Genomic DNA, 55825 nt, shown 5'->3' with positions numbered 1-55825 from the left:
GGTTCGACGAGGCCGCCAAGTACAACGGCCTGCCCCTGTCGGACCTGAACATCTTCGAGACCATCATGCGCGAACGGCCGTATCTGGCGAGCGGGCGCAACCACTTCACCTACTACCCGGACGCGTCCGAGGTCGGCATCGGTGCGGCTCTGGAACTGCGCGGGCAGTCCTTCTCCGTGCTGGCCGAGGTCACCATCGACAGTCCCGACGTCGAGGGCGTGCTCTACAAACAGGGCGCCGGGCACGGTGGACACGTGCTGTTCGCTCGCGACGGCCGGTTGCACTACATATACGACTTCATGGGCGAGGACGAGCAGGAAGTCGTCAGTGCCGAACCACTTCCGCTCGGCGCGCACGTCGTCGGGGTTCGATACGACCGCACGGGCACCGTCGATGGCAGCCACACGCCGCTCGGCGACGTGTCGATGTACGTCGACGGTCGAGTGGTGGCGGACAGGTCCGGTGTCCGCACCCACCCGGGCACCTTCGGGCTCGCCGGCGGCGGGGTCGCCGTCGGCCGCAACACCGGACAGGCCATCTCCGATTCGTACCGGGCGCCGTTCCCGTTCACCGGTGGCACGATCGCAAAGGTGGTCGTCGACACCTCCGGCACGCCGTACGTCGACGTGGAACGCGAACTCGCCCAGGCGTTCGCGAAGGACTGATGAACCTCCGATACGTCAGCACCGTCGCGCTCGCGTGTGCGGCGGTGGTCGTGTCGGGCTGCGTGCGCGTCACCGACGGTCGCTCGGTCGCCGACGGATGGTCCGAGCCGCCCGCCTCGGCGCCGGCGACGTCCAGCACGAGCGCTGCCAATCAGCCCGAGCCGGGCATCATGCCGACGTCCGAGGCGCCCGTGCCCGCTGGACCCGTCACCTGCGCCCCCGAGGTGGTGCCCCGCGTGGGATACGTCGCCGCCGTCGACGACCCCCGGGCGCCCCAGATCGTGATCGGCGTCCCCGAGGGCTGGAGCTTCACGGGTGGCACGGGTGACGTCGCGGGGACGTTGACCGGTCCCGAGCAGATGACGGCGACCGTCACGATCGCGACCACCGATCTCGACCCCGCCGCCGCGTTTCGCGGCTATGCCGACGACAACATGGAGCAGTCGGCGGTGAGCGCCGTCAGCGTGCTGCCAGGGGAACTGTGCGAGTTCAGCGGCCAGAAGCTGATGGGTTCGTGGTCGGACATCCCCGGGACGGCAGTCGAGTTCCGCGACCGAATCGTCCACCTACCGACCGACACCGCGAACTATCTCGTCAGCGTGCACGTCGAGGCGCCGTCCGGAGCCGACGCGTTCGACGCTGCAGGCGACGTGCTCACCGCCGACTTCGAGGTACGGATGCCGTGATCGCATGCTGACCGACCTGATCCCGCTGCGCGGCGGCGCCTTCTCGATGGGTTCGAGCGACTTCTATCCCGACGAGGCCCCGGTCCACACCGCGACCGTCGAGGACTTCGCGATCGAGCGCCACCCCGTGACCAACGCCCAGTACGCCGAGTTCGTCGCCGACACCGGGTACGTCACCGTCGCCGAACGCGCGCTCGACCCGGCGCTCTACCCGGGTGTCGCCGCCGCGGACCTGCAGCCCGGTGCCCTCGTCTTCCGGCCGACCCCCGGCCCGGTCGACCTGCGGGACTGGCGCCTCTGGTGGGACTGGGCGCCCGGCGCGAGCTGGCGGGACCCGTTCGGCGCGGGCAGCGGCATCGACGCGATCGCCGATCACCCGGTGGTGCAGGTGGCCTATACCGACGCGGCGGCCTACGCCCGGTGGGCGGGGCGCAGGCTGCCGGCCGAGGGGGAGTGGGAGTACGCCGCGCGTGCCGGCGCAGGCACCATCTATCCATGGGGCGACGACGTCACGCCTGGCGGGACGCTGATGGCCAATACCTGGCAGGGCCGGTTCCCGTACCGCAACGACGGCGCCGCAGGCTGGGTCGGCACATCGCCGGTGGGCACGTTCCCCGAGAACCGGTACGGCTTGGTCGACATGATCGGCAACGTCTGGGAGTGGACCACGACGCGGTACTCACCCCGGCGGGCAGGAGCGCAGGGTGCAGCGCCGGGCTGCTGCACGCCGAGCCTCGAGCCCGACCCGTCGATCAGCCAGACGCTCAAGGGCGGCTCCCACCTGTGCGCCCCGGAGTACTGCCACCGGTACCGTCCCGCCGCGAGATCCGCGCAATCCCAGGACAGCGCGACCACCCACATCGGCTTCCGCTGCGTGGTGCCCGGATAGCCGCGCCCGGGTAGGGTCGTCGGCGTCGAGCGTGCGCGAAGTCGGGTTTTCGCCCGGCGTGTCGCCCGCAGACACGCACGCTCGGCGGGGTAGCAGGTGGGCGTCGAGCAGCGATTTGGTGCATTCGACGTGCTCACCTAGTATGTAGGGGTTGCCTTGGGCAGACCTCGGCTGTTCGCGAAGATGTGAATCCTCATCGACTTGAACGGCCCTGCGTGCCCTTAGACAACGAAGACCGCGTACGCCGAGGGTTTTTTGCTGCTCGTCGTGCATCGAAATCGAGGAGATCGAGTGATTCAGCAGGAATCCCGGCTGAAGGTCGCCGACAACACGGGTGCCAAGGAAATCTTGTGCATCCGCGTTCTCGGTGGCTCGGGTCGGCGATACGCCGGCATCGGCGATGTCATCGTGGCGACCGTCAAGGACGCCATCCCTGGCGGAAACGTCAAGCGGGGAGACGTCGTCAAGGCCGTCATCGTCCGCACCGTCAAGGAGCGTCGCCGCGCCGATGGCAGTTACATCAAGTTCGACGAGAATGCGGCCGTGATCATCAAGGCCGACAACGATCCGCGTGGCACCCGCATCTTCGGCCCGGTCGGGCGCGAACTGCGTGAGAAGCGCTTCATGAAGATCGTCTCGCTGGCTCCGGAGGTGTTGTAAGTGAAGGTGCACAAGGGCGACACGGTCCTCGTCATCTCGGGCAAGGACAAGGGCGCGAAGGGCAAGGTCCTCGAGGCCTACCCCGGCCGCGAGAAGGTCTTGGTCGAGGGCGTCAACCGAATCAAGAAGCACACCGCCGTCTCGAGCAATGAGCGTGGCGCGTCGTCGGGCGGCATCGTCACCCAGGAAGCCCCCATCCACGTGAGCAACGTGATGGTGGTCGACTCCGATGGCAACCCGACCCGCATCGGCTACCGGCGCGACGAAGAGACCGGCAAGAACGTTCGGGTGTCGAAGAAGAACGGCAAGGACATCTAGACATGACCACCGCAGAAACCACCGAGAAGACGATCCCGCGGCTCAAGCAGCGCTACCGCGACGAGATCAAGGACTCCCTCAACAAGGAGTTCGAGTACGCCAACGTCATGCAGATCCCCGGCGTGGTCAAGGTCATCGTCAACATGGGCGTCGGCGACGCCGCCCGTGACGCGAAGCTGATCAACGGTGCGGTCAACGACCTCGCGCTGATCACCGGCCAGAAGCCGGAGATCCGCAAGGCCCGCAAGTCCATCGCACAGTTCAAGCTGCGCGAGGGCATGCCGATCGGCGCCCGCGTCACGCTGCGCAACGACCGCATGTGGGAGTTCCTCGACCGCCTGGTGTCGATCGCCCTCCCGCGTATCCGCGACTTCCGCGGCCTGTCGCCCAAGCAGTTCGACGGCAACGGCAACTACACCTTCGGGCTCAACGAGCAGTCGGTGTTCCACGAGATCGACGTCGACAGCATCGACCGCCCCCGCGGCATGGACATCACCGTCGTCACCTCGGCGACGACCGACGACGAAGGCCGCGCGCTGCTGCGTGCGCTCGGCTTCCCGTTCAAGGAGAACTGAGCATGGCAAAGAAGGCGCTGGTCATCAAGGCCAACAAGAAGCCGAAGTTCAAGGTGCGCGGCTACACCCGCTGCAACCGCTGCGGTCGCCCGCACGCGGTGTTCCGCAAGTTCGGCCTCTGCCGAATCTGCTTGCGGGAGATGGCACACGCCGGCGAACTGCCCGGCGTGCAGAAGTCCAGCTGGTAACACCACGAGCGCTCGGACGACCAGTTCGAGCAGCGACGAGCGCCCGCGCACCGCGCGAGCACACAGGCCAAAAGACCACTTAGAACAGCATTGCGGTAGGCCCCACAGATACCACTGAGGGAACCGCCGCGAGGAAGGTGAGCCGGTTGTCATGACGATGACTGACCCGATTGCAGACTTCTTGACGCGTCTGCGCAACGCCAACTCGGCGTATCACGATGAGGTGACCCTGCCCCACAGCAAGATCAAGGTGAACATCGCCGAGATCTTGAAGTCGGAGGGTTACATCACCGATTTCCACACCGAGGATGCCCGTGTGGGCAAGGCCCTCGTCGTTCAGCTGAAGTACGGCCCGAGCCGTGAACGCAGCATCGCGGGACTGCGCCGGGTGTCCAAGCCCGGTCTGCGCGTCTACGCGAAGTCCACCAACCTGCCGCGGGTGCTGGGAGGCCTGGGCGTGGCGATCATCTCCACGTCCTCGGGTCTGCTCACCGACCGCCAGGCAGCACGACAGGGCGTGGGCGGCGAAGTCCTCGCTTACGTCTGGTAGGGGAGAGACAAACATGTCGCGCATTGGAAAGCAGCCGGTCCTGGTTCCATCCGGGGTCGACGTAACGATCGACGGTCAGAACGTCTCGGTGAAGGGTCCCAAGGGCACCTTGGCACTCGACGTCGCCGAGCCGATCACCGTAACCCGCAACGACGATGGCGCCATCGTGGTCGCGCGTCCCGACGACGAGCGGCGTAGCCGCTCGCTGCACGGGCTGTCGCGCACCCTGGTGGCCAACCTCATCACCGGTGTGACCGAGGGCTACACCACGAAGATGGAGATCTTCGGTGTCGGCTACCGCGTCGCGCTCAAGGGCAACAGCCTCGAGTTCGCGCTCGGGTACAGCCACCCCGTGGTGATCACGGCACCCGACGGCATCACCTTCGCGGTGGAGACGCCCACCAAGTTCTCGATCACCGGAATCGACAAGCAGCAGGTCGGTCAGATCTCGGCGAACATTCGTCGCCTGCGCCGCCCGGACCCGTACAAGGGCAAGGGCGTTCGCTACCAAGGCGAGCAGATCCGCCGCAAGGTCGGAAAGACAGGTAAGTAGAAATGCCCGCTACCCAAGGAAGCCAGGCGACCGCGAAGCGGAAGCCCGTCGGCCAGAACATCTCCGAGACGCGTCGCGTGGCGCGCCTCCGCAGGCACGCCCGGCTGCGCAAGAAGGTCGCAGGCACCGCACAGATGCCTCGCCTGGTGGTCAACCGCTCGGCGCGGCACATCCACGTGCAGCTCGTCGACGACCAGCAGGGCGTCACGCTCGCAGCTGCGTCGTCCATCGAGGCCGACGTGCGTGCGGTCGACGGCGACAAGAAGGCACACAGCGTTCGCGTCGGACAGCTGATCGCCGAGCGCGCCAAGGCCGCCGGCGTCGACACCGTGGTCTTCGACCGCGGTGGGTACTCCTACGGAGGCCGCATCGCTGCGCTGGCAGACGCCGCGCGGGAAGGCGGGCTCAAGTTCTGATGAACGGCTTCGCGAAGATTATTGGAAGGACTGCATGATGGCCGAGCAGGCAACTGGTGCCGGCGGGCCCGGCAATACTTCGGACAACCGCGGCGGCGGACGTGGCGACAACCGTGGTCGTCGTGACGACCGTGGTGGCCGTGGTGGACGTGACGGCGGCGAGAAGAGCCAATACCTCGAGCGCGTCGTCGCGATCAACCGCGTGTCCAAGGTGGTCAAGGGTGGTCGGCGTTTCAGCTTCACCGCACTGGTCATCGTTGGCGACGGCAAGGGCATGGTCGGTGTCGGCTACGGCAAGGCCAAGGAAGTTCCCGCCGCCATCGCCAAGGGCGTCGAGGAAGCTCGCAAGGGTTTCTTCCGCGTGCCGCTGATCGGCGGGACGATCGTCCACCCGGTGCAGGGTGAGGCCGCCGCGGGCGTCGTGATGCTCCGTCCGGCCAGCCCAGGTACCGGTGTGATCGCCGGTGGCGCCGTGCGCGCCGTGCTGGAGTGCGCAGGCGTGCACGACATCCTGGCCAAGTCGCTCGGCAGCGACAACGCGATCAACGTGGTGCATGCCACCGTTGCCGCCCTGAAGATGATCCAGCGGCCCGAAGAGGTCGCAGCCCGACGCGGACTGCCCATCGAGGACGTCGCACCTGCGGGCATGCTCAAGGCCCGCCGCGAGGCGGACGCGGTTGCAGCGTCGGCCGCACGTGAAGGAAGCGCATAGTCATGGCTGAACTGAAGATCACCCAGGTGCGTGGCACCGTCGGTGCTCGCTGGAAGCAGCGCGAAAGCCTGCGGAGCCTCGGGCTGCGGAAGATCCGCCAGTCCGTCGTCCGCGAGGACAACGCGCAGACGCGCGGCCTGCTGGCCGTCGTGAACCACCTCGTCGACGTCGAGGCAGTGGAGGACGCGAAGAAATGACCATCAAGCTGCACGATCTGAAGCCCGCCCCCGGGTCCAAGACCGCCAAGACACGCGTGGGTCGCGGTGAGGGCTCGAAGGGCAAGACCGCAGGCCGTGGCACCAAGGGCACCGGGGCCCGCAAGAACGTCCCCGTGGGCTTCGAGGGTGGCCAGATGCCGATCCACATGCGGCTGCCGAAGCTCAAGGGCTTCCGCAACCGCTTCCGCACCGAGTACCAGGTCGTCAACGTCGGTGACATCAACCGGCTGTTCCCGCAGGGTGGCACCGTCGGCATCGACGAACTGGTCGCCTCCGGCGCCGTGCGCAAGAACTCGCTGGTGAAGGTGTTGGGCGACGGCAAGCTGTCGGTCAACGTGAACGTCACCGCGCACAAGTTCAGTGGCAGCGCCCGCGACAAGATCACCGCCGCAGGCGGATCGGCGACCGAGGTCTAGCCTCGACTCACCTCACACGTGAAGAACCCCCGCCCATGGCGGGGGTTCTTTCGTTTCGGCGCCCGGATCGTCACGGCGGGGTGATCGGGGCCGTCGGTAGGCTCGAACCATGTTCAGCCTCCTGTCCGGCGTTCCGGGCACCGACGAAATCCGAGCGATCGCGCGCAAGGTCGACACCGCCCGGCACCACGGCGTGCCCAACGGCTGCGTCCTCGAACTCGACCTGCAGAGCGTGCCGAACGAGACCGGTGGCTTCGACCCGATGGTGCTGCTCTCGGGCGGCCGCCCCCTCCTGCTGCGCGAGGCGGTCGCCGCCATCCACCGCGCCGCCGAGGACCGCCGCGTCGCCGGGCTGATCGCCAGGGTGCAGGTCGTCGCCGCGGCGCCCGGACCCGTGCAGGAGCTGCGCGAGGCCATCGCCGCGTTCACTGAAGTGAAGCCGTCGATCGCGTGGGCGGAGACCTACCCGGGAACGATGTCGTACTACCTGGCGTCGGCGTTCCACGAGGTGTGGATGCAGCCCTCGGGCACGGTGGGCCTGATCGGCTTCGCCACCAACGCCCTGTTCCTGCGCGACGCGCTCGACAAGGCGGGCGTGCAGGCGCAGTTCGTGGCCCGCGGCGAGTACAAGTCGGCCGCCAACCTCTTCACCCACAGCGAGTACACCGAGGCGCACCGCGAAGCGGACACCCGCCTCGTCGAGAGCCTGCACGGCCAGGTCCTCGCCGCGGTCGCCGAATCCCGGCATCTGAGCGCGGCCGACATCGACGCGCTCGCAGACAAGGCTCCGCTGCTGCGCGATGCCGCCGTCGCCGGAAGACTCGTCGACCGCATCGGCTTCCGCGACGAGGCCTACGCCCGCATCGGTGAACTGGCAGGCGACGGGCCGGAATCCGCCCACGCCGACGGCCCGGACGCGCCGCCGCGCCTGTTCCTGTCGCGCTACGCCCGCGCGCACGGACCCGCCGGGCCGTCGGTCCCGGGCCGGAAGGGCAAGCCCACCATCGCCGTCGTGACGCTGCACGGGCCGATCGTCAGCGGCCGCGGCGGACCCCAGCTGTCCCCGCTGGGCAGCTCAAGCGCGGGCGGCGACACGATCGCCGCCGCGCTGCGGGAGGCCGCGGCCGACGACTCCGTCTCCGCGGTCGTGCTGCGCGTCGACAGCCCCGGTGGCGCCGTGACCGGGTCGGAGACCGTGTGGCGCGAGGTGACCCGGTTGCGCGAGGCGGGCAAGCCGGTCGTCGCGTCCATGGGTGGGGTCGCCGCATCCGGCGGCTACTACGTGTCGATGGCCGCCGACGCGATCGTGGCCAACCCCGGCACCATCACCGGATCCATCGGCGTGGTGACCGGCAAGCTGGTGGCCCGTGACCTCAAGCGGCGCCTCGGCGTCGGGTCGGACGCCGTGCGCACCAACGCCAACGCCGACGCCTGGTCGCCGAACGCCCCGTTCACCGAGGAACAGCAGGCCCACGTCGAGGCCGAGGCCGACCTCTTCTACACCGACTTCGTCGAACGCGTCGCGCACGGCCGCGGGATGTCCGTGGACGACGTGCACGAGGTCGCGCGCGGCCGGGTGTGGACCGGCGCCGACGCCAAGGAACGTGGACTGGTCGACGAGCTGGGCGGACTGCGTACCGCCATCGACCGCGCCAAGACGCTGGCGGGCATCGACGCCGACACCGACGTGAAGGTGGTGAACCTGCCTGGCTCGTCGTTCCTGGACATGCTCCGGCCGAAGGCGTCCTCGCAACCGGCCGCGGCGTCGCTGCCCGACGCGCTGGGCGCGCTGCTCGGCCGGTCGGTCGCCGGAGCGGTGACGCAGGTCGAGCGGTCCTTCACCGGGGCGACCGCACTCTGGCTGGGTGACTTCCGGTTCTGACGGCGCCGACCCCGAAATCCCATTTCTGGGAACACTAGGGTTTCCCCCGATTCATCGGGGGTGGGTCGCCAGTAGCGTCATCAGTGCGAGTCGGGCATGCCGCCGGGGGACGGACGCCACGACGAGTCGAAGCGCCGAGGAATCGGTGTGTCCGGTGCTTGGCCTACCACTTGGGGGGTGGCAGGCAGTCCGTCCGCCACTGGGGGGTGGCGAGGCGGGCGGCGTTGGGGAAGTCCTGAACTCTTCCCCAACGCCAAGCGCCACCGGTCAGCCGTAGGTCGCGCTGAGGTAACTCATGTCGGCGAATGCGGCCATCAGACCGTCGTCCGGGAAGTCGAAGCCATTCGCCTCGTGCGCCTCGCGCGCCCCGGCGGCAGTGACGTTCCATCCCTTCGCCGTCAGGTACTCGACGACGTCGCTGCGATCACCCTGGTACACCAGCTCGCCATCTCGATGTCGGAGCCGATCTCCCGCATGCGATCGGTCAACTGCTTGGTCCGGTCGTCGGTGACCGCCGAGAGGTCCGGCACGTGCTCGGTGGCCAGCCTGCTGCCGGGCGCCGAGAGTGCCGTGATCTCGTCGAACAGGCGATCCTGCGCATCGGCGGGGAGATAGATCAGCAGGCCCTCGGCGCTCCACGCCGTCGGCTGCGTCGGGTCGAAACCATTGTCGCGCAGTGCCTTCGGCCAGTCCTGGCGCAGGTCGATCGCGATCGTGCGGTGGGTGGCGGTGGGTTCGGCGCCCAGTGTCGCCAACGTCGTCGTCTTGAACTCGATGACCTCCGGCTGGTCCACCTCGTACACGACCGTCCCGTCGGGCCACGGCAACCGGTAGCCGCGGGAGTCGAGACCGGACGCCAGGATCACCGCCTGCCGCACGCCGGCAGCCGCCGCGTCGAGGAACATCCGGTCGAACCACCGCGTGCGCACGGCCATGCCCTCGGCTGCGCGACGCGCGGTGAGCGCCGGGTCGACCGCGGCGAGGTTGATCTCGCCGTCGAGCATCCGGATGAAGAAGTCGGCGCCGACCGCACGCACCAGCGGCTCGGCGAAGCGGTCGTCGATCAGGCCGTCGCGGTGGCCCAGCGCGCGTTGCGCCGCCACCATCGTCGCCGTCGCGCCGACGCTCGATGCCAGATCCCAGCTGTCCCCATCAGTACGTGCCATGGGTGTGTTCCTCCTAATCCTTGATGGCGGTCAGGTAGCCGCCGCCCATCGACGCCAGCTCGTCGTCGGGCAGTTCGAAGCCGTTCGCGGCGAACGCCACGCGGGTCGGGCGGACGTCGACGCGCCAGCCGCGCTCCGACAGGTAGTCGGCCGCACTGTTGCGCTCGCCCAGATAGAACAGTTCGGCGAGGTTGATGGCCGAACCCACCCGCTGCGAGCGCTCGGTGAGCTTCTGCGCCCAGTCCGCGGGCAGCGACGCCATGTCCATGTGTTCGGTGGCCAGTCGGCTGCCAGGTGCGGACAGGGCGGTGATCTCGTCGAACAATCGGTCCTGCGCCTCCGGTGGGAGGTACACCAGCAGACCTTCCGCGATCCACGCTGTGGGCGCAGACGGGTCGAAGCCTGCGCCCCGCAGGGCGGCGGGCCAGTCGTCGCGCAGGTCGATCGACACGGTGCGCCGGTCGGCGGACGGTCGGGCACCGAGGTCGGCCAGCGTGCGGGTCTTGAATTCGATGACCTCGGGTTGATCGACCTCGAAGACCACCGTGCCGTCCGGCCACGGGAGGCGGTAGGCCCGGGTGTCGAGACCAGAGGCCAGGATGACGGCTTGGGCGACGCCGTCGCGCGACGCGTTGAGGAAGAGGTCGTCGAAGAAGCGGGTGCGCACGGCGATCTGTTCGTTCATCGTCCGGCGGTTGAGCAGCGGATCGCCCTCGCCGGCATCGACGTCGCCCTCGACGAGCGAGACGAAGTGGTCGACGCCGACGGCTCGGACGAGGGGCTCGGCCCATGGATCGTCCAGCAGCGCATCCGGGCCGCGAGACGCGGCGGCGCGGGAGGCGGCCACTGCGGTCGCGGTGGCGCCGACGCTGGACGCGAGGTCCCAGGTGTCTCCGTCGAATCTGGTGTCCGTCATGAAAGCTCCCAACTCTTGGTGGCGGTGATGGATGGCGAGTCCCGCATGGGGGCGAGGAGGCGCGAGCCGATTACTTAGCTGACTTAACGAGCTGACTCGACTGTACGCTCGGAAGCTGGGAGTAACCGGTGAGCGCCCCCGGTTCGGTGGATGCAGGCCGGACCGTGGGCAACTGTTACTCTCGTAGACTGTTTGACACGCGACTTCGCAGGCTGTGTGCCTGCGGCAGGATCGCGCCGGACGTAACCCATACGCTGGTCGTACCAGCCCCATTTGCACGCCGCGGCTCGGACTCGGCTGCGCAGGAGGAAGAGTGCTCTCGGCTTTCATCTCGTCGCTGCGGACGGCCGATCTCAGACGCAAGATCCTCTTCACTCTGGGCATCGTCATCCTCTACCGGGCGGGCGCATCGCTGCCGTCGCCAGGCGTGAACTATCCCAACGTCCAGAAGTGCATCGAGCAGGTCAGCGGTGGTGACTCCGCACAGATCTACTCGCTGATCAACCTCTTCTCCGGCGGGGCGCTGCTACAGCTGTCGGTGTTCGCGGTGGGCGTCATGCCCTACATCACCGCGAGCATCATCGTGCAGCTGCTGACCGTGGTCATCCCGCGCTTCGAACAGTTGCGCAAGGAAGGCCAATCCGGCCAGGCCAAGATGACGCAGTACACCCGCTACCTCGCGGTGGCGCTGGCGCTGCTGCAGGGCACGTCGATCGTGGCGCTGGCCGCCAACGGCGGACTGCTGCAGGGCTGCACGCTCGACATCATCCAGGACTCCGACATCTTCACGCTGGTCGTGATCGTGCTGGTCCTGACCGCGGGCGCATCGCTGGTGATGTGGATGGGCGAGCTGGTCACCGAGCGCGGCATCGGCAACGGCATGTCGCTGCTGATCTTCGCGGGCATCGCCGCACGCATCCCGGCAGAGGGCCAGACCATCCTCGAGGGCCGCGGTGGCGTGGTCTTCGCCCTGGTCTGCCTCGCCGCACTGCTGATCATCATCGCCGTCGTGTTCGTCGAGCAGGGCCAGCGCCGCATCCCGGTGCAGTACGCCAAGCGCATGGTGGGCCGCAAGATGTACGGCGGCACCTCGACGTACCTGCCGCTGAAGGTCAACCAGGCAGGCGTCATCCCGGTCATCTTCGCCTCGTCGCTGATCTACGTGCCTCAGCTGATCACCCAGCTGATCAGCAGCGGCAGCGCCGAGGCCGGCACCGGGTGGTGGGACAAGTTCGTCGCGAACTACCTGACCAACCCCGCCAGCCCCGTGTACATCGCGATCTACTTCGGCCTGATCGTGTTCTTCACCTACTTCTACGTGTCGATCACGTTCAACCCCGACGAACGCGCCGACGAGATGAAGAAGTTCGGCGGCTTCATCCCGGGCATCCGGCCCGGTAGGCCGACGGCTGACTATCTGCGCTACGTCCTGAGCCGCATCACGCTCCCCGGCTCGATCTACCTCGGCGTGGTGGCCGTACTGCCGAACCTCTTCCTCGAGATGGGCAACTCGGGATCGGTGCAAAACCTGCCGTTCGGTGGCACTGCGGTGCTCATCATGGTCGGCGTCGGTCTGGACACCGTGAAGCAGATCGAGAGCCAGTTGATGCAGCGCAACTACGAAGGGTTCCTCAAGTGAGAATCGTTTTGCTGGGGCCGCCCGGCGCGGGCAAGGGGACGCAGGCCGAGAAGCTCGCCGAGAAGCTCGCGATCCCGCACATCTCCACGGGGGACCTGTTCCGCCACAACATCACGAACGAGACCGAACTGGGCATCGAGGCCAAGAAGTACCTCGACGCCGGTGACCTGGTCCCCGCCACGCTCACCAACGCGCTGGTCGACGACCGCCTCGACGACTCGGACGTCGCCGAGGGCTTCATCCTCGACGGGTATCCGCGCTCGGTCGAGCAGGCCGAGGCACTGAGCGAGATGCTGGCCAAGCGCAACCTGAAGCTCGACGCCGTCGTGGAGTTCCGGGTCTCCGAGGACGAGCTGCTGAGCCGCCTGAAGAGCCGCGGTCGCGCCGACGACACCGAGGACGTCATCCTCAACCGGATGAAGGTCTACCGCGACGAGACGGCGCCGCTGCTCGACTACTACGCCGACGAACTCAAGACCGTGGACGCCGTCGGCAGCCTCGACGAGGTGTTCGCCCGGGCGCTGCGCGCCCTCGGTCGGTGAACCGGCCGCACGGCTTGATCGGACTGTCATGATCGGCTTGCCCGGGCTGCGGGGACGCAAGGTCGTCCCGCAACGCACCAGTGGAGAACTCGACGCCATGGCTGCGGCCGGTGCGTTGGTCGCCGCAGCGCTGAAGGCGGTTCGCACCGCTGCTGCGCCAGGCATGTCGACGCTGGAACTCGACCGCGTCGCCGAGAGCGTGATCCGCGATGGCGGCGGGATCCCGTCCTTCCTCGGCTATCACGGCTTCCCGGGGAGCATCTGCTCGTCGGTCAACGACCGCGTCGTCCACGGCATCCCGTCCGACGACGACGTCATCGCCGAGGGCGACCTCGTCTCCATCGACTGCGGCGCGATCCTGGACGGCTGGCACGGTGACGCCGCCTTCACCTTTGGAGTCGGTCAACTGATCCCCGCCGACGAGGCACTGTCCGAGGCCACCAGGACCTCCATGGAGGCCGGCATCGCCGCGATGCTGCCCGGCAACCGGCTCACCGACGTCTCGCACGCCATCGAGACCGGCACGCACGCGGCCGAGGAGAAGCACGGCCGCAAGTACGGCATCGTGTCCGGCTACGGCGGTCACGGCATCGGACGCGAGATGCACATGGACCCGTTCCTGCCCAACGAGGGCGCGCCGGGCCGCGGGCCCCACCTGGTCCCCGGTTCGGTGCTCGCCATCGAGCCGATGCTGACCCTGGGCACCACCCGCACCAGGGTCCTCGACGACGACTGGACGGTCGTCACGACCGACGGTTCGCGTGCCGCCCATTGGGAACACACCGTGGCCGTCACCGAAGACGGCCCGCGCATCCTCACGCTCGAGGCGTAGCCGAACAGCCGTGCCCACCGAGAATCAGGCCGGCAAACCGGATCCGATCGCGCTGGCCCGGGTCAACTGGGAGAGCGCCGGCTGGGGCGACGTCGCCGACGGCATGGTGGCCGTCACCTCCGTCATGCGGGCTCATCAGATCCTGCTGGCCCGCGTCGAGAACGCGCTACGGCCCTACGACCTGAGCTTCTCCCGCTTCGAACTGCTGCGGCTGCTGGCCTTCAGCAGGACGGGCGCACTTCCGATCACGAAGGCGTCGGACCGGCTGCAGGTACACGTCACCAGCGTCACGCACGCCATCCGGCGGCTCGAGGCCGACGGGCTGGTGGAGCGCACCCCGCACCCGACCGACGGCCGCACGACGCTGGTGCGGTTGACCGACCTCGGCCGATCGACGGTCGAGGACGCGACGGTCACCCTGAACAACGAGGTGTTCGCCGACATCGGCATCACCGACGACGCGTCGCGGACGTTGGCCGCGGCCATCGAGTCGCTGCGCCATCACGCGGGCGACTTCTAGCCCAGCCGGCTCAGTTCGGCGACGGCAGCGGGATGGTCGCGGTCACCGTCGTGCCCGACCCGGGGCGTGAGCGGATGTTGAGCCTGCCGCCGACGATGTCCGCGCGCTCGGCCATCGAGAGCAACCCGTAGCCGCCCATCTCGTCACCGCCGAGCGGGTTCTCGAAACGGTCGAAACCCACGCCGTTGTCCACGATTTCGAGGCGCGCGACGTCGCCGCTGTCACCGGGTTCGACCGCGAACGTCAACCGCGCGTTCGACGCCTGGGAGTGCTTGACGACGTTCTGCAGGCATTCCTGGGCGATGCGGTAGAGGGCCAGCTCGACGTGATCCGGTAGCCGGGTGTCGGCGAGGTCGACGTCGACGGCGACCTGGGGGATGGAACGGGCCAGGCTCGCCAGACCGCCGGCCAGGCCCAGGTCGTCGAGCACCGGGGGCCGCAGTCCGCCGATCGCTGCGCGGGCCTCGCCGAGTGTGAGGGCGACCAGTTCGCGGGCCAATGCGAGTTGCTCTGCAGCAGTGGACAAGTCGTCACGCCCATCGCCGATCGCGCGGCTGGCGGCGTCGAGCCGGTAGGACAGCGTGACCAGGCGCTGGCTGATGCCGTCGTGGATGTCACCGGCCAACCTGCGCCGCTCCATCTCCTGGGCCTCGATCACCTGCTCGACGAAGTTCTCGTGCGCTCGTTCGCGGGCCACCAGCTGACGATGCAACCGTGCCTGATGCATGGCGCCGGCGATCAGCCTGCCGATGACGGTCAGCAGTTCCACGTCGCGGTCCTCGAAGTCCCGCTGCGCCACGGTGTGCACGTTGAGCACACCCACCAGCCCACCGGGATCGGTCTCCATCGGCACCGAGACCATGGACGTGAAGTCCGAACCGCGCAGCGACTCGAACGGCCGGTACCGTGGGTCGGACTCCTTGTCCGCGATGATCACCACCGGCTTGCGGTGGCTGGCCACCCATCCGGAAACGCCCTGCCCCAAGGGAAGTCGGATCTTGCCGACCTGACTGTCGAACGGGGGCGTGGCCCCGGTGAGGGTCAGCGAGCGCTCCGTGTCGTCGAGCACGTGGACGAAGCAGACGTCGGTCGCGGTGGCGGCGGTGATCATCCGCGCTGCGGCGGCGGCCAGCGGTTCGACGCCGGGGCCGCTCGACGCGGCCCTGATCAACTCGCGCAGCAGTGCCAGTTCGCGGTCGGCGGTGAGCAGACCCGGGGCCTGATCCCTGCTCACTGGTAGATGCCCTCGCGCAGCGCGGTGGCAACGGCGTTCGTGCGGTCGCTGACCCCGAGCTTGCGGTAGATCGACCGCAGGTGCGTCTTGACCGTCTCGTCGCCGATGACCAGTTTGGTGGCGATGCCCTTGTTCGAGAGCCCGTTGACGACGTAGGAGAGGATCTCGCTCTCCCGCTGGGTCAGGCCCTGGCGTGCGCCCGGCCAGAACTCGTCGCGCTGCAGGCGCGCCGCGGTGTCGACGGCCCGCGCCGCCATGCCGGGGTCGATGGCCGTCTCACCACGGCGGACCAACTCGAGCTGGCGCACCAGCTCGTCGCTGCTGATGCTCTTCAGCAGGTAGCCCGACGCGCCCACCCGCAGCGCCTGGAAGAGGTACTGCTCGTCGTCGTACACCGACAGCATCACGACCTTGCGGCCGGGATTGCGACCGCGCAGATCGGCGCACAGGTCCAGCCCGCTCGCGCCCTGCATGCGGACGTCGCAGAGCACGATCTCCGGATCCAGGTCGTCGACGACCTGCAGTGCCCGCTCCGCGCCGACGGCCTGACCGACCACGTCGACGCGGTCGCCGAACGTGGCCAGCATCGCCTTGAGGCCCTCGATCACCATCTCGTGGTCGTCGACGAGCATGAGCCGGACCGGGGATTGGGCGTGGCTCCCCTCGGGCGGCATGGCCCTCACCTTAGGTCCGAAGGCGTCGTGCACGGTCCAAGACGGCGCAGCCGCTCGCACCGAGTTAGCCACCCGAATCCCCCGGATGGGGGAGGCCGGCGGGGTGTGACCTGGGACACGCTGATGCCCATGTCGATTCCTTGTGAGAAGCGGGCGTTCTGGTGGGACTCGGGACGACCCGCGGATGCTGCGGTCGAGGCGTTGCAGGCAGTCATCTTCGACCTGGACGGGGCGCTCGCCGACATCGAGCGCGACGGCCAGCGGGCGGCGTTCAACGTCGCGTTCGCCGAGCACGGCCTGAACGTGCACTGGACGGTCGAGGAGTACGGGCGGCTGGTCCGCATCGGCGATGAGCGGCGCCGCATCGCCGCAGCGCTGCGCAGGCGCGGCTTCGGCCGGGTCAGCTCGGAGATCGCCGCACACGTGCACCGGACCAAGTCCGACGTGTTCGAGCAGTTGGTCCTCGGCGGCGACGTGACGCCCCGCGCGGGACTCGAAGACCTGGTGAACAGCTTGTTCTTCGCCGGCGTGCCGGTTGCCGTGGTCAGTCGAGGCGAGCGCGCCTGGGTCGGCCCGCTGGTGCGACAACTCATCGGCGACGGCATCGCCGAGACCATCGTGACGCCCGACGACCTGCGCACCCCGGTGCCGGAGCCCGATCTGCACGGCCAGGCACTGTGGGAGTTGGGTCTCGGGCCGGAGAGTGCGCTCGCGGTGGTGGGCACCGGCCGCGGCTTCCGCGCGGCGCGGGCGGCGAAGGTGCCGACGCTGGTCGTCGCGACGGGGTACGCGGTGGGCGGCGACTTCGCCGACGCCGTAGACGTCCGCACCAGCTATGACGGCCTGCTCGCCGCGGGCTGCGAGCACCTACACCGGCGGTGGCAGCACCGGTCGGGTGGGCGCTAACCCTTCCGGAGCATCTCGATCACGGCGCTGAAGTCCTTGTCGGCGTTGTCCTGGGTGAAGTCGGCGTAGATCTGTGCGGCGTGGGTGCCGAGCGGTGCGGCCGCGCCGGTCGAGTCGACCGCGGCCATCGCCAGGCCCAGGTCCTTGTGCATCAGCGCAGTGGCGAAGCCGGGCTTGAAGTCGTTGTTGGCAGGTGACGTCGGTACCGGCCCGGGCACCGGGCAGTTGGTGTGCACCGACCAGCAGTTTCCCGTCGCGCCGGTGATGACGTCGAACAGGGACTGAGCGGGCAGGCCGAGCTTCTCGGCCAGGACGAACGCTTCGCCGATCGCGATCTGCTGCACCGCGAGCACCATGTTGTTGCACAGCTTGGCTGCCTGCCCGGCACCGGACGCACCGCAGTGAGTCACCTTGCCTGCCATGGGATCGAGAATGGGGCGTGCGGCCGCGACGGCCTCTTCGGAGCCGCCCACCATGAACGCCAACGTGCCCGCGGTCGCGCCCTTGATGCCGCCGGAGACCGGCGCGTCGATCTGCTCGAACCCGGCCGCCGTCGCGTCGGCGTTGATCTGGCGGGCGTCGTCGACCGAGATCGTCGACGTGTCGACGAACAACGCACCGGCCTTCGCGGCGGGCAGCACCTCGGCGTAGCACCGCTTCACGATGTCACCGTTGGGCAGCGACGTTATCACCACGTCGGCATCGGCGACGGCTTCGGCGCCGCTGTCGAAGGTGTTGGCGCCCTTGGCTTCTGCCGCCTCCCGAGACGCGGTGACGGGGTCGAAGCCCCGCACGGCGTGCCCGGCGGCCACCAGATTCGCGGCCATCGGTCCGCCCATGTTGCCCAGCCCCAGGAATGCAATAGTGGCCATGGTGAAACAACTCCCGTCTACGTCGCGCGGACGCGAGCGGCCTCGGACCGCCCGATGACCACGCGCATGATTTCGTTGGTGCCCTCGAGGATTCGGTGCACGCGCAGGTCGCGCACGATCTTCTCGACGCCGTACTCGTTGAGGTAGCCGTACCCGCCGTGCAGCTGCAGCGCCTGGTCGGCCACGGTGAAGCAGGAGTCGGTGACGTAGCGCTTGGCCATCGCGCACAGCGTCACCTTGTCGGGGTGGCCGTCGTCGAGTGCGGAGGCCGCTCGCCACAACAGGCTGCGCGACGCCTCCAATGCAGTCGCCATGTCGGCAAGCGTGAAGCGGATCGTCGGCTCGTCGAGCAGCGACCCGCCGAAGGCCACGCGGTCGCGCAGGTAGGCAGCCGCCTTGTCGTAGGCGGCCTGCGCCCCACCCAGTGAGCAGGCGGCGATGTTGATGCGGCCGCCGTTGAGACCGTTCATCGCGATGCCGAACCCGGCGCCCTCGCCGTCGGTGCCGCCAAGCATGGCGTCGGCAGGGATCCGCGCTCCCTCGAACACCACCTGGGCGGTGGGCTGTGCGTTCCAGCCCATCTTGTACTCGTCGGCGCCGAAACTCAGTCCTGGCGTGTCCTTCTCGACGACGAACGCGGAGATGCCACGGGGCCCGTCACCGCCGGTGCGCGCCATCACGACGTAGACGTCCGATGCGCCCGCGCCCGAGATGAACTGCTTGACGCCGTCGAGGACGTAGGAGTCACCGTCGCGAACCGCCCTGGTGCGCAGCGCGCCTGCGTCGGAACCCGCGCCCGGCTCGGTGAGGCAGTAGCTCGCGATGAGTTCCATCGACGCCAGTCGCGGGACCAGGCTCTTGCGCTGCTCGGCGGTGCCGTAGGTGTCCACCATCCAGGTGCACATGTTGTGGATCGACAGGAACGCCGCGACCGTGGGGTCGGCGTGGGACAGCGCCTCGAAGATGCGCACCCCGTCGAGGCGCCGCAGCCCGCTACCGCCGACGTCGTCGTTGCAGTAGATCGCCGCCATGCCCAGTTCGGCCGCCGCGCGCAGCACGTCGGTCGGGAAGTGCTTGGCGGCATCCCATTCCAGCGCGTGCGGCGCGAGGCGCTTCTCGGCGAACGCGGCCGCCGTCTCGGCGATCACGCGTTCGTCGTCGTCGAGGCCGTGTAGGTCCATGGAGAACGCGGCCTACTTCATCGTGGGGATGGAGAATTCGGCCCCATCCTTGATGCCCGACGGCCAGCGCGAGGTGACGGTCTTGGTCTTGGTGTAGAACAGCACCGAGTGCGGCCCGTGCTGGTTGAGGTCGCCGAAGCCGGACCGCTTCCAGCCGCCGAAGGTGTGGTAGGACACCGGAACTGGGATGGGCACGTTGACGCCGACCATGCCGACCTGGACCTTGGCGACGAAGTCGCGGGCGGCGTCGCCGTCGCGGGTGAAGATCGCCACGCCGTTGCCGTACTCGTGCTTGGACGGCAGCGCGAGGGCCTCGTCGTAGTCGTGGGCGCGCACGATGCACAGCACGGGGCCGAAGATCTCGTCGGTGTAGATGCTCATGTCGCTGGTGACGTGGTCGAACAGGGTGGGGCCGATGAAGTACCCGCCTTCGAGGCTCTGGTCGTCGAACGTCAGCTCGTCGCTGGCCCGCTCGCGGCCGTCGACCACCAGGTCGGCGCCTGCCTCGACGCCCTGGCCGATGTAGTCCTTGACGCGCTCGAGTGCGGCACCGGTGACCAGTGGTCCGTAGTCGGCCTTGGGGTCGAGGCTGTGCCCGACCCGCAGGTTGTTGATCCGCTCGACGAGGCGCGCACGAAGGCGGTCCGCGGTCTCCTCGCCGACGGGAACGGCGACGCTGATGGCCATGCAGCGCTCGCCGGCGCTGCCGTAGCCGGCGCCGATCAGGGCGTCGACGGCCTGGTCCAGGTCGGCGTCGGGCATCACGATCATGTGGTTCTTCGCGCCGCCGAAGCACTGCGAACGCTTCCCGTTCGCCGCAGCGGTGGAGTAGATGTACTGCGCGATGTCGGAGCTGCCCACGAACCCGATGGCCTGGATGTCGGGGTGATGCAGGATGGCGTCGACGGCTTCCTTGTCACCCTGGACCACCTGGAAGACGCCCGCGGGCAGCCCGGCTTCGAGGAACAGCTCGGCCAGCCGCACCGGTACCGAGGGGTCGCGCTCGGACGGCTTGAGGATGAACGCATTGCCGCACGCCAGCGCGGGGCCTGCCTTCCACAGCGGGATCATCGCGGGGAAGTTGAACGGGGTGATGCCTGCGACCACGCCGAGCGGCTGGCGCAGCGAGTAGACGTCGATGCCCGTGCCTGCGCCCTCGGTGTACTCACCCTTGAGTAGGTGCGGGATGCCGATGGCGAACTCGATGACCTCGACACCGCGCTGGATGTCACCGAGCGAGTCGGCGACGGTCTTGCCGTGTTCCTTGGACAGCAGTACGGCCAGTTCGTCGGCGTTGGCGTTGACCAGTTCGACGAACTTCATCATCACGCGCGCCCGCCGCTGCGGGTTCCACGCCGCCCACTCGCGCTGCGCGGCCACCGCGGAGGTGACCGCGGTGTCGACGTCGGCGGCCGAGGCGAGCAGGACCTGTGCCTGCACCTCGCCGGTGCTGGGATTGAGGACGTCGGCGGTGCGGGTCGACGCGAGATCGCTGCGCTGGCCGTCGATGAAGTGCTGGATGCGAGTGCTCATGAGGTGCCCCTAGGCCGCCGATGGCGTAGTGCGGATGTGATTACTAGGAAATCCTAGTAATTGGTCGGCGCGGTCGCAAGGGGGTGGAGGAGACGGTCGGCCGGTGGCCCAGCGACGGCTACCCGCCAGACGCCCGGCGACGCAACTCGTCGACGAACGCGCGGGTGTCGTCCCACGTCGGCAGCAGGCCGGCAGCGCGCACCTCGGCGAGCGTGGGCGCCGCCGCATCCCGGTCGGACAGCACCAGGTCGGTCACTGGCCACTCGATGCCGACGGCGGGATCGGTCGCGCGGACGGTGTGTTCGCGGCCGGGCGCGTACGGCGCCGAACACAGGTAGGCCACCGTCGACTCGTCCTGCAGCGCCAGGAACCCGTGCGCGAGCCCCTCCGACAGGTACACCGATCTGTGCTCGCGATCGTCGAGCAGCACCGAATCCCAGCGGCCGAACGTGGGTGAGCCGACCCGGATGTCGACGACGACGTCGAACACCGAACCGCGCAGGCACGTCACGTACTTCGCCTGACTGGGCGGCAGTTCGGCGAAGTGCAGGCCGCGCAAGACGCCCTTGGCCGAGACCGATGCGTTCGCCTGCGCCAGGTCGAAGCGGTGGCCGGTCATCTCCGCGAAGGCGGCGTCGGTGAACCACTCGAAGAACCGGCCACGCGAGTCGGGATGGATGGCTGGCGTGATCTCCCAGGCACCGGGAACGGACAGCTCCCGAGCCGTCACTGACCACGCTCCGCGTAGTTGGCCTCGACGCCATCCTTCAGCGGACGCCACCAGGATTCGTTGCTCCGATACCACTCGATGGTCTCCTCGAGGCCCGATTCGAAGTCGGTATGCTTTGGCGCCCAATGCAGTTCGTCGTGCAGCAGCGACGGGTCGATGGCGTAGCGCAGGTCGTGGCCGACACGGTCGGTGACGTGGTCGAAGTCGTCGGGATCGCGACCCATCAGCCGCAGCAGGGTCCGCATCACCGACAGGTTGTCGCGCTCGCCGTTCGCCCCGATCAGATACGTCCGTCCGATCGTGCCGCGTTCCAGGATCAGCCACACCGCGCGGTTGTGGTCGTCGACGTGAATCCAGTCGCGCACGTTCGCGCCCTTGCCGTACAACTTCGGTCGTCGGCCGGACAGGACGTTGGTGATCTGACGTGGGATGAACTTCTCCACGTGTTGGTACGGCCCATAGTTGTTGGAGCAGTTGGAGATCGTCGCCTGGACCCCGTAGGACCGCACCCACGCCCGCACCAGCATGTCGGCCGCGGCCTTGGTGGCGGAGTACGGGCTCGACGGGTTGTAGGGCGTGGCCTCGGTGAAGCGGGACCCGCCGTCGAGTGGTAGATCGCCGTAGACCTCGTCGGTCGACACGTGGTGCAGGCGGACGCCGTGGCGACGAACGGCCTCCAGGACGGCGAAGGTGCCGATGACGTTGGCGCGCAGGAACGGTTCCGGATCGGCCAGCGCGTTGTCGACGTGCGTCTCGGCGGCAAAGTGCGCGACCGCATCCGACTCGGCCACCAGCGCGTTCACCAACTCGGAGTCGGACACGTCGCCACGCACCAGCGTGATGTCGTCGGCCACCGGATCCAGCGCCTCGGCACTGCCCGCATAGGTGAGCGCGTCGAGCACCGTCACCGTCGCCTCCGGGTGCTCGCGGACGACCGCGTGCACGAAGTTGGCACCGATGAAGCCTGCACCACCGGTGACGAGTAGTCGCATGAACGAATCCTATCGGCGCCGAGGAGGTCAGTAGGCGCCGCGGCCGGCGAGTACGGCGTTGACGGTAGCGGCCGCAATGGCCAGATCGGTGGCCATCGACCAGTTCTCCACGTACGACAGGTCCAGCCGCACGGAGTCCTCCCACGACAGGTCCGATCGCCCGCTCACCTGCCACAGCCCCGTGATCCCCGGCCTGACCAGGAGACGCCGTCGGACGTCGGCGTCGTACGCGTCGACCTCGCAGGGGAGCGGCGGTCGCGGACCGACGACGCTCATCTCGCCGCGCAGCACATTGAGGAACTGCGGCAACTCGTCGATGCTGTAGCGCCGCAGGAAGTGGCCGACTCGGGTCACGCGCGGGTCGTCGCGGATCTTGAAGAGCAGGCCGTCGGACTCGTTGAGGTGCGTGAGCGTCGCCGTCATCGCATCGGCGTCGGCGACCATGCTGCGGAACTTGATCATGCGAAACGGCTTGCCGTCGAGCCCGATTCGATTCGCCCGGTAGAACACCGGTCCCCGGCTGGTCAGCTTCACGGCCAGCGCGGCGCCGAGCAGCGCAGGCAAGAGCAGGGTGAGGACCAGCAGTGAGAAGCCGACGTCGAAGGCACGCTTGCCGATCCGCTTGGCCCCGTCGTACTGCGGCTTCTCCACGTGGAGGAGGGGGAGTCCGCCACCTGCACGCAGCGTCAGCCGGGGTTCCGCCACGTCGACCATGCCCGGCGACATGACGAGGTCGACGTCGAGGGCCTCCAGCTGCCACGACAGTGAGCGCAGTTCGATCGCGGTCAGGTCGCCGGACAGGACGACCACGGTGGTGGCTCCGGAGCGTCGCACGGTCTGCGCGAAGTCGCCGTCCACCGGCTCGGCGTCGTCGGTGCCTTCGGCATGCTGGCGCAAGACGCTGGGGGAGCAGGAGCCGATGAGCCGGTAGCCGTGCGTCGGGTGCTTGCTCAGCGAGTGGGCAAACTCGTCGACGGCCCGCAAACTGCCAACGGCGAGAATGGGATTGGCAAACCGGCCCCTGCGGTGCTGCGCGCTGACGTACCGGCGGGCCACGTGCCGGTTGAGGGTGAGTGCAGTCATGCCGAGCGGCAGTGCGATTGCCAGATAGCCGCGCGAGAGTTCGAGCTTGAACAGGCTGGAGATCAGTGCGACGGCCACGAAGGTCGTCATCGTGGCCGTCCACACGCGCCGGTACTCCTCGGTGCCGGCGCCGAGCACGCTGCGCGCCCGCGTGCGGAACGCCCCGAGCAGCAGCAGCCAGCCCGCCGCGATCCCGCCCGACACCATGCTGAACGCCGGCCCGTGCTCGCCGTAGCCGAACCGCAGCAGTTGCGACGCGAACACCGACGCCACGACGACCACCGTGTCGGACACCCTCAGCCACGACGCGTAGCGGCGTTGCCAGACCCGTAGCGGTGTGACCGCAGCAATGTGACGGTCACGCGGCGCGGCCGTCCTCGCGTCGGCTGAGGACACAGTGGTGGACATGTCGTGAAACCCCCCGGCTCACCTGAGAACTACGGGCGTCATCGTGTCACACAATCGGGGGGCACGACAGTGGCCCAGATCCAGTCCCATGGACTAGATCTGGCAACCATCGCGTAGTCACATCGGAGTTTGCGAACGCCGCCACGGCGGTGTCGGCGGGGGCTACGACTCCTTCAGACCCAACGGGCCCGCCAGTTCGGTCAGCGTCGGGATCAGCTTGTCCCAGCCGCCCAGCACCTGGATGGCCACGTGGTCCGCGCCCGAGCCCAGGTGCTCGTTGAGCCGGGCGGCCACCGCGTCGGCCGTACCGTGCGCGACCACCGCGTCGATCAGCTTGTCGCTACCCGGCTTGGCGATGTCCTCGTCGGTGAAGCCGAGCCGCTTCCAGTTGTTCAGGTAGTTGCTCAGGTTCAGGTAGAAGTCCACGGCGCCGCGGCCCACCTCGCGGGCCTCGTCGACGTCGGTGCTGAGCACCACCTTGTGTTCCGGTGCGAGGTAGACGCTGTTGCCGAGGATGTTGCGGGCCTGCCCGGTGTGCTCGGGAGTCGTCAGATACGGGTGTGCGCCGGCACTGCGCTGAGCCGAGAGCTTGAGCACCTTCGGGCCAAGGGCGGCGACCACCCGTCGGCTCGTCGGCACCTTCGCGGTGTCGAGCGCGTCGAGATACTCGACCAGCACGTCGTAGGGCTTGCGGTACTCCTCGGTGTGCTCCGGGTGACCGATGCCGACGCCGAGCAGGAACCGGCCCGGGTAGGCCTCCTCCACGCGGTGGTAGGACTCGGCCACTTCCTCGGCCTTGGCGGTCCACACGTTGACGATGCCGGTTGCGACCTGCAGCGTCTCGGTCGCTTCCAGCAGCGGTTCGACGTAGCTCAGATCGCCGGCGGGCGAGCCCCCGATCCACACCGCGCCGTAGCCCAGCTCCTCGATCTGCGCGGCCTGCTCGGGCTTGGGTGCGCCGAACGTCCAGACGCCATAGCGGCCGAGATTGGGCTTGAGGTCCACGGGCTGGGTCATCGCGCGATCCGCTTCGCTACTTGCTTGGTTGTCATCGGGGGTCCCTTCGGTTGATCAGGCAGGTCAGCGCAAGCCGAGTGGGCCGGCCAGCTCGGCCAGCGCCGGTACAAGCTTGTCAGTACCCGTTAGAACCTGAACCGGCACGTGATCTGCACCCGCTTCCAAGTGCTGGCGCAACCGGGCGGCGATCTCCTCGGTGGTGCCGTAGGCGACGACGGAGTCGACGAGCGCGTCGCTTCCCGGCTTGGCCACGTCGGCGTCGGTGAAGCCGAGCCGCTTCCAGTTGTTGAGGTAGTTCGTCAGGTCGAGATAGATCTCGAGGGCCTTGCGGCCGACCCGGCGGGCCTCGGCGGCGGCTGCATCAGGCTCCTCGCGCAAGCGCTCGTCGGTCGTCAGGACCACCTTGTGCTCGGGTGCGATGAACGCCTCCGCGCCGAGCAGCTCGCGCGCCTGGGCGGTGTGCTCCGGTGTGGTCAGGTACGGGTGCGCGCCCGCGCTGCGGCGGGCCGACAGCTTCAGCACCTGGGGCCCGAGCGCGGCGACCACCCGGCGCTCCTTGGGCACGCCGTGCTGGTCGAGTTCGTCGAGGTACTCGGTGAGCGCGTCGTAGGGCTTCTTGTACTCGGTGTGCGCCTCGGGGTGGCCGACGCCGATGCCCAGCAGGAAGCGGCCGGGGTACGCGGCCTCGAGACGGTGGTAGGACTCCGCGACGGGACCGGCTGCGGCGGTCCAGATGTTGACGATGCCGGTGGCGAGCTTGATGTGATCGGTGACCTCGAGGATGGGGTCGACCCAGTCGAGTTCGGCGGGCGGCGACCCGCCTGCCCAGATGGCGCCGTAGCCGAGCGCCTCGACGTTGCGCAGCTGTTCGGGGGACAGCTGGCGGAACTGGGAGTAGTGGCCGAATACGCCGTACGTGCCGAGATCTGGTTTCGACGAGTGCTCGTAGGAGGTGGCATCTGCTTGGGTCATGTTCGGGTCAACCCACCCCCCGCCGACGCCTATTCCGGTCGACTCGCGCGGATCCGAACTATTCCGTCCCGGCCGCTGCGAGTTCGCCGGGTGTCGGCGTGATCGGGGCGGGTGCCTGCAGCGGCAGCGTCACGATGAAGCGGGTGTCGCCGGGCTGGCTGCGCACCGACATGTTGCCGTGGTGCTTCTCGACGACGATGCGCCACGCCAGGTCCAGGCCCAGCCCGGTGCCCTCGCCGAACGGCTTGGTGGTGAAGAACGGCGTGAATATGCGCTCGATGATGTCCTGCGGAATACCGGGTCCGTCGTCGCAGATCTCCACGCGGATCATGTCCTCGTTCTCACGCGCGGTGCGAATGGTCAGCGTGCCGTGACCGTCCATCGCCTGGATCGCGTTCTCGATGAGGTTCGTCCACACCTGATTGAGATCGCCTGGGTAGCAGACCAATTCGGGCAGCGTCTGGTCGGTTTCCTTGACCAGGGTGATGGGCCTGCCCTTGCCCTGGTGGCCGATCTTGTCGCCGAACATCATGATCGTGCTGCGCAGCAGTTCGTGCACGTTGGCGCTCTGATAGGCGCCACGATCCATCTGCGAGTAGTGCTTGGCGTCGGTCAGCAACGCCGAGATGCGCTTGCTGGCCTCGGCGATCTCGTTCATCCGCAGCTCGGTGTCGATGGTGTACTTCAGCCAGCCCAGCGCGCCCTGCAGCGATGCGGTGGCGTCCACCTCGTCGACCGAGGCGAGGATGCGCTCGAGCCAGTCGGTGTCCAGGCCGGCGTCGACGAAGGTGGGCGCGTAGTCCCACGCGCCGATGATGTCGTGGCTTTCGAGCCAGTCGCCGATCGCATCCTCGCGGTCGGACGCCTCGAGTGCCGACAGCTCGACGGACTTCGACTTCGCGACCTGTTCGGCCACTTCCTCCTGGATGCTCACCAGCACGCTGAGCGCCTCGGGGGTGAACTTGCCTCCTGCGAGCATCGCGAGCTTGTGGCGCATCTTGCCGACCGTCTCGCGCAGGTCCGAGGTCGCCCGCGCGGTGGCTGCGGCGGGATTGTTCAGCTGATGGGTGAGCCCCGCGGTGATGGTGCCCAGCGCCAGCAGCTTCTCCCGCTGGCCGATGATCTGGCTCTGCCTGCGCCCGCCCACCATGTGGCCTTCGAGCAGGTGCACGGCCATCGGGAACTCCGAGCGCATGAAGGCGGCGAACGCGTCGGCGTCGAGTACGAAGAACTTCGACGGCTTGGTCAGCCGCACCGACGCCTGATAGGTGTGCTCCTCGCCGGGTACGTAGGCCGACCAGGCCCCGCAATAGACACCGCGCTGCGAGGTGCGGCCGGTCTGGATGTCGACCCCGCCGGACCGCTTGGTCATGACGAGTTCACCCTCGAGCATGACGTAGAAGCACGTCGCGGGTTCCCCCTCCGTGCACAGCGGGCCCTCGGGGAACCTCTCGATGCTGCCTGCCTGGCACAGCACGTCGAGTTGCTCGTCGCTCAGCTTCTCGAAGAGGAACAGCGTGCGAAGTTCGTCGCGGACGCAATGCTCGCCCATGTGGGTCGTCCTTTCAGGCCTGGGTGATCAGGCTTCTGCGAGATACCGGTGGACCAGCATCACGGCCATCGATCCTTCGCCGACGGCGGCTGCCACCCGCTTGGCCGACTCCGACCGCACGTCTCCGGCGACGAAGACTCCGGGCACACTCGTCTCCAAGTGATGCGGCGGGCGGTCCAGGGTCCAACCGACCACGTTCTGTAGATCGGGCCCCGACAGGATGAAGCCGTGATCGTCGCGGGCTATTCCCGCCTCCTCCAGCCACTCCGTGCGCGGCGTCGCGCCGATGAAGCAACACATGCGGTCGCAGCGCACCGTCTCGCGCTGCCCGGTCTGCTTGTCGAGCAGCACGATCTCGGAGAGATGGCCGTCGGTGGCGCCCGTGTCGACGACCTGGGTGCAGGTCCGGATCTTGATGTTCGGGGTCTTGGTGACCCGGTCGACGAGGTACTGCGACATGCCCGCTTCGAGTGACGGGCCGCGGATCACCATGGTCACCGACTTCGCGGTCTCGGACATGTACATCGCGGCCTGGCCCGCCGAGTTGGCGCCGCCGACGATGTAGACGTCCTCGCCCGCGCACTCGCTGTTGTCCGACACCGATGCGCCGTAGTAGACGCCGCGGCCGATGTAATTGTTGGCGGGGTTGTCCGGATCCTCCCAGCAGCCCGCGATCTCCAGCTGGCGGTAATCCACGCCGGTGGCGAGGATGATGGCGCGGGCGCCGACGGTGTTGTCCTCGTTGAGCCGGATCGAGTGCGCCGCGCCGACGCCGTTGATCTCGAGCTTGCCGGCTTCCTGAGTGGTGATGACCTCGGCGCCGAAGCGTTCGGCCTGCCTGCGCGCCGACGTCGTCAACTCCGCGCCGGAGACACCGGTCGGGAACCCGAGGTAGTTCTCGATCTTCGAGCTGCGTCCTGCCTGTCCACCGGTGGTGGCCTTCTCGATGAGGACGGTCTTGAGTCCCTCGGACGCGCCGTACACGGCGGCGGCGAGGCCTGCCGGACCGCCTCCGATGACCGCGAGGTCGTACATCTCGAGCTGCGGGCTGGTCGACAGGCCCAGCAGTTCGGCGAGTTCGACGTCGGTGGGCTCGACCAGGCAGTCGCCCTTCTCGGTGATGACGACGGGCAGCCGGGTCCCGTCGAGGCCGGCCGCATCGAGCAGCTGCTTGCCCTTGGGGTCGTCGGCGTTGACAGCTCGGAACGAGTACTCGTTGCGCGCCAGGAACTGACGGACCTGCCACGATCGCTCGCTGTAGCGGTGGCCGATGACCTTCGTGTACGGCATGCCGCGGTCGCCGACGGCACGCCATTCCTCGAGCAGGCCGTCGATCACCGGGTAGAGCTTCTCCTCCGGCGGGTCCCACGGCTTGAGGAGGTAGTGGTCGAGGTCGACGACGTTGATCGCGTCGATCGCGGCGTGCGTGTCGGCGTAGGCGGTGAGCAACACCCGCTTGGCGTACGGGAAGACGTCCATGGCCTTCTCGAGGAACTCGATGCCGCTCATGTGGGGCATGCGGTAGTCGGCGACGAAGACCGCAACGGTCTCGCCGCGCAGCTTCAGTTCCTTCAGCGTCTCCAGCGCGTCGGCACCGGACTCGGCACGGACGATGCGGTACCGCTCGCCGTAGTGACGGCGCAGGTCGCGGGCTACCGCTCGGGAGACGGCCGGATCATCGTCGACCGAGAGGATCGCAGGCCGTCGGGGCGGGTGTTCGGGTCCACTCATCACCGATCATTATGCGCTGCTGGTCCACCGGTTATCGGGTCACCGGCACGGTTGCGCCCACGGCGAACACGCACGCTCGGAGTGCCTAGGCTCGAGGGTGATGACGATTCTCGAATTCTCCGACTCCGTACTGATCGAGCGAACGCCCGCAGAGGTGTACGCAATGGTGTCCGACGTCACCCGCATGGGCGAGTGGAGCCCCATCTGCAAGGCCTGCTGGTGGGACGACCCGGCCGCGGGCGCGCAGGCGGGGGCGTGGTTCACCGGACGCAACGAGTTGCCAGAACGGACCTGGGAGACCCGCAGTCAGGTGGTCGTCGCCGAGCCGGGGCACGAATTCGCCTGGGAGGTCAACGACGGGTGGGTCCGCTGGGGATTCCGCGTGGAGCCGACGGGGGAGAACGCCACGCGGCTGACCCAAGACTGGAGATTCCTGCCCAAGGGCATCGCCGGGTTCGGCGAGAAGTTCGGCGAGCGTGCCGAAGCCGAGATCGCCCAGCGCAGCGACCAGGCGACCAGCGGCATCCCCGTGACCCTGGCGGCGATCAAGGCGTCCGCCGAGGAGCACTGACCGCGGGTCTCAGGCCTGCGGGTCAGCCTTCCCCACGGTGATGTGCTTCTCCCGCACCTCGGAGCGCTTGAGCGGGATCTTCACAGTGAGGATGCCCTTCTCGTAGTCGGCAGTTATCGAGTCCTCGTCGGCGGCGGTGGGCAGGGTGACCGACCGGGTGAACGAGCCGTAGGAGAACTCGGAACGTCCGTTCGACTCCTTCTTCTCGGTGCGCTCCGCCTTGATGGTCAGGACGCCGTCGCGCAGGGTGATGTCGACGTCCTTCTTCGGATCGACGCCGGGGATCTCCGCACGCAGTTCGTATTCGTCGCCGGTGATCTCGTCCTCGACCTTGATGGGTCGGTCGCCGAGGGTTTGACGCAGACCCGCCCAGGCCGGAAATCCCGAGAAGAACTCGGACACATCGGGCCAGGACGGGCGATGATGTTGTTGCACAGCGGCATTGCTCATGGTCTCTCCTCGTGTCGTTGGTATTGCCATCTGCCGCCATCCGATCACCGGCCGGTGCCCCCTCACTAGGGCCCGAAGTCCCGCCCGCACGAGTCGTTCGTCGGGCCACGCGTGCCCGATCCCAGGCGGAGGTGTCGCCGCGTCCACCGACAGCCGCGGTGACTTTCGTCCCTATCGCCCGTTCCGCCCGCCGACTGACGATGGGGGAGTCGAGTCCGAAGGGGAGTCCGAAATGAACGTTGCCGTCGAACATGCGTTTCCCGGGCGGGCCCAGCGGGACGGTCGTCGGCGGCTCTGCGCCGCCGAGGGAGTGCTCGTGGCGCTGCGCCGGTACACGCTCGACGAGGCATTCGTGGACATCGTGATGACTTCCCGGCTCCACAACGTGGCGCCGCTGCGCCTGGCTGACGCGCTGGTCGCGCTCGCCCAGGGAGACGGGATCGACGAGGGGAACCAGAAGGCGGTCGACGTTGCCAGGAAGACGTGGGGAGACGTCATCGACCTGTAACCCAGTGCGCCCACCCGTGTGCCGTGACGGTGCAATCGCCGGGTCTCGGTGGCAGCGACGGAGGGATCAACATGGTCGCCGAGGACCATCGGATCGGCGATGAACTGGCGATCTCGTCGGCGCTGTCGCACCTTGGGCGACGGCCGCTGGCGGTCACGGCCCATCGAACGGTCCTCGCGCGTATCGTCGACCTCGACGGACGGCGCTGTGAACGCAAGCTGACCGCGGCCCCGCCCGCGCGGAGCCGATCCGCAATCGCCCGAGTCTGGCGACCCGGTGCACTCGCCGAGAGGGAACCGCGCCATCGGACCGCTACCGGCGGCGACGGTGATTTTGGGCAGGACGCCGAAGCGAGTAGCATGGACCAACGGTGCGGCTTCCGCGCCGACTTTCTGCGTGCACTGCCTCTGGACCATCGAGATCGTCGATGGAATCCACCCGGTCCGGATCACGTTCCTAGTCGGATCGAAGGTTGCGCCGAAACGGGCGTAAACGAATACGAAACCAAAAGCAAGGATCGCCACACAGTATGGCCAAGAAAGACGGTGCCATCGAGGTCGAGGGCCGCGTTGTCGAACCCCTGCCCAATGCGATGTTCCGCATTGAGCTGGAGAACGGCCACAAGGTACTCGCCCACATCAGCGGCAAGATGCGGCAGCACTACATCCGCATCCTGCCCGAGGACCGGGTCGTCGTGGAACTCTCCCCGTACGACCTGACCCGGGGCCGCATCGTGTACCGGTACAAGTAACCCACGTCCCGACCAATACCAAGAGCAGGGACACGCGCTCGCGCGAGTTCCGCGATAGACCCAGAAGGATCGACCAGCCGTGAAGGTGAACCCTAGCGTCAAGCCGATCTGCGACAAGTGCAGGGTGATCCGCCGGCATGGGCGGGTCATGGTGATTTGCTCCGACCCTCGCCACAAGCAGCGGCAGGGCTAACAGCCCTCAGCACCACCCACAACTGAATGCAGACCTCCCAGTACCAGTGGGCGAACACGTCGCCCATTCAACGTCCGGCACGGAGGCCGGACCCCGTGAGGGGAACGGACTGGGACAAGACCTCCGCAAACAGAAGGAAACACTGCCTGATGGCACGCCTATTGGGCGTCGATCTCCCGCGTGACAAGCGCATGGAGATCGCGCTGACCTACATCTACGGCATCGGCCGTACCCGCTCACAGGAAATCCTGGACGGCACCGGCATCAGCCGGGACCTGCGCACCAAGGACCTCACCGACGACCAGGTGACCCAGCTGCGCGACTTCATCGAAGGCAACCCCGACATCAAGGTCGAGGGCGACCTGCGCCGTGAGGTGCAGGCCGACATCCGCCGCAAGATCGAGATCGGCTGCTACCAGGGTCTGCGGCACCGCCGCGGCCTCCCTGTCCGCGGCCAGCGCACCAAGACCAACGCGCGCACCCGCAAGGGTCCCAAGCGCACCATTGCCGGCAAGAAGAAGGCCAGGTAACCCAAGATGGCACAAGCGAAGAAGGGCGGCACCGCCGCCAAGAAGGGTCAGAAGACCCGCCGTAAGGAAAAGAAGAACGTCCCGCACGGCGCCGCTCACATCAAGAGCACCTTCAACAACACGATCGTCTCGATCACCGACCCCCAGGGCAACGTCATCGCCTGGGCGTCCTCGGGACACGTGGGCTTCAAGGGCTCGCGCAAGTCGACGCCGTTCGCCGCTCAGCTCGCCGCCGAGAACGCTGCCCGCAAGGCGCAGGAACACGGCGTCAAGAAGGTCGACGTCTTCGTGAAGGGTCCGGGCTCCGGCCGCGAGACCGCCATTCGTTCGTTGCAGGCCGCAGGCCTCGAGGTCGGTGCGATCTCCGACGTCACCCCACAGCCGCACAACGGCTGCCGTCCGCCCAAGCGGCGCCGGGTCTAGGTAGAGGAAGGATTTAGAGAATGGCTCGTTACACCGGACCCGTCACGCGCAAGTCGCGTCGCCTGGGCGTCGACCTCGTCGGCGGAGATCAGTCCTTCGAGAAGCGCCCCTACCCGCCCGGCCAGCACGGCCGCGCGCGGATCAAGGAGAGCGAATACCGCACGCAGCTGCAGGAGAAGCAGAAGGCTCGCTTCACCTACGGCGTGATGGAGAAGCAGTTCCGCCTCTACTACGAGGAGGCCAACCGTCACGCAGGCAAGACCGGCGACAACCTACTCCGCATCCTGGAGAGCCGGCTCGACAACGTCGTGTACCGCGCCGGGCTCGCCCGCACGCGTCGCATGGCCCGTCAGCTGGTCAGCCACGGCCACTTCCTGGTCAACGGCGTGAAGGTCGACATTCCCAGCTACCGCGTGTCGCAGTACGACATCATCGACATCAAGGAGAAGTCGCTCAACACGCTTCCCTTCGAGTTGGCGCGGCAGACCGCGGGCGATCGCCCGATCCCGGGCTGGCTGCAGGTCGTCGGCGAGCGTCAGCGGATCCTCGTCCACCAGTTGCCCGAGCGCGCGCAGATCGACGTGCCGCTCACCGAGCAGCTCATCGTCGAGCTCTACTCGAAGTAACCGTTGCGCGGCCGTCGGCCGTCGTAGCAGTTGGTCGGCCGCCCGGCCGGCCAACACCCAGTCGGCATCAAATAGCGGATGTCGAGAAGGAGATAGAGAAACACAATGCTGATTTCACAGCGCCCCACCCTGTCCGAAGAGACCTTGGCCGACAACCGGTCCAAGTTCGTCATCGAGCCCCTGGAGCCCGGCTTCGGGTACACCCTGGGCAACTCGCTTCGGCGCACGCTGCTGTCGTCCATCCCGGGTGCAGCGGTCACCAGCATCCGCATCGACGGCGTGCTGCACGAGTTCACCACCGTTCCCGGAGTCAAGGAAGACGTCACCGACATCATCCTGAACCTCAAGGGCCTGGTCGTGTCCTCGGAGGAGGACGAGCCCGTCACCATGTACCTGCGCAAGCAGGGCCCCGGTGCGGTCACCGCCGGTGACATCGTGCCGCCGGCCGGCGTCACCGTGCACAACCCCGACATGCACATCGCGACGCTGAACGACAAGGGCAAGCTCGAGGTCGAACTCGTCGTCGAGCGTGGCCGTGGCTACGTGCCCGCCGTGCAGAACAAGGCGTCCGGCGCCGAGATCGGCCGCATCCCGGTCGACTCGATCTACTCGCCGGTGCTCAAGGTGACCTACAAGGTCGAGGCCACCCGCGTCGAGCAGCGCACCGACTTCGACAAGCTGATCCTCGACGTCGAGAGCAAGAACTCGATCACCCCGCGCGATGCACTGGCTTCGGCCGGCAAGACGCTGGTCGAGTTGTTCGGTCTGGCACGGGAACTCAACGTCGAGGCCGAGGGCATCGAGATCGGCCCGTCGCCTGCCGAGGCCGATCACATCGCCAGCTTCGCGCTGCCGATCGACGACCTGGAGCTGACGGTCCGGTCGTACAACTGCCTCAAGCGCGAGGGTGTGCACACCGTCGGCGAGCTGGTCTCGCGGACGGAGTCCGATCTGCTGGACATCCGCAACTTCGGCCAGAAGTCCATCGACGAGGTGAAGATCAAGCTGCACCAGCTCGGTCTCTCGCTGAAGGACAGCCCGGCCACGTTCGATCCGTCGGAGGTCGCCGGCTACGACGTCGCCACCGGCACCTGGAACAGCGATGCAGGCTACGACCTGGACGACAACCAGGACTTCGCCGAGACCGAACAGCTCTAACCGCAGGGCCCACCCAGCTCTGCCCGCCCAACGCACGAACCGTCCCGGCCCTACCTGATACGGGGGCCGGCCACACAAGGAGATAGTCGCAATGCCCAAGCCCACCAAGGGTGCTCGCCTCGGCGGGTCGTCCTCACACCAGAAGGCGCTCCTGGCCAACCTGGCCACGTCGCTCTTCGAGCACGGCCGCATCAAGACGACCGAGCCCAAGGCACGGGCGTTGCGGCCGTACGCGGAGAAGCTCATCACCCACGCCAAGAAGGGCACGCTGCACAACCGGCGTGAGGTGATGAAGAAGATCCGCGACAAGGACGTCGTGCACGTCCTGTTCGCCGAGATCGGACCCTTCTTCGCCGACCGCGAGGGCGGCTACACCCGCATCATCAAGGTGGAGGCACGCAAGGGCGACAACGCCCCCATGGCCGTCATCGAACTGGTGCGGGAGAAGACCGTGACCAACGAGGCCGACCGTGCACGTCGCGTGTCGTCGTCGCAGCAGCCGGTTGCCGCCGCGGCAGCGCCCCAGGCAGCCGTCGAGCCCGAGGCCACCGACGGCCCCGTGGTCGACGAAGGCGCCGAAGCCGACGCCAGCGTCGCGCCGACCGAGGCCGAGGACGCCGCAGCCGAAGACGCCCCGGCCACTGACGCCGATGCCGACGAGGCCGCCTCCGAGGATGACGCCAAGTAACGAAGCACCGAACATGCCCGCCACCGAATCCGGTGGCGGGCATGTTCATTTTCCCGTCGCTGCGCTCGCCTCGGTTCGTCTGCGCTTGGACATCTCCTACGACGGCACCGACTTCGCCGGCTGGGCCACCCAGACCGGGCAGCGCACGGTCGCCGGGCTCATCGACGAGGCGCTGTCCACGATCTTCCGCAGCCCCATCGTCACGCGCGCGGCAGGTCGCACCGACGCCGGCGTGCACGCCACGGGACAGGTCGCCCACGTCGACGTCCCTGCCGACGCGATCCACTTCGCCTACCCGCGCACGCCGCGGGACGGAAATGCCGAATTCCTGCCGCTGGTGCGGCGTTTGGCGAAGCTCCTGACCGACGACGTCCGGGTGCGCGACGTCGTGCGCGCGCCGGACGGGTTCGACGCGCGGTTCTCGGCGCTGCGCAGGCACTACGAGTATCGGCTGTCGACGGCACCGTTCGGGGTGGAGCCCCATGCCGCCCGGTTCGTCACGCCGTGGAATCGACCGCTCGACCTCGACGCCATGCGCGAGGCGTCGCGAGAGCTGTTGGGCTTGAACGACTTCGCGGCGTTCTGCCGGCCCCGTGAGGGCGCGACGACCATCCGCGACCTGCAGCGGCTCGACTGGACGCACGACGGCGACCAGCTCACCGCCCACGTCACCGCCGACGCGTTCTGCTGGTCGATGGTCCGTTCGGTCATCGGCGCGCTGCTGGCGGTCGGCGAGGGCAGGCGCGAACCTGCCTGGTGCGCAAAGCTACTCAGCTCGACGGGCCGGTCGAGTGAGTTCGCCGTGGCCCCGGCGCGCGGACTGACCCTGGTCGCCGTCGACTACCCGTCCGACGACCTGCTGGCAGCACGTACCTCGGTGACGCGCGACGTCCGTCGCGGTTAGATCTTGCTCGCGGTGAAGTCCACCGCGCTGCCGATGCCGCCGGTCAGCAGGTAGGCCAGTTGAAGGTGGCTCAGCGCCGCCGGGCCGCCCGAGCAGATCGGGTCGCCGGGATTGCACACGTCGATCGACTTGCCGTTGAAGGCCGGGCCTGGGGTCACCGGGATGTTCAGCAGCCGACTGGCATTGCCGATGAGCACGACTGCGGCGATGTGCCGGTCGGCGCCTGGCGGAAGCGTGTTGTTCAGTACGTCGTTGGTGACCGCGGCACCCAGCGAGTAGCCGCCGACGACGATCTTCGTGTTGGGGCAGTTGTCGACGATCGACCTGATCTGCGACGTCATGTCCGAGACACCGGGGCCGACGTCCTGGTGTGCGGGGTAGTTGACCGGTGAGGCCGCGATGTCGCGTCCGGTCTTGTCCCGCAGCTGCCCCACGAACGCCTGACCGACGTCACCCAGTCCCGGCGCTTCATCGGTGCCGCGGGCGAATACGACGTTCACGTCGGCGCACGGCGCTGCCGACGCGGTCGGCAGCGACCCGTCGGGTGAACCCAGGGCGGCGGTACCGCCAAGTGCTCCTGCCGCGATGACCGCGGCTCCCGAGATGATCGCCAGGCGGCGGCGCGTTTGTCCGAAGTTCGATGTCACCACACCGATGGTATCCGTCGGGGGGCGTTGCTCGTTACAACGAGCGGTGGCCTCAGACCCGGCCGGCGGCGAAGTCGACCGCCTGGTTGACCATGCCTGCCTCGATGTAGGCGGGAGCCAGGTGGTCGGGCCAGTTGTTCTCCCACGTGTTGGGGTCGGCCGGGTTGCAGATCGGGTCCGCACCGTGACACAGCTCGATGGTCCGCTCGCGGTAGAGCGGATTGAAGTTGGTGATGGGGCCGATCCAGGCGGATCCGTTGCCGAACAGGGCGACGGCCGCGATGTGCTGATCGGCGCCGGGCGGCAGGGGTTGGTCGAAGCCGAAGAACGCGAACGGCAGCGCCAGCGCGACGTCGGTGACGGCGGCACCCAGCGAGTAGCCGCCGAGGACGATGCGAGTGTCCGGGCAGCCCGCCATGGTGTTCTTGATCCGGCGGCTCATGTCGTTGGCGCCGACGTCGATCTCGTTGTCGGCGGGGTACTGCACCGCGTACAGGTTGACGTTCTTGCCCGTCTTCTTGCGCAGGCCGTTGGCGAAGGCGTTGCCGATCTGCCCGGCGCCGGCCGGCTCCACGCGACCGCGCGCGAAGATCACCTCGACGGCGGGACAGGCTGCCGATGCCGTCGGCATCGAACGGCTGCTCACGATGCCTGGCGCGACCAGCAGCGCGCCTGCGACGAGTGCGATGACGACGGGTGCGATGACGTGGCGACGGATCACCGCACCGATGCTAGCGGAGTGTTTTGACGTATTCGTAGGCATCGATCATGCCTCGTGCTACAGCAAACCCGCGATGAAGCCGGCAGCCTGATCGGTTGGCCCGGGCGCGTAGGCGCGGTGTGCCGGGACGCTCTCGCCGTTCAGTTGGCAGACCGGGTCGTCGAAGTTGCACAGGTCGATCGAGCGGCCTGCCCACACCGGGCTGGTGGTCAACGGAAGACCGAGCTTCGCCGAGGGATTGCCGAAGACCGCGATGCCCGCGACGAAGTCCGGGGTGTTGGGCGGCAGCGGGTTGTTGAACCCGATCGCCGGGATCGGCACCGCGGCGATCACGTCGATCACGGCAGCGCCCTGCGAGTAGCCACCGAGCACGAGTCGGGTGGTCGGGCACGCGCCGATCATGTACTGGATGTGGGCACTGGCGTCGTTGGCGCCCGCCGCCGCCGCCAGGAAGTCGTAGCTCGCCGGGTAGTTCACCGCGTACGCGCCGACCGACCGTCCGCCGACCTTCCCGCGCAGCGAGTCGACGAACGCACCACCGATGCGCCCGAGGCCTGGTGCTTCGTCGGTGCCGCGAGCGAACACCACCTCGATGTCCGGACAGTCGGCGGCCGACGCGGTGCCGAGCCCGGCGACGGGCGACGTGGCGGCGACCGGTGTGACGAGCATGGCGCCCGCGGTCAGGGTGGCGGCAGCAACGGCGACGAAGGCACGCCGAACAAGATCAAGGGGCACGCTGAATGGTAACGCCTAAACAGGCTAGACAAGTCCCGCGACGAAGGCGGCGGCCTGCGGGATGAAGTTCGACGACTCGTAGTCCGAGTGTGCGAAGGGGTTGCGACCGCGGGAGCAGATGGGGTCGCCGTCATTGCACAGGTCGATCGCCCGTCCCACGAAGGCGCCGCTGCCGTTGAGCGGGAGGCTGAACTTGGCCGACGGGTTGCCGAACACGGCGACCGCGGCGACCATGTCGTCCAGGTTGGCGGGCAGCGGTGCGGCCGAGCCCACGTCGCCGATCTTGTTGCCAAGCGGCGGGACGCCGGCGAGCATGTCGACCACCGCCGCGCCTTGGGAGTAGCCCCCGAGCACGACCCGGGTGTCGGGGCAGCCCGCGGCGAGTGCCGCGATGCGCGCCGTGGCGTCGTCGGCGCCCTCGGCTGCAGTGAGGAAGTCGTAGGTCGCCGGGTAGTTCACGCCGTACGCCGACACCGTGCGGCCACCGAGTTGCGGTGTCAGCGCGTTCACGAAAGCCTGACCGACCCGTCCGATGCCTGCCGGTTCGCTGGTACCGCGGCCGAAGATGACCTCGACGTCCGAGCAGGCGGGTTCCGCGACCGCTGGTGCGGCGGTCACGACGGCTGCCACCGACGCGACGGATGACACGAGGGCCGCCAGTCGGACAGCCGTTTTGATCGGAATCACGCCGTCATCTTCACATATGGGCGTCAGCTACGCCGAACGCTTTGCTCGATGTCAGGTGACCCGGCCGGTGTCTCCGGCCAGGTGGCGGCCTCGACCTTCTCGGTGCGGTCGCCCTGGCGCGCCAGGGCAAGGCCGACGAGCACGACGGCGCCGCCGATGGCTTGCGTTACCGAGATGGCCTCACCAAGTAGCGCCCACGCGGCCAGCACGGCGAACAGCACCTCGGACAGCCCGACAAGCGAGGCGAAGCGTGGACGTAACCGAGCGATGCCGATGATGCCGAGGGTGTAGGCGATGGCGGTGGGCAGGAGTGCCAGGAGGAGCACCGGCACCACCCATGACGTGTTCCAACCGGCGATGTCGGTCTGGTTGGCGGTGAACGTCATCGGCATCGCACCGGACGCGCCGAGTAGAGCGACGGCAGCGGCACCGACTACCAGACCGCCAGCGGCCAGCGTGATCGGTTCCAGCCCGGTGCCGTCGTCGTCGCCGCCGCCCACCTTGTCGGACATCAGGAAGTAGCAGGCGGCGCAGACGGCCGCGGCCAGACCCCAGCCGACGCCGACGAGGTTGATGTGCGCGCCGGCGAACACGTCGAGGACGCCCATCATGCCGACGATGGCGAGTGCGACCCCGGCCAGGACGAGGTTGCTGGGCCTGCGCCGGGTGGTCGCCCACAGCCAGCCGACGACCAGCAGCGGTGCGGTGTACTCGAGCAGCAGCGCGACGCCGACCGAGAGGTGCGAAACGGCGTTGTAGTAGAAGAGCTGGGCCCCGGCGATCGGTACCAGGCCGTAGGCGATGACGGTCTTGGCGTGCCGGAGTGCCTCGCGGACCCAGTTCGGCCGCATGATGGAGGCGAACACGGCCATCGCCAAGGCGCCACCGGCCAGCCGGGCGGTCACCGCGGCGGTCGGCGTCCAGCCTGCCTCCATCAGCGACTTGGCCAGGGGGCCCGACATGCCGAAGGCGAGTGCGGAACCGACCGCGAACAGGAGGCCGACTCGGAAATGGCCGGCAGTCTCCGTGCGGTCCGATCGGGTCGCGGTCACGAGCCACCTCCATCATCTCGGCGACGGATCCCACGAGCGGGATTGTCATGAGTAAAATCCATGTTGCTCATGACGCTAGCGGGGAAGGGAGTCAGGAGTCAAATGATTTTCAGTCATGACACCGAACTGACCCTGCGCGCGGCATGCGTCCTGATCAACACCGACCGCGTGGACGGGGAACGGCTGGCCGAGATGGCTGCCCTCGACGAGTACCTCGACGGCTTCGGCTGGACGGGGCGCCGGGACCGCGACGACGCCGAACTCGCGTCCGTACGCGGTCTGCGCGAACGGCTCGGCGAGATCTGGGCCGTCGCCGAGGACGAAGAGCGCACCGTGGAGCAGGTGAACGCGCTGCTGTCGGACACTCGCGCCGCACCGTGGCTCACCCGCCATCCCGAGATGCCCGAGTGGCACCTGCACCTCGCGTCGGTCCAGGATCCGCTGTGGCAGCGGATGGGCGCCGAGATGGCGATGGCCCTTGCCGACCTGATCCGCGTCGGGGAGTTGCGCCGGCTCAAGATCTGCGCGGCGTCGGACTGCGAGGCGGTGCTCGTCGATCTGTCCCGGAACCGCTCGCGCATGTTCTGCGACACCGGCAATTGCGGGAACCGGCAGCACGTGGCCGCCTACCGAGAGCGGCGCAGCAAGAATTAGGTGACTCCAGCGGTCACCGCCGCCGGTTAGGGTCGGTGGCGGGGGATCAATGGCCGGTCGTACGTCGTCGTGGATGCAGCTGAGCGCGCAACGCTTTCGCATGCGCCGCCTGGAGCACGCGTTGGTGCGCAGAGACGTTGCGATGCACGATGATCCGCTGCGGTCGCAAGCCCTGTCCTTCGTCGCGGGCGCCGTGCTGGCCACGATCGTCGTCGCGGCCTGCGTCGTCCTGGCCGTCGTCCGACCGCACGGCACGCTGGGGTCGGCGCGGATCGTGCTGGTGCGGGAGTCCGGTGCGCTCTACGTGCTCATCGGCGAGACATGGCACCCCGCAGCGAATCTCGCGTCGGCAAGGCTGATCACGCGCACCGCCGACGAGCCCAGAGTGGTCGGGGAGCGCGCGCTCGACGGCGTCCGGCGGGGCGCGGCCGTGGGGATCCCTGGCGCGCCCGATCCGCTCGGTACGCCGCAGGCCTGGGACGTGTGGACCGTGTGCGACGGGGCCGACACCGTCGTGGCCGCCGGTTCGGGTACATCGCCAGCCGACCGGTTCGACCCCAATCGCACCGTACTCGTCACGCCCCGTGGCGAAGGCCCGGCGCTGACCTACCTGCTCTACGAGGGGCGCCGCGCGAGGGTCGACCTGCGGGAGACCGCCGTCCTGCGCGCGCTGCGACTCGAGCGTGTTGTGCCGCAGCCGGTTTCGCGGGCACTGCTCGACACCGTTCCGGAGGTGGCGCCGATCACCGCGCCGCGCGTCGAGGGGGCGGGGGAGGCGGGTCCGGGCACCGTCGGAGAGCCGGTCGGCTCGGTCGTCCGGGTGCGGGGAGCGGCAGGCGCCGAACACTACGTGGTCCTGGCCGACGGCATGCAGCGCGTCGGTGAGGTGGCAGCCGACGTCATCCGCTTCGCCCGTGCCGAGTCCACCGCCGTGGCACCCGCGGTGGCGCCCGCCGCCGTCGCCGCCACCCGCCTGGTCGACCGGCTGCCGGTGGCGGACTTCCCCGCCCATGCCCGTCCGGTAGCCGGTGCATCCACTGAACTCGTCTGCGCCCGGTGGCGCGTCGGGACCGCGGAAGCATCCTCGACGACGACCGTCCTCGTCGGCGCGGCACTGCCGGCAGACGCCGACACCGTCGCGCTTGCCCAGGCCGACGGTGCCGGGCCGCGGGTCGACCGGGTTCGGCTGCCGCGTGGCCACAGCTCGTACGTGGCATCGACGCCGATTCTCGTACCCGGCGAAGGCACCGGGCCACGGCACCTCGTCACCGACGCCGGCGTGGTGTCCGGGGTGCGCGACGATGCTGCGGCGACGGCGCTCGGGTTGCCCAGCACGCCGGCCGCCGCGCCGTGGCCGGTGCTGGCGTGGCTGCCCCGTGGGCCGGAACTCGCGATCGAGGACGCGTCAGTGGCGCGTGATGCCCCGGTCGACATCCCGGGCTGATCGGTTGCGCGGCAAGAGGACCGCTGCAGCGACGACCGCAACGCAGATGGCAGTGCCCGCGAGGGCCACACCGCGGGTACCCCCGGCCGGGGCCGGCCGGGCCGCCGGGCTTGGCACCCCGACGGGCTGGGCGGGCACGGGTGGCGCGGACCCCGCGCTCACCGCGGCCAGGGCGTCGACGACACCGTGGCCCACCAGCGGGTTCCACCCGGACGACGGCCGCAGTGCGGTGTCTTCGATGCGTTGCATCACCTGGCGGGCCGTGAGTTCCGGTGAGCGGGAGCGGACGAGCGCGGCGACGCCCGCCACGACTGGGGCGGCGTAACTCGTTCCGGACAGCGGTGTCTCACCGGGCGCGCCGGGCACGACGTCGGTCACCCCGTCTCCGGCCGGGGACAGTGACACGACGTCTTCGCCTGACGCGGCGACGTCCACCCAGGGCCCGGCGAGGGTGAACGCCGACGGACGCCCGTCGCGGTCAACGGACCCGACGGTGAGGACGTAGTCGTCGTACCACGACGGGCTCGCCGCGACGCCGACGCCGTCCCAGTCCGGGGTCCCACCGACCGTCGGGTTCTGACCGTCGCACCCGCCGTCCCCTCTGGTATTGCCGGCAGCGGCGACGACCACCACGTTCTTGACGTCGACGGCGTAGGCCAGCGCTGCGCCGAGCGCCTCGTCGGCGATGGACGCGTCCGCCGACGCGCACGCGATGGTCGACACGTTGATCACCGTGGCGCCGGCGTCCGCGGCCGTGCGCACGGCCGCGGCCAGTGTCCGTACGTCGCCGACGCCGCCGGTGGCCTCGCCGGTACGCCGGAACACCACGCTGGACTGCCGGATGGTGAGAATGGCTGCAGCGGGCGCGATCCCGGCGAAGTCGTCGACCGGGGTGGCACCGATGATGCCCGCGACGAAGGTGCCGTGCGCGTCGCAGTCCTCGGTGCCGTCACCGTTCGAGACGTAGTCACCGCCCGGCAGCAGCCTCGGCAGCAGGCGATGCCGGGCGACGCCCGTGTCGATGACGGCCACCGTCTGGCCGGCACCGTCGGCGAGGCGCCACAGCGTCTGCAGCGACGCCAGCGGAAACTGCGGGCGACCCGCCCCGCCCGCGGCGGGATCCACCGTTCGACAGGGTGCACTGCGTTCGGTGGGTGCGGGCGGTGCGGGCACGGCAGCCACCGGCAGGGCGGCGGGGTCGACCGGTGGTGGCACCACGGCGGCCGCGCTAGCGGGTCCGATCGCCAGCAGCAGTGTCGTCAGCGCCGCCATGGGTGCGCATCGCGTCATGGCGCGTACCAGCCGCGTGCCGCCGCGTACAGTCCGCCCACCCAGCACGCCAGGGGGATCACGGCTGCGAGGGCGGCGTATTCGGCCGCGTTCGCGATGCGCCGCACGGCAGGGCCCGGCGCGCGCACCGCGTTGGCGAGGAATCCCAGACCGACGAACACCAGGGCGTAGCAGGACGCCAACGCTGGTTCGGCAACGGCGCACGTCACCAAAGACACAACGGCACAGCACGTTCCGGAGAGCATCGATGCCACCCGCCGCGGCCAGTCGGCATGCGCTCTCGAGCGCAGGCACATGGCGACCGCCACCGCCGCGGTGAACGCCGCCGCCACACCGTCGTGCGACGCAACGGCGACCACGACCGCACCCCCTGCCACCGCAGAGGCGCATCCCGTGGTCAGGCCGTCGAGGATGGTGTGCGCGCGGCAGGCCGCTCGGTCACCGGCGACGTCGGCACTCAGGCCCGACGTCGCCGCGGCGATACGTGCCGAGGCACCCAGCAGCGCGAGCGCGAGGACGACCGTGACGGCACCCACGGTGGGCCCAGGCATCGACCATGCGGTGGCGGCTCCGGCGACCACGGCGAGGATCGCCGAGAACGCCCCGAACGCAACGAGAGTCGGGCTGAGCCGTCCAGTCCACCGCGACAGCACCACCGCCGCAGTGCCTGCCGCAACCGTCGCCAGCAGGACGTTGGCCGCTGCGGGGGCTGCGGGAACGACGAGGAAACCGGCCCCGGCCCACGCGGCGACGGCGGCCGCACCCATGACGTCCCGCCGGAGCGTCACCGCCCGTGCCGTCGCGACGACCGCGGCGGCCACGGTCACCACCAACGACCCAGACCGGTCCGAGCCGACTGCACCGATCCAGCCCGACGCAGCGACGGCGATGACGATCGCGGCGGCGCCGATCGCCGTCACGTCGACTGGAGCAGCCGAGCGAGGATCGTTCGCCGTGACGGCTGCCCGCGCCGGATCCCACGGGCTGTCGTCGGGCAGCCGGGGCGACTCGGACACCAGCAGCAGGACGTCACCGTCGCGGATGCCGTTGTCACTCAGACTCATGTACTCGTCGACCGGCGTACCCGACGGCCGCAGCAGCCGCCACCGACTGCCGTCGACCATTGCCTGCCGGCCTGCCAGCTCGACGATGTCGGGCAGGAACGCGACCACGGGCGACGACGTCGGCAGCACGAGGTCGACCTCACTCGCGGTGTCACCGTCGTCCGCGTGAATGGACAACCAGCACATCGGCATCGGCTCACCCCCCGGTCCGTCTAACCCCCACCATGACGCTAGCCGACCCGGGAATCGCCGCCGCGCACTAAATTTCGACCAGTACCCGATGGAACCGAACGCACTCCAGGCGCGTCTTACGATGCGATGGAGACGATGAAGGCCGGGCGCATGACCGCGCCCCCGATGGACGTCGGCGACGTCGCGGTGGACGCACCGCCCGACGTTCCGCGCGCCGCGCCGGCCAATCCGCTGGCGCGGCTGCTGCCGCTGGTCATGCTCGTCGCCGTCGGCGGCATGGCCGCGCTGTACTTCACGTCGGGGGCGACGTCGCGCGGCCCGACGATGCTGCTGTTCCCGGCGATGATGGCCGTCTCGGCGCTGGGGTCGGTCGTCTACGGCATGCGCGGCACCCGCCGGTCGGCCGAGTTGAACGAGGATCGGCGGCGCTACCTGCGTTACCTCGATGCGCTCGACGACGCGGCGGTGCGGACGGCGCGTGCGCAGCGGTACGGTCTGCACTGGCGCCACCCCGAGCCGTCGGCACTGTGGAGCATGGTCGGCGGTCCGCGCACCTGGGAGCGCAGACCCGGTGACGACGACTTCGGCCACGTCCGCGTCGGCGTGGGCACCCTGGGCCTGTCCACCACGCTCGTCGCGCCGCGCAGCGGACCGGCCGACGACTTCGACCCTGTCACTGCCGATGCGGTGGAGCGCCTGCTGCACCACAGGTCGACGGTCGATGGTCTGCCCATCGCGGTCGACCTGACCGAACACCGCCGCGTCTCGGTGCGCGGTGACATCGACTCGGCCCGTGCCACCGTCCGCGCGGTGCTGTGTCAGCTCGCGACGTTCCATCACCCGGGGGACCTGCGCATCGTCACGGTCTCCCGCGACGCAACCGCGTGGGAATGGCTGAAGTGGCTGCCGCACCAGGGTGGTTGGCACCGGCGGCTCGACGCTGCCCCGCGGCGCGGCGCGCGTCACGTGGTCGTCGTGTCCGACGGTGGCGAGGTGGGCGACGCCGTGGCCGGTGACGGTGTCACCGTGGTGGAACTCGCATCCGATGCCGGAGCCACGGAAGTGCGGATTCTGCTTGGTGACCGTGCCCTGGAGTGCACGCCCGATGGTCTCGCCATGGATGCGGCGATCGTGTGTGCCCGCCGGATCGCCTCGCTCGGCGTCCGCGCCGTGGGCAGCCGCAGCCTGGGCTGGGCCGACCTGCTGGGCATCGGCGACCCATCCGAGTTGGACCCGGTTCGCACCTGGCAGCCCCGCCTCGGCGCACGGCGGCTGCGGGTGCCGGTCGGCGTCGCCGCCGATGGCACGACGGTCGAGCTGGATCTCAAGGAGGCTGCACATGGCGGCATGGGACCACACGGATTGTGCGTCGGCGCAACCGGATCGGGAAAGTCCGAACTGCTCCGGACGCTGGCCCTCGGTCTGGTCGCCACCCATTCACCCGATGCTCTCAACCTGGCGCTCGTCGACTTCAAGGGCGGCGCGACGTTCCGCGGCTTCGAGCAGATGCGTCACGTCGCGGCGGTCATCACCAATCTCGCCGACGAGGCGCACCTGGTGGCACGGATGCGCGACGCACTGGCCGGCGAGATGAACCGCCGACAGGAACTCCTGCGTGCCGCAGGGAACTTCGCGAGCATCACCGACTACGAACACGCCCGCACCACCGGGGTGGCGCTGGCGCCGCTGCCGACGCTGCTGATCATCGTCGACGAGTTCTCCGAACTTCTCACCCAACAACCGGACCTGGCCGAACTGTTCGTCGCGATCGGGCGGGTGGGACGTTCCCTCGGCATGCATCTGCTGCTGGCCAGCCAGCGCCTCGACGAGGGCCGGTTGCGCGGGCTCGAGTCGCACCTGTCCTACCGCATCGCACTCAAGACGTTCTCCGCGGCCGAGTCGCGCGCAGTGCTTGGCACAGCCGATGCCTACGAACTGCCGAATCGGCCGGGCATGGCGTTCCTCAAGACGGCGGACGGCAACCTCGTCGGGTTCCGGGCCGCCTACGTCGCGGCGCCGGCAGCGCCATCGACCGCACCGCGAAGCGAATACGACGGAGTGCCAGCGCTATTCACTGCGGCAGCCAGTCCCTTCGAGACGCCGCAGGCGCCCGCCACGAGCGGCTCCCTGCTCGACGTCGTCGTCGACCGCCTGTCCGCACACGGGCGGCGCGCGCACGCGATTTGGTCGCCACCGCTGACGACCTCGCCGGATCTCGGTGAACTGCTGGCCGTCGTGCCTTCGGCGGACACCCTCACGGTGCCCATCGGCCTGGTGGATCGGCCGTTCGAGCAGCGCCGCGACGCGTTGGTCGTCGACCTCGGCGGGTCGGGCGGCAACGTCGCGGTGGTCGGCGGGCCGCGGTCGGGCAAGTCGACGACACTGTGCACGCTCGCGCTCGCACTGGCCGCCACCCGATCACCAGCCCGGGCACAGGTCTACGGACTGGACTTCGGCGGTGGCGACCTCACCGGGATCCGCGCGCTGCCACACGTCGGATCGGTGGCAGACCGGTTCGAGGCCGACCTCGCGCAACGCATCGTGTCCCGGGTCCACGACGTGGTCCGTCGTCGGCAGTCCCGATTGCGCAACGGCAGCGGGCTCTGGGAGGCCGACGACGATCACGGGCACGTGTTCCTGCTGATCGACGGTTGGGCGACCGCGCGCCGCGAGTTCGAGGTTCTGGAAACATCGGTCACCGAACTCGCGGGGCAGGGGCTCGCGGTCGGCGTCCACGTCGTGATCGCGGCGTCGCGGTGGGCCGACCTGCGACCCGCGCTGAAGGACCAGCTGGGAACGCGCATCGAGCTGCGCCTCGGGGACCCCGCTGAGTCGGAGATGCACCGCGCGAAGGCCAAGACGCTGGTTGGCCGACCGGCAGGCCGCGGGATCACCCAGGACGGCCTCGAGCTGGCGATCGCCCGGCCGCGGCTGGATGCCGGCGATGGCGACGCGGCGCTCGCGACGGCCGGTGTCCGCCTGGCCGAGCGGTACCCCGGGGTGCATGCGGCCCCGGTGCGACTGCTCCCCGCGCGGGTCGATGCGGCCGAGATCGACTGCGGCCGAGCATCTTCGTCGGTCGTGCCCATCGGCATCGGGGACGACGATCTGCAGCCGCTCGCGATCGACTTCGGCGACCGGGCGCACCTCGTCGTGATCGGTGAACCAGGTTGCGGGAAGACCTCCGTGTTGCGCACGCTATCTCACGCGGTCGCGCGGGATGCCGAGATCGTGGTCGTCGATCCCCGGCGCGCTCTGCTCGGCGTGCTCGACGACGATGGCGCGACCACGCGCTACGCGGCGTCGGGGGATGCCGCGCGGGCGCACGTCGCCGACCTCGCCGCCATGCTCAGGGGTCGATTTCCGGGACCGCACGTCACCCAGCGGCAGTTGCGCGAGCGGTCTTGGTGGTCGGGACCGGACGCGTGGGTGATCGTCGACGACTACGACCTGGTGGCCGATGCCGCGTCGGGCAATCCACTGGCGGCCCTGCTCGACTTGATCCCGCACGCAACCGATCTCGGGTTGCACGTCGTCATCGCGCGCCGGTCGGGCGGCGCGGCCCGCGCAATGTTCGATCCGGTGCTGGCACGGCTTCGCGACCTCGGCGCGATGGGCCTGATGATGAGCGCCCGACCCGACGACGGTCCACTGTTCGGCGCACTGCGGCCCTCGCCGCAACCGCCGGGTCGCGGCGTCCTCGTCCGACCGGGCAGTCCCGATCGACTGGTCCAGGTCGCGTGGACGGAACCACCGTGACGGCCGCACGCGTCGTCCTGGTCGGTCCGAACGACGTCCGCAGTGCGCACCCCTTGCCTCCCGAGGCCGCCGAGGAGGCCGTGGCGTGCATCGACGACCGATACGCGGTGGTCGACGACGCCGTGGTGTCCGTCGACGACCTGTGGACCGATCTGCTGCGTCGCGCAGCGGGCCCGTCGCCCGGTGAGGTGGAGTTGGTCGTGCCATCCTGGTGGCCGTCCCGACGAACCGACCGGGTCGCGGCCGCTGCAGCACGCGCCGGTCTCGAGCCGCGCGTACTGAGACGTTCAGACCTGCTGCGCGACAACGTTTCCCGCGTCGTCGAGGTAGCACCCGAGCTGCTCGTGGTGCATCCACCGCACGGGATCCCCGACGTCGTCGCGAGGGTGGCGGATACCGCGGTGGTCGTCGACGCCGTCGTCGGCCTGCTGCGCCACGGCGGTCCCGTCGTCGTCGACGATCCGGTGGGGGAGTTGGGCGCGGTGATCGCCGAGCGGCTGCGGGCACGACAGTTCGAGGTGGTCGAGTTCGGCGACGCGAGCCTCGTGGACACGGCGGCGCACACACGCCCGGCCGATGACCGTCCAGCCACCCGCGGGCGGTCTCGGGCGGTGGCAGCCGTCGGTGCGGCGGCCACGGTCGCCGCGCTCGTGACGGCCAGCCTCTGGCCGTCCGTTCCCGAGCGGTCACCCCTACGGACGTGGCTCGTGGAGGGTCGCGTGACGCTGGAGGTTCCCGCCGACTGGGTGACCGAGCGAATCGTGGACGGACCGGGATCGGCGCGCGTGCGGGTGTCGGCGCCGGACGACCGCCGCCACGCCATGCACGTCACCCAGTCCCCGGTGCCCGTCGGACAGTCGCTGGACGCGGCGGCCGAGGTGGTCCGCACCGCGCTGGCCGAGCAGCCCGACGGGGTCTTCACCGAGTTCGAGCCGTCGGCGACCCTCGCCGGCCTGCCCGTCATCACCTACCGCGAGGACCGACCGGATGCCCGGGTGCAGTGGACGCTGCGACTCGACGGCCACGTGCGCATCGCCATCGGTTGCCAGGGGAAGCCGGACGTACCAACGCCGGACGAGCACTGTCTGCACGCGATCCGCACGGCACGCGAGTGGGCCTGAGATTCGCACGCAGACAATGGAACCGATCGTCAGGCTACCGCGTCTTAACTCTCGAGGTCCCAACTTCCAAGACCGAAACGAAGGGAACATCATGACCAACCCCACCGGCGGCGCGCTGGCCACCGACCTCGACCTGATGGTCGCCGTCGCCAGCCGCATCGACGCACGCAACGACGAGGTGCGGGCCATGCTCGGGTCGTTCATCGGCCAGATGACGAGCGTCCCGGCATCGGTGTGGGGTGGAGCGGCGGCCACCCGGTTCGCCGGCGTGGTCGAGCGCTGGCACGCCGAGTCCGCGACCCTGCAGACCGCGCTCGCCCGCATCGCGGAGACCATGCGGCTCAACGAACGAACGCTGCGCGAAGCCGCCGACACCCACGCCGACGGCATCGCGGCCGCGACCGCGTCCCTGTGACACCCAACCTGACCAGAATGGAGCACCCGTGGACCCGGTTCTGTCATATGACTTCAGCCAGATCGAGCACACCGTCCGACAGCAGATCCACGCCACGTCGGCCCGGTTCAACGCTGCGCTGGACGACCTGCGCGCCCAGATCGCCCCACTGACCGCCGTGTGGACCCGCGAGGCGGCCGAGGCCTACCGCATCGAACAGGCGAGGTGGGACCAGTCGGCGGCAGCACTCAACGACATCCTGTTCCGCCTGGGCAACGCCGTTCGAGACGGCGCCGACGACGTCGCGGCCACCGACCGCCGCGCAGCCACGGCCTGGGGCGCCTAGCCCCGGCCCGCAAACCCCTGGGCGGTTTCGGAGGTGGAGAGGACCTTCGGAGCCGCCCAGTGCGGGCTGCGGCTGCGTTACGCTGGCAGCACGCGTGTCACCAGCGAAAACGGGCACGCGCCAGGAGCGTGATCGCCGTGGCCGACCAGGCAGCCCGCCGGGGAGATGACCCGTCGTCGCGATTGGCCGTGCGCGCAGTACACGATCTCTTCGTCGCCGGGCAGATCGACGCCAGCCACCTCGACACCGTGCCCGTGCGCAGGGTCGTCGCCGAGAGCTGGCAGCGCAGCCTGGCCACCGGCGTCGACCCCGATCGCGGCGGCGCCGAACAACCGGCCACCCGCACACTCGACGAGCTGCGCGCCAGCCACCCGCTGGCACCGGCCCTGCCGGTGATCCGCAGGCTGCTCGTCCGCGACGCCTCCGAGGCGGGCGTCGTCGTCGCGGTGACCGCCGCCGACGGAACCCTGCTGTGGGTCGAGGGTGATCCGCAAGCGTTGCGACGGGCCGAGGCGATGAACTTCGCCGCCGGCGCCGACTGGAGCGAGCGACGGGCGGGTACCAATGCGCCGGGCACCGCGCTGGCCCTTGATCGCGAGCTGCAAATCCATGGCTCCGAACACTTCTCGCGCATCGTGCAACCGTGGAGCTGTACCGCGGTGCCCGTGCACGACCCGGTCACCGGCCTGCTGCTCGGCGCCATCGACCTCACCGGAGGCGCGGAGGTCGCCACGGCGCAGACCCTGGCGCTGGTCCGCGCGACCGCCGTCGCCGTCGAGAACCACCTCGCCCTGCTCGCGCTGACCCGTCAGATCGCGCCGCCCACCACCCGGCCGCGGCTCACCGTGCTCGGCGCGGACCGCCCGCGGTGGACCGTGACCGTCGCCGACGGCCGCTCGCACCCGACGACTCTCACGGGCAGGCACGCCGACATCCTGGTGCTGCTGAGCCGCCATCCCGAAGGCGTCAGCGCCGACCGGCTCGCAATGATGTTGAACGACAACGACCTCGACGCCGTGACCATCCGGGCCGAGGTCTCACGACTGCGCCGCGTCATCGGTGCCGACTGCGTGGCCTCGCGCCCCTACCGCCTGCTCGCCCCGGTCGACTCCGACGCCGCCGACGTGCTCGACGCGTTGCGCCGCGGGGACGTGGCGGCCGCGATGAACGCCTACCCCGGCGAGCTGCTCCCGCACTCCGTCGCGCCTGCCATCGCCCGGCTGCGCACCGAACTGTCGACGAGCCTGCGCGCGGCGGTGCTCGCGACGGGCAGCCTCGCGCTCCTGCGCCGCTGGCTGGACTTGCCCGAGGGCCGCGACGACCGCGACGGCTGGCGCATCCTGCACGACAGCGCCCCCGATTCCTCGGAGCGGGCGACGGCCCGCGGACATCTGGCGGGCCTCGACCTCGACATCGGCTGACGACCGCACGTTTCGTCCGATGCAACCGTGCTGCAACGGTCGATTCCGTACCGTGAGTGACGGAGGACACACTCCGCCTCGCCGTGGGCGCAGGTCGCCCACGCGACGACGAGAGCCACTTTCATCAACGCAGGAGAAGACATGACCGAGTACGCGCGCCCCGGCGCCGAGGGCGCCCTGATGTCGTTCCAGAGCCGCTACGAGAACTACATCGGCGGCGAGTGGGTCGCACCCACCAAGGGCCAGTACTTCGAGAACCCGACGCCGGTGACCGGCCAGACGTTCTGCGAGGTTGCCCGCTCCGACGCGTCCGACGTGGAGAAGGCGCTCGACGCCGCGCACGCCGCCGCACCCGCGTGGGGCAAGACGTCGCCCGCCGAGCGCGCGGTGATCCTGAACAAGATCGCCGAACGGATCGAGGAAAACCTCGAGTCGATCGCACTCGCCGAGTCGTGGGACAACGGCAAGCCGATCCGCGAGACGCTCAACGCCGACATCCCGCTGGCCGTCGACCACTTCCGTTACTTCGCGGGTTGCATTCGCGCGCAAGAGGGTTCGCTGTCGCAGGTCGACGAGGACACCGTCGCCTACCACTTCCACGAGCCGCTGGGCGTCGTCGGCCAGATCATCCCGTGGAACTTCCCGATTCTCATGGCCGTCTGGAAGCTGGCCCCGGCGCTGGCCGCGGGCAATGCAGTCGTGCTCAAGCCCGCCGAGCAGACCCCGGCGTCGATCCTCTACCTGGTGTCCCTGATCGGTGACCTGCTGCCCGCCGGTGTGCTGAACGTGGTCAACGGCTTCGGCGTCGAGACCGGCAAGCCGCTCGCGTCGAGCAACCGGATCGCCAAGATCGCATTCACCGGCGAGACCACCACCGGCCGGCTGATCATGCAGTACGCGTCGCAGAACCTGATCCCCGTGACGCTGGAACTGGGCGGCAAGAGCCCCAACATCTTCTTCTCCGACGTCATGGCCGCGGCCGACGACTACCAGGACAAGGCGCTCGAGGGCTTCACGATGTTCGCGCTCAACCAGGGCGAGGTCTGCACCTGCCCGTCGCGCAGCCTCATCCAGGCCGACATCTACGACGAGTTCCTCGCCTTGGCCGCGATCCGCACCAAGGCCGTGCGCCAGGGCGACCCGCTCAACACCGAGACGATGATCGGCGCGCAGGCGTCCAACGATCAGCTCGAGAAGATCTTGTCCTACATCGAGATCGGCAAGTCCGAGGGCGCGCAGATCCTGACCGGCGGCGAGCGCGCTGAACTCGGCGGCGATCTCAACGGCGGCTACTACGTCGCGCCGACGATCTTCACCGGCAACAACAAGATGCGGGTCTTCCAGGAGGAGATCTTCGGCCCCGTCGTCGCGGTCACCTCGTTCACCGATTACGCCGATGCGATGTCCATCGCCAACGACACCCTGTACGGCCTTGGCGCCGGGGTGTGGAGCCGCGACGGCAACACCGCCTACCGCGCCGGACGCGACATCCAGGCAGGCCGCGTGTGGACGAACTGCTACCACCAGTACCCGGCACACGCTGCGTTCGGTGGCTACAAGCAGTCGGGTATCGGCCGGGAGAACCACAAGATGATGCTCGACCACTACCAGCAGACCAAGAACCTGCTGGTCAGCTACAGCAACAAGGCGCAGGGCTTCTTCTAACCCACGGCTTCCAAGCCGCAGCACGACGATGCCCCGGCGCGACGCTCGCGCCGGGGCATCGTCATTCCGGTGAGCGCCCGGCCAAATTCAATGGTTCAATAAAATACCTTTAAAAATCCGGGCACGAACCGCGAATGAGGAGTCTCGATGGCGGTAAGCGGATGAGGTTCCGCCAACACCTCGCGGGCGTCACCTACGAGTTCGACGGCCTCGTCGAGCTGATGGCCAAGGCCACCCCGCTGCGCTCCGGCGACCAGCTCGCCGGCTGCGCGGCCGAACACGACGCCGAAAGAGCCGCTGCGGCGTGGGTTCTCGCGGATCTCCCGCTGACCACGTTCCTCTCCGACGTCGTGGTGCCATACGAGACCGACGAGGTCACTCGGCTAATCATCGACGGCCACGATCAGGAGGCGTTCGCGCCGATCCGCTCGCTCACTGTGGGCGGGCTCCGGGACTGGCTGATGGACGCCGCCTCCCGCGACGACGGCGCGGCCCGCGTCGCCGCGATCTCGCGCGGCGTGACGCCGGAGATGGCGGCTGCCGTCTCGAAGATCATGCGCAATCAGGACCTGATCGCCGTCGCTGCGGCCACGCACGTATCCGCGGCGTTCCGCACCACGGTCGGCATCCCGGGCACGCTGGCCACCCGACTGCAGCCCAACCACCCCACCGACGACCCCCGCGGTATCGCGGCCGCCGTCCTCGACGGGTTGCTGCTCGGCTGTGGCGACGCCGTCATCGGCATCAACCCCGCCACCGACTCACCGCACGCGACGGCCGATCTGCTGCACCTGCTCGACTCGATCCGGGCGCGCTACGACATCCCCGCGCAGTCCTGCGTGCTGTCCCACATCACGACCACCATCGGGCTCATCGAGGACGGCGTGCCCGTCGACCTCGTCTTCCAGTCGATCGCAGGCACACAGGGCGCGAACTCGGCCTTCGGCGTCGACATGGCGCTGCTGCGGGAGGGCGACGCCGCGGCCCGCTCACTGCAGCGCGGCACCGTGGGCGACAACGTCATGTACCTCGAGACCGGCCAGGGCTCGGCGCTCAGTTCCGGTACCCACCTGGGCGCCGGCGGCAAGCCCGTGGATCAGCAGACGCTGGAGACCCGCGCCTACGCGGTGGCCAGGGAACTGCGACCGCTGCTGGTCAACACGGTGGTCGGGTTCATCGGTCCGGAGTACCTCTACGACGGCAGGCAGATCATCCGCGCCGGTCTCGAGGACCACTTCTGCGGCAAACTGCTCGGCCTGCCGATGGGCGTCGACGTCTGCTACACCAACCACGCCGAGGCCGACCAGAACGACATGGACACCCTGCTGACGCTGCTCGGTGCCGCGGGCGTCGCGTTCGTCATCACGGTGCCCGGCGCCGACGACGTCATGCTCGGCTACCAGAGCCTGTCGTTTCACGACGTGCTCGTGGCGCGCCGCACGCTCGGATTGCGGCCGGCGCCCGAGTTCGACGCGTGGCTGCGCACCGTCGGGATGGTCGACGACGCGGGTCGGCTGACGCCGTTCGACGCCAACAGGTCACCGCTGCGCTCGCTGACGGCGGCACACCGGTGACCGCCGAACTGCCCGCCGTCCAAGAGTTCTGGGACGAGCTGCGCAAGACCACGCAGGCCAGGATCGGGTTGGGTCGCGCGGGAAACGCGCTGCCCAGCTCCGAGGTGCTCGCGTTGGCGGCGGCCCACGCCGCGGCGCGCGACGCCGTGCACGTGCCGCTCGACGTGGAGGGTCTGGCCGCCGAGGTCCGCGAGATCGGCATCGGCGACCCGGTGCTGGTGACCAGTAGGGCGACGTCACGCGAGGAATACCTGCGCAGGCCCGACCTGGGCCGGCTCCCGGCCGAGGACGCGGAGGTGCCGCACGTCGGCGCTGACATCGGCTTCGTCCTCGCCGACGGGCTGTCACCCACCGCGCTGCGGACGCACGGCGCCGCGCTGCTGGCCGCGCTCGTCGCCCGGCTGGGGGACCGGCACACGCTGGCGCCTCCGGTGATCGCGACGCAGGCCCGCGTCGGCCTCGGTGACCACATCGCCGCCGCGGCCGGTTACCGGACCGTCCTGGTGATCATCGGCGAGCGGCCCGGTCTCTCCGTCGCAGACAGCCTCGGCATCTACCTCACCCATCTCCCACGGGTCGGGCGACCCGACGCCGACCGCAACTGCGTCTCCAACATCCACCCGCCGGGGGGATTGGGCTACGACGAGGCCGCGCGGATCGCCGCGAGCCTGGTCGCCGGGGCGATCGAACTGGGGCGTTCCGGCGTCGCACTGAAGGACACGTCGCGTGGAGCAGCGATCGATGGGGGCCACCCTCCGCCTCAAGCGGTGGTCTCGCCGACCACCACGGCGGGTTCCGAACGAGGGCTCGATAGCGCGTTTTGACCTGCGCTGATGGGCCCGGGTAAGCTGCCTCGTTGGCGTGTGCAGGCTTGCCGGAACCTTGGGTCTCCGTCGGTCGCCAAGGCATTTCAGCGCACACGTCGCAGACCGGCTCCCGGCTAGAACCGGGGATCAACCCGAGAGAAGAGAAGGTAGCGCTGTGCCTACGTACACGCCGAAGGCAGGTGACACCACGCGTTCGTGGTAC

At 69.0% G+C, this 55825-nt stretch carries 60 protein-coding genes and 2 pseudogenes (2 of these 62 only partly in view); 40 read left to right on the top strand and 22 right to left on the bottom strand.

Annotated features, from left to right (window positions below; genetic code table 11):
- From LOK44_RS10550 to sppA, 14 genes are all read left to right on the top strand, one after another.
- Positions 1-665: the final stretch of an arylsulfatase gene (locus LOK44_RS10550; RefSeq protein WP_237569946.1), read on the top strand. The gene continues 1687 nt to the left of window position 1, outside the view; 665 of the gene's 2352 nt are visible here — the last part of the coding sequence; its start codon lies beyond the left edge, outside the window; its stop codon occupies positions 663-665.
- Positions 665-1351 (top strand): hypothetical protein, encoded by a 687-nt coding sequence (locus LOK44_RS10545; RefSeq protein WP_237569945.1) that lies wholly within the window; start codon positions 665-667, stop codon positions 1349-1351. The genes LOK44_RS10550 and LOK44_RS10545 overlap by 1 nt, the downstream gene beginning before the upstream one ends.
- A gap of 4 nt (positions 1352-1355) precedes the next feature.
- Entirely contained in the window at positions 1356-2240 is an 885-nt protein-coding gene (locus LOK44_RS10540; protein ID WP_237569944.1) for a formylglycine-generating enzyme family protein, read from the top strand.
- A 291-nt stretch (positions 2241-2531) separates the two neighbouring features.
- The gene (gene rplN / locus LOK44_RS10535; RefSeq protein ID WP_029115811.1) at positions 2532-2900 is read left to right on the top strand and encodes a 50S ribosomal protein L14; all 369 of its coding nucleotides are present in this window, start codon (positions 2532-2534) and stop codon (positions 2898-2900) included.
- Positions 2901-3218 carry a 50S ribosomal protein L24 gene (rplX, locus tag LOK44_RS10530; RefSeq protein ID WP_163918948.1) on the top strand — a complete coding sequence of 106 codons (318 nt, stop codon included), beginning with the start codon at positions 2901-2903 and terminating at the stop codon, positions 3216-3218.
- 2 nt (positions 3219-3220) lie between these two features.
- Positions 3221-3793: a 50S ribosomal protein L5 gene (gene rplE, locus LOK44_RS10525; RefSeq protein WP_163918947.1), complete on the top strand. Its 573-nt coding sequence runs from the start codon at positions 3221-3223 to the stop codon at positions 3791-3793.
- Positions 3794-3795: 2 nt separating this feature from the next.
- Positions 3796-3981, top strand: a complete 186-nt coding sequence (locus LOK44_RS10520; RefSeq protein ID WP_163918946.1) for a type Z 30S ribosomal protein S14 — start codon at positions 3796-3798, stop codon at positions 3979-3981.
- Between the two features lie 151 nt (positions 3982-4132).
- Complete coding sequence (gene rpsH / locus LOK44_RS10515; RefSeq protein WP_163918945.1) at positions 4133-4531, top strand: 30S ribosomal protein S8; 399 nt, start codon at positions 4133-4135, stop codon at positions 4529-4531.
- Positions 4532-4544: 13 nt separating this feature from the next.
- Positions 4545-5084 (top strand): 50S ribosomal protein L6, encoded by a 540-nt coding sequence (gene rplF, locus LOK44_RS10510; protein WP_237569943.1) that lies wholly within the window; start codon positions 4545-4547, stop codon positions 5082-5084.
- A gap of 2 nt (positions 5085-5086) precedes the next feature.
- A complete protein-coding gene (rplR, locus tag LOK44_RS10505; protein ID WP_237569942.1) occupies positions 5087-5500 on the top strand; it encodes a 50S ribosomal protein L18 in 414 nt (137 codons plus the stop codon).
- Positions 5501-5537: 37 nt separating this feature from the next.
- Positions 5538-6212, top strand: a complete 675-nt coding sequence (gene rpsE / locus LOK44_RS10500) for a 30S ribosomal protein S5 (protein ID WP_237569941.1) — start codon at positions 5538-5540, stop codon at positions 6210-6212.
- Between the two features lie 2 nt (positions 6213-6214).
- Complete coding sequence (rpmD, locus tag LOK44_RS10495; RefSeq protein WP_163918941.1) at positions 6215-6409, top strand: 50S ribosomal protein L30; 195 nt, start codon at positions 6215-6217, stop codon at positions 6407-6409.
- Entirely contained in the window at positions 6406-6846 is a 441-nt protein-coding gene (rplO, locus tag LOK44_RS10490; protein ID WP_237569940.1) for a 50S ribosomal protein L15, read from the top strand. Before rpmD ends, rplO begins: the two co-directional genes overlap by 4 nt.
- Before the next feature lie 109 nt (positions 6847-6955).
- Positions 6956-8728 (top strand): signal peptide peptidase SppA, encoded by a 1773-nt coding sequence (gene sppA, locus LOK44_RS10485; protein ID WP_237569939.1) that lies wholly within the window; start codon positions 6956-6958, stop codon positions 8726-8728.
- A gap of 267 nt (positions 8729-8995) precedes the next feature.
- Here sppA and LOK44_RS10480 read toward each other — a convergent pair.
- Positions 8996-9894 (bottom strand): annotated as a pseudogene (locus tag LOK44_RS10480) (SAM-dependent methyltransferase).
- A gap of 13 nt (positions 9895-9907) precedes the next feature.
- The gene (locus LOK44_RS10475; RefSeq protein WP_237569938.1) at positions 9908-10810 is read right to left on the bottom strand and encodes a class I SAM-dependent methyltransferase; all 903 of its coding nucleotides are present in this window, start codon (positions 10808-10810) and stop codon (positions 9908-9910) included.
- A 313-nt stretch (positions 10811-11123) separates the two neighbouring features.
- Here LOK44_RS10475 and secY point away from each other — a divergent pair, with 313 nt between their 5' ends.
- The 4 genes from secY to LOK44_RS10455 are packed head-to-tail and all read left to right on the top strand — an operon-like array spanning position 11124 to position 14343.
- Positions 11124-12449: a preprotein translocase subunit SecY gene (gene secY, locus LOK44_RS10470; protein ID WP_163918935.1), complete on the top strand. Its 1326-nt coding sequence runs from the start codon at positions 11124-11126 to the stop codon at positions 12447-12449.
- Complete coding sequence (locus LOK44_RS10465) at positions 12446-12991, top strand: adenylate kinase (RefSeq protein WP_237569937.1); 546 nt, start codon at positions 12446-12448, stop codon at positions 12989-12991. Before secY ends, LOK44_RS10465 begins: the two co-directional genes overlap by 4 nt.
- A 28-nt stretch (positions 12992-13019) precedes the next feature.
- Positions 13020-13823 carry a type I methionyl aminopeptidase gene (gene map / locus LOK44_RS10460; protein WP_237569936.1) on the top strand — a complete coding sequence of 268 codons (804 nt, stop codon included), beginning with the start codon at positions 13020-13022 and terminating at the stop codon, positions 13821-13823.
- Positions 13824-13833: 10 nt separating this feature from the next.
- Positions 13834-14343: a MarR family winged helix-turn-helix transcriptional regulator gene (locus LOK44_RS10455; protein WP_237569935.1), complete on the top strand. Its 510-nt coding sequence runs from the start codon at positions 13834-13836 to the stop codon at positions 14341-14343.
- 10 nt (positions 14344-14353) lie between these two features.
- Here the strand turns inward: LOK44_RS10455 and LOK44_RS10450 are convergent, their stop codons facing one another.
- Together LOK44_RS10450 and LOK44_RS10445 are read right to left on the bottom strand one after the other, a co-directional pair.
- On the bottom strand, positions 14354-15577 hold the full coding sequence (locus LOK44_RS10450) for a GAF domain-containing sensor histidine kinase (protein ID WP_237569934.1): 1224 nt from the start codon (positions 15575-15577) through the stop codon (positions 14354-14356).
- A complete protein-coding gene (locus LOK44_RS10445) occupies positions 15574-16251 on the bottom strand; it encodes a response regulator (protein ID WP_237569933.1) in 678 nt (225 codons plus the stop codon). The genes LOK44_RS10450 and LOK44_RS10445 overlap by 4 nt, the downstream gene beginning before the upstream one ends.
- Positions 16252-16380: 129 nt before the next feature.
- Between LOK44_RS10445 and LOK44_RS10440 the strand changes: the two genes are divergently transcribed.
- Positions 16381-17157 carry an HAD hydrolase-like protein gene (locus LOK44_RS10440; RefSeq protein WP_237569932.1) on the top strand — a complete coding sequence of 259 codons (777 nt, stop codon included), beginning with the start codon at positions 16381-16383 and terminating at the stop codon, positions 17155-17157.
- On the opposite strand, the pseudogene mmsB reads toward LOK44_RS10440, so the two are convergent.
- From mmsB to LOK44_RS10390, 10 genes and pseudogenes are all read right to left on the bottom strand, one after another.
- A pseudogene (gene mmsB, locus LOK44_RS10435) lies at positions 17154-18047 on the bottom strand (3-hydroxyisobutyrate dehydrogenase); the annotation flags it as partial. The gene LOK44_RS10440 and the pseudogene mmsB overlap by 4 nt on opposite strands.
- Positions 18047-19210, bottom strand: a complete 1164-nt coding sequence (locus tag LOK44_RS10430; protein ID WP_237569931.1) for an acyl-CoA dehydrogenase family protein — start codon at positions 19208-19210, stop codon at positions 18047-18049. The pseudogene mmsB and the gene LOK44_RS10430, both read right to left, overlap by 1 nt.
- Positions 19211-19222: 12 nt before the next feature.
- Positions 19223-20743, bottom strand: a complete 1521-nt coding sequence (locus LOK44_RS10425) for a CoA-acylating methylmalonate-semialdehyde dehydrogenase (protein ID WP_237569930.1) — start codon at positions 20741-20743, stop codon at positions 19223-19225.
- A 118-nt stretch (positions 20744-20861) separates the two neighbouring features.
- Positions 20862-21473, bottom strand: a complete 612-nt coding sequence (gene rfbC, locus LOK44_RS10420; protein WP_237569929.1) for a dTDP-4-dehydrorhamnose 3,5-epimerase — start codon at positions 21471-21473, stop codon at positions 20862-20864.
- Positions 21470-22465, bottom strand: coding sequence for a dTDP-glucose 4,6-dehydratase (gene rfbB / locus LOK44_RS10415; protein ID WP_237569928.1), 996 nt, complete (start codon positions 22463-22465; stop codon positions 21470-21472). Before rfbB ends, rfbC begins: the two co-directional genes overlap by 4 nt.
- 27 nt (positions 22466-22492) lie before the next feature.
- Positions 22493-23956, bottom strand: coding sequence for a sugar transferase (locus LOK44_RS10410; RefSeq protein ID WP_237569927.1), 1464 nt, complete (start codon positions 23954-23956; stop codon positions 22493-22495).
- Between the two features lie 162 nt (positions 23957-24118).
- A complete protein-coding gene (locus LOK44_RS10405; protein ID WP_237569926.1) occupies positions 24119-24973 on the bottom strand; it encodes an LLM class F420-dependent oxidoreductase in 855 nt (284 codons plus the stop codon).
- Positions 24974-25036: 63 nt separating this feature from the next.
- Positions 25037-25945, bottom strand: a complete 909-nt coding sequence (locus tag LOK44_RS10400; protein ID WP_237569925.1) for an LLM class F420-dependent oxidoreductase — start codon at positions 25943-25945, stop codon at positions 25037-25039.
- A 58-nt stretch (positions 25946-26003) separates the two neighbouring features.
- Positions 26004-27497 (bottom strand): ATP-binding protein, encoded by a 1494-nt coding sequence (locus LOK44_RS10395; RefSeq protein WP_237569924.1) that lies wholly within the window; start codon positions 27495-27497, stop codon positions 26004-26006.
- Between the two features lie 27 nt (positions 27498-27524).
- On the bottom strand, positions 27525-29228 hold the full coding sequence (locus LOK44_RS10390; RefSeq protein WP_237569923.1) for an NAD(P)/FAD-dependent oxidoreductase: 1704 nt from the start codon (positions 29226-29228) through the stop codon (positions 27525-27527).
- Positions 29229-29328: 100 nt separating this feature from the next.
- Here LOK44_RS10390 and LOK44_RS10385 point away from each other — a divergent pair, with 100 nt between their 5' ends.
- Positions 29329-29799, top strand: coding sequence for an SRPBCC family protein (locus LOK44_RS10385; protein WP_237569922.1), 471 nt, complete (start codon positions 29329-29331; stop codon positions 29797-29799).
- Between the two features lie 9 nt (positions 29800-29808).
- On the opposite strand, the gene LOK44_RS10380 is transcribed toward LOK44_RS10385, so the two are convergent.
- Positions 29809-30249: an Hsp20/alpha crystallin family protein gene (locus tag LOK44_RS10380; RefSeq protein ID WP_237569921.1), complete on the bottom strand. Its 441-nt coding sequence runs from the start codon at positions 30247-30249 to the stop codon at positions 29809-29811.
- 232 nt (positions 30250-30481) lie between these two features.
- On the opposite strand from LOK44_RS10380, the gene LOK44_RS10375 reads away from it, so the two are divergent.
- From LOK44_RS10375 to truA, 9 genes are all read left to right on the top strand, one after another.
- On the top strand, positions 30482-30757 hold the full coding sequence (locus LOK44_RS10375) for an ANTAR domain-containing protein (protein ID WP_237569920.1): 276 nt from the start codon (positions 30482-30484) through the stop codon (positions 30755-30757).
- A 529-nt stretch (positions 30758-31286) separates the two neighbouring features.
- Positions 31287-31508: a translation initiation factor IF-1 gene (gene infA, locus LOK44_RS10370; protein ID WP_005140011.1), complete on the top strand. Its 222-nt coding sequence runs from the start codon at positions 31287-31289 to the stop codon at positions 31506-31508.
- A gap of 79 nt (positions 31509-31587) precedes the next feature.
- The gene (rpmJ, locus tag LOK44_RS10365; RefSeq protein ID WP_003879483.1) at positions 31588-31701 is read left to right on the top strand and encodes a 50S ribosomal protein L36; all 114 of its coding nucleotides are present in this window, start codon (positions 31588-31590) and stop codon (positions 31699-31701) included.
- Between the two features lie 149 nt (positions 31702-31850).
- Positions 31851-32231, top strand: coding sequence for a 30S ribosomal protein S13 (rpsM, locus tag LOK44_RS10360; protein WP_237569919.1), 381 nt, complete (start codon positions 31851-31853; stop codon positions 32229-32231).
- A gap of 6 nt (positions 32232-32237) precedes the next feature.
- Entirely contained in the window at positions 32238-32654 is a 417-nt protein-coding gene (gene rpsK / locus LOK44_RS10355; RefSeq protein ID WP_163918913.1) for a 30S ribosomal protein S11, read from the top strand.
- A gap of 20 nt (positions 32655-32674) precedes the next feature.
- The gene (rpsD, locus tag LOK44_RS10350) at positions 32675-33280 is read left to right on the top strand and encodes a 30S ribosomal protein S4 (protein ID WP_163918912.1); all 606 of its coding nucleotides are present in this window, start codon (positions 32675-32677) and stop codon (positions 33278-33280) included.
- 105 nt (positions 33281-33385) lie between these two features.
- Positions 33386-34438 (top strand): DNA-directed RNA polymerase subunit alpha, encoded by a 1053-nt coding sequence (locus tag LOK44_RS10345; protein ID WP_163918911.1) that lies wholly within the window; start codon positions 33386-33388, stop codon positions 34436-34438.
- A gap of 91 nt (positions 34439-34529) precedes the next feature.
- On the top strand, positions 34530-35126 hold the full coding sequence (gene rplQ / locus LOK44_RS10340; RefSeq protein ID WP_237569918.1) for a 50S ribosomal protein L17: 597 nt from the start codon (positions 34530-34532) through the stop codon (positions 35124-35126).
- Positions 35127-35139: 13 nt separating this feature from the next.
- Positions 35140-36030, top strand: coding sequence for a tRNA pseudouridine(38-40) synthase TruA (truA, locus tag LOK44_RS10335; protein ID WP_237569917.1), 891 nt, complete (start codon positions 35140-35142; stop codon positions 36028-36030).
- Here the strand turns inward: truA and LOK44_RS10330 are convergent.
- The 5 genes from LOK44_RS10330 to LOK44_RS10310 all read right to left on the bottom strand — a co-directional run bounded on the left by LOK44_RS10330 (position 36027) and on the right by LOK44_RS10310 (position 39872).
- Entirely contained in the window at positions 36027-36677 is a 651-nt protein-coding gene (locus LOK44_RS10330; RefSeq protein WP_237569916.1) for a cutinase family protein, read from the bottom strand. The genes truA and LOK44_RS10330 overlap by 4 nt on opposite strands.
- A 52-nt stretch (positions 36678-36729) precedes the next feature.
- On the bottom strand, positions 36730-37440 hold the full coding sequence (locus LOK44_RS10325) for a cutinase family protein (RefSeq protein WP_249783319.1): 711 nt from the start codon (positions 37438-37440) through the stop codon (positions 36730-36732).
- A 15-nt stretch (positions 37441-37455) separates the two neighbouring features.
- A complete protein-coding gene (locus LOK44_RS10320; protein ID WP_237569914.1) occupies positions 37456-38133 on the bottom strand; it encodes a cutinase family protein in 678 nt (225 codons plus the stop codon).
- Positions 38134-38157: 24 nt separating this feature from the next.
- Entirely contained in the window at positions 38158-38781 is a 624-nt protein-coding gene (locus LOK44_RS10315) for a cutinase family protein (protein ID WP_237569913.1), read from the bottom strand.
- 62 nt (positions 38782-38843) lie between these two features.
- Positions 38844-39872 (bottom strand): EamA family transporter, encoded by a 1029-nt coding sequence (locus tag LOK44_RS10310; RefSeq protein WP_237569912.1) that lies wholly within the window; start codon positions 39870-39872, stop codon positions 38844-38846.
- A 102-nt stretch (positions 39873-39974) separates the two neighbouring features.
- Between LOK44_RS10310 and LOK44_RS10305 the strand changes: the two genes are divergently transcribed.
- On the top strand, positions 39975-40526 hold the full coding sequence (locus LOK44_RS10305; RefSeq protein ID WP_163918905.1) for a CGNR zinc finger domain-containing protein: 552 nt from the start codon (positions 39975-39977) through the stop codon (positions 40524-40526).
- Between the two features lie 49 nt (positions 40527-40575).
- The gene (eccB, locus tag LOK44_RS10300) at positions 40576-41970 is read left to right on the top strand and encodes a type VII secretion protein EccB (protein WP_237569911.1); all 1395 of its coding nucleotides are present in this window, start codon (positions 40576-40578) and stop codon (positions 41968-41970) included.
- Here eccB and mycP read toward each other — a convergent pair.
- A complete protein-coding gene (gene mycP / locus LOK44_RS10295; RefSeq protein WP_237569910.1) occupies positions 41932-43260 on the bottom strand; it encodes a type VII secretion-associated serine protease mycosin in 1329 nt (442 codons plus the stop codon). The two genes, eccB and mycP, sit on opposite strands and share 39 nt — an antisense overlap.
- Positions 43257-44501, bottom strand: a complete 1245-nt coding sequence (gene eccD, locus LOK44_RS10290; protein ID WP_237569909.1) for a type VII secretion integral membrane protein EccD — start codon at positions 44499-44501, stop codon at positions 43257-43259. The genes mycP and eccD overlap by 4 nt, the downstream gene beginning before the upstream one ends.
- 165 nt (positions 44502-44666) lie before the next feature.
- Between eccD and eccCa the strand changes: the two genes are divergently transcribed.
- The 9 genes from eccCa to rplM form a co-directional block, all read left to right on the top strand.
- Positions 44667-48275 carry a type VII secretion protein EccCa gene (gene eccCa / locus LOK44_RS10285; RefSeq protein ID WP_237569908.1) on the top strand — a complete coding sequence of 1203 codons (3609 nt, stop codon included), beginning with the start codon at positions 44667-44669 and terminating at the stop codon, positions 48273-48275.
- Entirely contained in the window at positions 48272-49396 is a 1125-nt protein-coding gene (locus tag LOK44_RS29925; RefSeq protein ID WP_237569907.1) for a type VII secretion-associated protein, read from the top strand. The genes eccCa and LOK44_RS29925 overlap by 4 nt, the downstream gene beginning before the upstream one ends.
- A 91-nt stretch (positions 49397-49487) precedes the next feature.
- Entirely contained in the window at positions 49488-49811 is a 324-nt protein-coding gene (locus LOK44_RS10275) for a WXG100 family type VII secretion target (protein ID WP_237569906.1), read from the top strand.
- A 28-nt stretch (positions 49812-49839) separates the two neighbouring features.
- The gene (locus tag LOK44_RS10270) at positions 49840-50136 is read left to right on the top strand and encodes a WXG100 family type VII secretion target (RefSeq protein ID WP_163918899.1); all 297 of its coding nucleotides are present in this window, start codon (positions 49840-49842) and stop codon (positions 50134-50136) included.
- Between the two features lie 128 nt (positions 50137-50264).
- Positions 50265-51557 (top strand): helix-turn-helix domain-containing protein, encoded by a 1293-nt coding sequence (locus LOK44_RS10265; protein WP_372481215.1) that lies wholly within the window; start codon positions 50265-50267, stop codon positions 51555-51557.
- 141 nt (positions 51558-51698) lie between these two features.
- A complete protein-coding gene (gene adh, locus LOK44_RS10260) occupies positions 51699-53222 on the top strand; it encodes an aldehyde dehydrogenase (RefSeq protein ID WP_237569904.1) in 1524 nt (507 codons plus the stop codon).
- A 161-nt stretch (positions 53223-53383) separates the two neighbouring features.
- Complete coding sequence (locus LOK44_RS10255) at positions 53384-54796, top strand: ethanolamine ammonia-lyase subunit EutB (RefSeq protein WP_237570574.1); 1413 nt, start codon at positions 53384-53386, stop codon at positions 54794-54796.
- Positions 54793-55620, top strand: coding sequence for an ethanolamine ammonia-lyase subunit EutC (gene eutC, locus LOK44_RS10250; RefSeq protein ID WP_237569903.1), 828 nt, complete (start codon positions 54793-54795; stop codon positions 55618-55620). Before LOK44_RS10255 ends, eutC begins: the two co-directional genes overlap by 4 nt.
- Before the next feature lie 157 nt (positions 55621-55777).
- Positions 55778-55825, top strand: the 5' portion of a protein-coding gene (rplM, locus tag LOK44_RS10245) for a 50S ribosomal protein L13 (RefSeq protein ID WP_237569902.1). Its footprint extends 396 nt past the window's final position; the window shows 48 of its 444 coding nt (coding positions 1-48); its start codon is at positions 55778-55780; the stop codon falls past the right edge of the window.

The organism is Mycolicibacterium lacusdiani, assembly GCF_021916785.1.
GTDB lineage: Bacteria > Actinomycetota > Actinomycetes > Mycobacteriales > Mycobacteriaceae > Mycobacterium > Mycobacterium lacusdiani.
The sequence above is the reverse complement of the archived record's forward strand: the minus strand, read 5'-3'. Positions and strand labels throughout refer to the sequence as shown.

Bases quoted from the DNA above. Each gene is read 5' to 3' on its own strand.
- rpsH (WP_163918945.1), top strand. From the start codon at position 4,133: ATGACGATGACTGACCCGATTGCAGACTTCTTGACGCGTCTGCGCAAC.
- LOK44_RS10520 (WP_163918946.1), top strand. From the start codon at position 3,796: ATGGCAAAGAAGGCGCTGGTCATCAAGGCCAACAAGAAGCCGAAGTTC.
- rplQ (WP_237569918.1), top strand. From the start codon at position 34,530: ATGCCCAAGCCCACCAAGGGTGCTCGCCTCGGCGGGTCGTCCTCACAC.
- eccB (WP_237569911.1), top strand. From the start codon at position 40,576: ATGGCCGGTCGTACGTCGTCGTGGATGCAGCTGAGCGCGCAACGCTTT.
- rpsE (WP_237569941.1), top strand. From the start codon at position 5,538: ATGGCCGAGCAGGCAACTGGTGCCGGCGGGCCCGGCAATACTTCGGAC.
- LOK44_RS10385 (WP_237569922.1), top strand. From the start codon at position 29,329: ATGACGATTCTCGAATTCTCCGACTCCGTACTGATCGAGCGAACGCCC.
- LOK44_RS10305 (WP_163918905.1), top strand. From the start codon at position 39,975: ATGATTTTCAGTCATGACACCGAACTGACCCTGCGCGCGGCATGCGTC.
- rplF (WP_237569943.1), top strand. From the start codon at position 4,545: ATGTCGCGCATTGGAAAGCAGCCGGTCCTGGTTCCATCCGGGGTCGAC.
- adh (WP_237569904.1), top strand. From the start codon at position 51,699: ATGACCGAGTACGCGCGCCCCGGCGCCGAGGGCGCCCTGATGTCGTTC.
- rplR (WP_237569942.1), top strand. From the start codon at position 5,087: ATGCCCGCTACCCAAGGAAGCCAGGCGACCGCGAAGCGGAAGCCCGTC.
- LOK44_RS10410 (WP_237569927.1), bottom strand. From the start codon at position 23,956: ATGTCCACCACTGTGTCCTCAGCCGACGCGAGGACGGCCGCGCCGCGT.
- LOK44_RS10430 (WP_237569931.1), bottom strand. From the start codon at position 19,210: ATGGACCTACACGGCCTCGACGACGACGAACGCGTGATCGCCGAGACG.
- map (WP_237569936.1), top strand. From the start codon at position 13,020: ATGATCGGCTTGCCCGGGCTGCGGGGACGCAAGGTCGTCCCGCAACGC.
- LOK44_RS10400 (WP_237569925.1), bottom strand. From the start codon at position 25,945: ATGACCCAAGCAGATGCCACCTCCTACGAGCACTCGTCGAAACCAGAT.
- LOK44_RS10345 (WP_163918911.1), top strand. From the start codon at position 33,386: ATGCTGATTTCACAGCGCCCCACCCTGTCCGAAGAGACCTTGGCCGAC.
- LOK44_RS10475 (WP_237569938.1), bottom strand. From the start codon at position 10,810: ATGACGGACACCAGATTCGACGGAGACACCTGGGACCTCGCGTCCAGC.
- LOK44_RS10275 (WP_237569906.1), top strand. From the start codon at position 49,488: ATGACCAACCCCACCGGCGGCGCGCTGGCCACCGACCTCGACCTGATG.
- rplE (WP_163918947.1), top strand. From the start codon at position 3,221: ATGACCACCGCAGAAACCACCGAGAAGACGATCCCGCGGCTCAAGCAG.
- rpsK (WP_163918913.1), top strand. From the start codon at position 32,238: ATGGCACAAGCGAAGAAGGGCGGCACCGCCGCCAAGAAGGGTCAGAAG.
- rpsM (WP_237569919.1), top strand. From the start codon at position 31,851: ATGGCACGCCTATTGGGCGTCGATCTCCCGCGTGACAAGCGCATGGAG.
- rpmD (WP_163918941.1), top strand. From the start codon at position 6,215: ATGGCTGAACTGAAGATCACCCAGGTGCGTGGCACCGTCGGTGCTCGC.
- truA (WP_237569917.1), top strand. From the start codon at position 35,140: ATGCCCGCCACCGAATCCGGTGGCGGGCATGTTCATTTTCCCGTCGCT.
- infA (WP_005140011.1), top strand. From the start codon at position 31,287: ATGGCCAAGAAAGACGGTGCCATCGAGGTCGAGGGCCGCGTTGTCGAA.
- LOK44_RS10390 (WP_237569923.1), bottom strand. From the start codon at position 29,228: ATGAGTGGACCCGAACACCCGCCCCGACGGCCTGCGATCCTCTCGGTC.
- LOK44_RS10545 (WP_237569945.1), top strand. From the start codon at position 665: ATGAACCTCCGATACGTCAGCACCGTCGCGCTCGCGTGTGCGGCGGTG.
- LOK44_RS10405 (WP_237569926.1), bottom strand. From the start codon at position 24,973: ATGACCCAGCCCGTGGACCTCAAGCCCAATCTCGGCCGCTATGGCGTC.
- LOK44_RS10255 (WP_237570574.1), top strand. From the start codon at position 53,384: ATGAGGTTCCGCCAACACCTCGCGGGCGTCACCTACGAGTTCGACGGC.
- rplO (WP_237569940.1), top strand. From the start codon at position 6,406: ATGACCATCAAGCTGCACGATCTGAAGCCCGCCCCCGGGTCCAAGACC.
- LOK44_RS10375 (WP_237569920.1), top strand. From the start codon at position 30,482: ATGAACGTTGCCGTCGAACATGCGTTTCCCGGGCGGGCCCAGCGGGAC.
- LOK44_RS10445 (WP_237569933.1), bottom strand. From the start codon at position 16,251: ATGCCGCCCGAGGGGAGCCACGCCCAATCCCCGGTCCGGCTCATGCTC.
- rfbB (WP_237569928.1), bottom strand. From the start codon at position 22,465: ATGCGACTACTCGTCACCGGTGGTGCAGGCTTCATCGGTGCCAACTTC.
- LOK44_RS10540 (WP_237569944.1), top strand. From the start codon at position 1,356: ATGCTGACCGACCTGATCCCGCTGCGCGGCGGCGCCTTCTCGATGGGT.
- LOK44_RS10380 (WP_237569921.1), bottom strand. From the start codon at position 30,249: ATGAGCAATGCCGCTGTGCAACAACATCATCGCCCGTCCTGGCCCGAT.
- LOK44_RS10425 (WP_237569930.1), bottom strand. From the start codon at position 20,743: ATGAGCACTCGCATCCAGCACTTCATCGACGGCCAGCGCAGCGATCTC.
- sppA (WP_237569939.1), top strand. From the start codon at position 6,956: ATGTTCAGCCTCCTGTCCGGCGTTCCGGGCACCGACGAAATCCGAGCG.
- mycP (WP_237569910.1), bottom strand. From the start codon at position 43,260: ATGACGCGATGCGCACCCATGGCGGCGCTGACGACACTGCTGCTGGCG.
- LOK44_RS10440 (WP_237569932.1), top strand. From the start codon at position 16,381: ATGTCGATTCCTTGTGAGAAGCGGGCGTTCTGGTGGGACTCGGGACGA.
- eccCa (WP_237569908.1), top strand. From the start codon at position 44,667: ATGACCGCGCCCCCGATGGACGTCGGCGACGTCGCGGTGGACGCACCG.
- LOK44_RS10325 (WP_249783319.1), bottom strand. From the start codon at position 37,440: ATGCCTACGAATACGTCAAAACACTCCGCTAGCATCGGTGCGGTGATC.
- LOK44_RS10395 (WP_237569924.1), bottom strand. From the start codon at position 27,497: ATGGGCGAGCATTGCGTCCGCGACGAACTTCGCACGCTGTTCCTCTTC.
- rpsD (WP_163918912.1), top strand. From the start codon at position 32,675: ATGGCTCGTTACACCGGACCCGTCACGCGCAAGTCGCGTCGCCTGGGC.